The sequence below is a fragment of the Desulfosoma caldarium genome (assembly GCF_003751385.1).
GTDB lineage: Bacteria > Desulfobacterota > Syntrophobacteria > Syntrophobacterales > DSM-9756 > Desulfosoma > Desulfosoma caldarium.
Genome location: NZ_RJVA01000012.1, coordinates 1 through 57671, shown reverse-complemented (window position 1 = coordinate 57671; position 57671 = coordinate 1). Strand labels below are relative to the sequence as shown.

Below are 57671 nucleotides of genomic sequence, written 5' to 3'. Positions count from 1 at the left end.
ACTGAAAATATCCGACGACATGTCGCTCACTAACGGCACGGAACCCGCGTAAGGAAATGATCGATACTGCGTGCCTCGAATGGTGTTGTTGGAGGTGATGTGAAGGTAAGCCGCATCGGTGTTTATGGGAATATTTTCAGGAATATAAGTAAACTCCTTGTCTTCCGACGAAGCGACGACGCGAACGTTCTTGCCCAGAATCCGCGCTTCCTTGATGGCCTTGGTGGACCAGGTGCCCGTGTCCACATAGTCCACCGGCGCGGCATCGGAAGCCAGGTTCATGGGCACGAGCGCAAATTGCAGGCTGGCTCCACCCTGCATGAAAAGCACCACGTATCGGTCATCCAACCCCAGAAGCCTTTTGACTCGGGCGATGGCCGACTGCAGCACCTCTTCAAACAGTGCCGACCGATGACTGATTTCCAGAATGGACATTCCCGACCCCTTGTAGTTGACCAAGGCCTCTCGAGCTTCTTCCAGGGTCGGCAAAGGCAATGTAGCAGGGCCGGGATTAAAATTGTAAATACGATCGGTCATGGCTTTCCCCCTCCGTTAACCGGATCTTCGGCAGCGGGCCGGCACTTTCCTTCTCTTTGCGGCGCCCCACACAGGCTACCGAGACCTTCATAGGCTGCCTAGCCCGCGAAAAACGCGGCCTTTCCTTTAGGTGTTCGAAGCTACCGACCCCCCTTTTTTTTGTCAATGCCGTTTTCCCTCACACTTTACCGAACGTCTTGGATTCCCTTATGGCCTGTGGTAGCTATCCATGGCACGATGTGAAAGTTTTCGCCGCCAGGCGTCTTGGCATGGGCAGGGGGACCTTGAACCAGGAGTTTTTCGGTGACGGCATCGCCTTTTCTGACGACATCGCTGGAATATGGAGGCAAGGAGGTTCGTGTGGTGGAAGACGCGGATCTCTTGGCCTGGGCCGCAGCGGAAGGCCTCGCGCCCTGGGTGGCGCAACGCGAAGCCCTCCTTCGAGGTATTCTTCCCGTTCGGTACCTCAAAAACCTCTGGGCCATCACGCTGGAAGAACAAAAGGTTCTCGCCGAATCCGCCGTCTTCGTTTTGGGCTGCGGCGGGCTGGGCGGGACCGTGGCGCAGCTTCTGGTTCGTGCCGGTGTCGGGCATCTGGTGCTCTGCGACGACGACCTCTTTTGCCCGTCCAACCTGAACCGCCAATGGTTCTCCCATGCCCAAAACATAGGCCGACTTAAGGCATCGGAAGCCGCCGCTCAGTGCCTTCGCCTGAATCCATTGATTCGCGTGACGGTCCATGAGGAACGCTTTCGCGCGGAAAAAGCCGAGGCATGGTTGAGCCCATGCCGCGTGGCCGTGGATGCTCTGGACAACCTCGAAACCCGCTTTGTGCTGGAAAAAGTCTGTCGCTCGCGAAACATTCCCTGGATTCACGGGGCCGTGGCCGGCTGGTTCGGACAGGTCAGCACCTTTCTACCCTCTTCGCCTGTTGGGCTCGAAGCCATCTACGGCGCGCGCCGTGAACGTTCCGAAGTCGAACAAGCCTTGGGGGTGCCGGGGCCGACCCCGGCCGTCATCGGAAGCCTTCAGGCCACGGAAGTGCTGCGCATCCTCACGGGGCGCCCACCGGCTTACGACGGCCGACTCCTTTACTACGACGGCGAAACAGGCACATTTCACATGATTCCATTGGGCCAAACGGATGCTCATGCAAAGGAGTCTTTATGATTATCGGCACTGTGGTCATCGTTGCATTTGTGTTGGTCGGATTGTTTGCCGTCCCGCTCTCCAATTGGCTGGTCCAGCCAGAAACCTTGTGGAAGAGGCCTGGAGCGGCATAGATGTGCAGCTCAAGCGCCGCGCGGACCTGGTCCCCCTATCCTATTGACATGATGAAGGGCTCCATGCAGCACGTATGGGGTGGTCTGGAACGGGTCACACAGCTTCGCACGCGAAGCCTCTCGGCCGGCACCGTGAAAGACCAAGCGTCCGCGGAAGGGGCCATGAGCCGGGCCCTTGGGGCTTTTTTTGCCGCCGCCGAAAACTATCCAGAGCTCAAGGCCAACCAGAATTTTCTGGAACTTCAAAGCGCCCTGGGGAACCTCGAAGAACAGATTCAGTTGGCCCGCGGCTATGATCTTGCCACGGTCCGCGACCTGAACATTTTGGTGCATGTCCTACGCTTTGGCCTGGACGTGGAACAGCAGTGGTATGAACAGTTTGTGGACATCCTGGCGGCCCAAAGCGGCAATGCATGATCTTACCGTCCTCGTTGGTACAAGGGTTCGAATTCCATGGGTTTTAGAAGCGCTGCTCTGGCAGCATGGACGGACAGCGTGGAATCCGGCCTTGCAGGAGCTGTGGCTTCGGCCACGACGCCCTCAGGATCTAGTTACGGACCCGGAGGCGGAGAATCGTCCGGAGGAGAAGGCGGTGGCGGCGGCAGTGGCCGGTGAACCACAACGCAAGTATGCATGGCAGGGGATCGTCGGATCTCTGTGAGGTTTTATGCTCTAGGGTTTGCGTGTGGAATACGTTGATGCGACAAAAGGAGGCAAGAGGATGGAATGGAGGCATATGGAAGGGACTTTTTCCCAGTGGAGAGGGGATATCATCATTTTTTACGCCTGGCAGGACGAAGAAGCCCCTCTTTCCGGATTCGCCCGATGGATGAACTCTCAGGCGCCTTGGCTCAAGGATGGTCGGGCCCTGAAGGACTTTCGCGCCAAAAAGGCCGAGCTGCTTCTGCTTTACGCTCCGGCCGAAGAACCCGTGGCCCGGCTCCTTCTGGTGGGCTTGGGAAAAAGAAAAGACTGGACCCTGGAAAGTTTTCGCCATGCCACGGCCATGGCCGTGCGCCGCTGCAGGGATCTGGCTGTGGAGCGCGTCCTTCTTTCGACGGCGGCCTTGGAAGACCTTCCGGAAAGTGAAGAAACCCTTGTGCGGGAAGCCCTTATGGCCGCCACGTTGGGCCTGTACCGCTATGAGGCTTTGAAAACCCGCGATGTGGAAAAGTCTGACTTTCCCAGGGAACTGGCGGTCTGTTCGGAAGGCCCCCTGCCCTATTGGCCCCGCATCGTGCAGGAGGGCAAGGCTGTGTGCGAAGGCATTGTCTTGGCTCGGGATCTGGCCACTGCTCCCGCCAATGTGGTCACGCCATCGCACATGGCTCAGGCAGCCGCCCGCATCGCTTCCCATCACGGCATGCGCTATGAGGTCGTGGATCTGGACCGGGCCAAGGAACTGGGCATGGGAGGTTTTGTGGCGGTGGCACAAGGCTCTCGAGAGCCGGCTCGGTTCATCATCTTGGAACACTGCCCTCAGGGTCTCGAGAATCAGCCTCCCTTCGTGCTCGTGGGCAAGGGGATCACCTTTGACACGGGAGGTATTTCCATCAAGCCGGCAGCCAAGATGGAAGAGATGAAACACGACATGGCCGGGGCTGCCACCGTTTTGGGAACCATGGACGCCATCGGGCACTTGCACATTCCTCGGCGTGTGCTCGCCCTCATGCCCTGTACCGAAAACATGCCGGACGGCCGAGCGTATAAGCCCGGCGATGTGGTCACAACCCACGCGGGACTCACAGTGGAAGTCATCTCGACGGATGCCGAAGGGCGCATGATTTTGTGCGATGCCTTGAGCTACGCCAAGCAGTTTGAGCCGGTGGCCATGGTGGATTTGGCCACGCTCACGGGCGCCTGCGTCATCGCCCTCGGCGATCGTGTGGCGGGTCTTCTGGGAAACCATGAGGGATTCATGCGGGCCATTCAAGAAATCGGCACGCCTTTAGGGGAGTTGTTTTGGCCTTTGCCGCTTTATGATTTTTATTTCGAGGACATCAAGAGCGATGTGGCGGACATCAAGAACGTAGGGAATCGCAAGGCTGGCACCATTATCGGCGCCATGTTTCTCAAGCAGTTCGTGCCGGACACCGTTCCCTGGGCCCATGTGGACATTGCCGGAACCGTGTGGGCCGACAAAGACTTGGGCTGGATTCCCAAAGGGGCGACCGGGTTCGGGGTGCGCACCTTGGTGTCTTTGGTGCAGACCTGGAAGGCCACAAAGGAGGTAGAACGGTGAAACCGTAACGGACAACGACAAGGGCTGCCCCGATGCAGCGGGGCCAGCCCCCTTGACATCATGGCAATAGGGTCGTTGCGGTGCGCGCTTGGGCGTCCCGGAGGGATTGCGCCCCCACGCTCCGTTTGATCCCCATTGGAGCGTCGCAAGGCGCGAAGCGGACTCGCCGGGGTGCGGCACCCATCCAGGACTTGCATTGGCGGCCGGTACGCTGTGGCGGAAGGCCTGCCGTGATCCACACAAAGGTGAACCCTTAACGGGTCACGTTGGGTTTTCTTTTTTGGCGAAGTACAGGCGGAATGATGGAAAACCACGATGGCCGATCCTGGCCGCCTTTCTATCACGTGAAGGAAAACGCGCGAGCCAAACGTGTCATTTTACGTGTGCGCCCGGAAACCGGCTTGGTGCTGACAGTCCCCAAGGGCTTTAACCCGCGGCACATTCCCCGCATCCTTCACCACCATCGAGATTGGATTGAAAAGGCCCTTGCCGGCATTGAGGATCGATGCCGCACCTTTCGGCGACCGGACATCCTGCCGCAAAGCATTTTTCTTAAAGCCGTAAACACCACCTGGGCCGTGGTTTATGGACCCGGCTCCGTCAAGACTCTGGAACTCACCTGGACCCACCGCCCGCCACGGCTTCAGCTGCAAGGCGATGTTTCCCAGGTACCCGCATGCTGCCGGCTTTTACGCCGATGGCTCAGAGAAGAAGCCAAACGGGTGCTGACACCTTGGGTGCATGTCGTGGCTCGGCGCACCGGTCTTTCATGGGCGCGGGTCAGAATCACCACGCCACAAACGCGCTGGGGCAGCTACTCTTCGCGAGGCACCGTGAGCCTTAATGCAGCGCTTCTTTTCCTACCTCCAGAGTTGGTGGAGATGGTCATCATCCACGAGCTGTGTCACAGCCGGCATTCTCGGCACGACAGCGCCTTTTGGAGACTGTTGGCCCGCCATCAACCCGACTACGCCCAGCTGGACGCCGCCTTGAAACACGCCCAGGACCACCTCCCCTTATGGTACCTGGCCTCCTTCATGTCAAAGCCGTAAAGCTTTGAACCGTGAAGGCGGAATGACTTCAATCATAAAAAACCGTTCGAGCGTCAAGGAATCCCCTCTTCCCTTCCATGGCCAGCTGTGGGAGAGACCGACGAAATAGGAAGAAGCACCGCGCAACCCACGAAACCCTATCGTACGTTGCGGTGCTCCTGCCGCGGCAAAAGGCGGCGCGGTGTTGTGAAGCGACTTTTTTCAAAGCCTCAAGTGCTGCGCACCTGGCTTTCCAGTTCACGAAGGGCTTCCCCTTCCAAGACTTCCTGTTCTAAAAGGGTTTGGGCCATCTGGTCCAGGTAGGCGCGTTTGGACGTGAGGATGCCGCGCACGCGGTTGTAGGCTTCTTCAATGAGGCGCCGAATCTCGGCGTCGATTTCCTGTGCCGTCTTTTCGCTGTACTCACGGCCTCGAGGGGTCATGCCCACATCCAGAAACGCGCTACGGGGTTCCCGCGTAAAGCTCATCAGGCCGAGAATTTCGCTCATGCCGTATTCCATGACCATGCTGCGAGCAATGTCCGTGGCCCGCTGCAGGTCGTTCTGAGCCCCCGTGGAGACGTCACCAAAGACCAGTTCTTCCGCCACGCGCCCCCCCAGAAGCACGCACAGGCGATCCAGGAGTTCTTCTCGAGTCATGAGGTAGCGGTCTTCGGTCGGCATCTGCTGCGTGTAGCCCAGAGCGGCGATACCTCGAGGAATGATGGACACCTTGTTCACCGGGTCCGCATTCGGCACACTCATGGCCACCAGGGCGTGGCCCGCCTCGTGATACGCCACAATTTTCTTTTCCTTGGGGTTCATGGCCCGATTCTTCTTTTCCAGCCCCCCGATGATGCGCTCAATGGCTTCCTGAAATTCCGCCATGCCCACTTCGTCCTTGTTGCGCCGTGCCGCAAGTAAGGCCGCTTCATTGACCAGATTGGCCAGATCCGCCCCCACGAACCCAGGGGTCATGGCGGCAACCTTTTGCAAGTCCACATCGTCGGCCAGTTGTACGTCGCGAGTATGAATCTTGAGGATGGCTTCACGCCCGCGAATATCCGGTTTGTCCACGGCCACATGACGATCAAAGCGGCCAGGGCGGAGCAAGGCCGGGTCCAGGATTTCCGGGCGGTTTGTTGCCGCCATGATGATGACACCCGAATTGGCTTCAAAGCCGTCCATTTCCACCAAAAGCTGGTTCAGGGTCTGTTCCCTTTCGTCATGGCCACCCACGGGATTCAAGCCCCGAGCCTTGCCCAGGGCGTCCAGTTCGTCGATGAAGATGATGCAGGGCGCGTTCTGCTTGGCTTGCGCAAACAGATCCCGCACGCGCGCGGCTCCCACTCCCACAAACATTTCCACAAAATCGGACCCGCTCATGCTGAAAAACGGGACGCCCGCTTCTCCCGCCACGGCCTTGGCCAAGAGAGTCTTGCCCGTACCCGGAGCGCCCACCAGCAAGACGCCTTTGGGAATCTTTCCGCCCAGTCGCTGAAATTTCTCAGGATTTTTTAAGAATTCAACAATCTCCTGTAATTCCACCTTGGCTTCGTCGATGCCTGCCACATCGTCAAAGGTGATGCCCACCTGTTTTTCGGCATAGATTTTCATGCGAGCCTTCCCCACCGACAAAACCCCCTGGGGTCCTCCCCCCATGCGCCGAATAAGAAAACCCCAAAAGAGAATGAAGATCGCCATGGGCAAAAGCCAGGAGAGAATGGCTTCCAGAATACGATTTTCCAGGCGCCCCGTGTAGGCAATGCCGTGCTGGTCTAAAAGCCTAACCAAGTCGGGGTCTTCCACGCGCACGGTCGCAAACCGTCGATTGGCAAGGTCTCCCTGCGTGATTTCTCCCGTGATGCGATTTGCATCAATCACCAGGTTTTTGACGGCTCCTTGGTGCACCAACTCTTTAAACTGCGAATAGGCAATCTGAATGCGCTGTTGCTGGACCATCACATCGTGAATCCAGGAGATGACCAAGAGGGCCAGCAGAAAATACCAGAATGAAAAATGCATCTTGCGTCTCTGGTGGTCGGATCCCCCCCCTCCCATGGATTCCTTGACGCGGTCCATCCATTCCTTCAAGCTTGTGGGGTCCTTTTCTGATTTTTGCGCCACAGCATTTCCTTCCTGCTTCAATTTTCTCCCCATCGATGATTTTGACATTGTACACAAGATCTGCTACCTGTGCACCTGTTTTTCCGGCGTGGGGAAAGCTAGGCGTTCGAACGTCTCTCAGAGGAAAGCCGGAGGCACGGTGAAAAAACCCTGGGACGAAGAGGTGCTTCCACGGCATGAACGCTAAAAACAGCCAAAGGTGATCGTGGTGGAAAGCGGGAGCGCCCTAAAACACAACCCAAAGGAAAGGAGCAATGAGGATGAGGCGGTTGAGCGTATGGGTCGTGGTTCTGGGTATGTTGTGGGCTGTCGGGGCTTCGGCGGCGACGCCCAAAACAGGTGGGACATTGGTATTCGGCCGAGGCGGCGACAGTGTGGGGCTGGATCCTGCCTTTGAAACCGACGGCAATTCTTTCATGATCTGCGACAACGTCTACGACCAATTGGTCCTGTATGCCGATGAATCCACAGACATCGTCCCCGGTTTGGCCACATCCTGGGACGTGTCGCCCGATGGACTGACCTATACCTTTCATCTGCGCAAGGGCGTGAAATTTCACGACGGCACGGATTTCAACGCGGATGCCGTGGTCTTTTCCCTGGGCCGCATGATGAAGGAAAAGAAAGTCAAGTTTTTCAAGACCCAATGGGAATTCCCCAAGGACCAGCCCCCGGCGGAATACTGGCTGTCGATGGAGATGGACAGGATCGTGGAAAGCATCGAAGCGGTGGACGACTACACGGTCGTCTTTAAGCTGCTGAGGCCTGAGGCGCCCTTTATCGCCAACATGGGCATGGATTTCGCCGCCATCGTGAGTCCGACCGCAGTGCTGAAGCTAGGCCCCGATTTTAAAAGCAATCCCGTGGGAACCGGCCCTTTCAAATTCGTCAAATGGATCAAAGACGATCGCATCATTTTAGATGCCAATCCTGACTACTGGAACGGACGGCCCTACCTGGATCGGGTCATCTTCCGCACCATTCCCGACAACTCCGTACGCTTTCTGGAGCTCAAGACAGGTAATATCGATATTTGCCAGTTTCCAAACCCGGAAGATATCGAGCTGGCCTCCAAGGATCCCAACCTGAAGCTGGTGTCTCAGCCGGGCATGAACATCGGCTACGTGAGCTTCAACCACACCAAACCCCTTTGGCAGGACAAGCGGGTGCGCAAAGCCATCGCCCACGCCATCAACAAGAAGGCCATCGTGGACAACATCTATTACGGGCTCGGGCAGGTAGCCAAGAACACCATTCCACCCACCATGTGGGGATACAACGACGACATTCAAGACCATCCCTATGACCCTGAATTGGCTAGAAAACTCCTGGAGGAAGCCAAGTTCTTTGACAAACTCAAAGAAGCCGGCCAGACCAAAATTACCCTCTGGAGCATGCCCGTGCCCAGGCCGTACAATCCCAACGGCATGAAGGTAGGCGAGGCCATTCAAGCGGACCTCAAAAAGGTGGGCATCGATGTGGAACTGGTCACCTTTGAATGGGGCACGTACCTCAAAAAGCAGCGGGAGCAAGATCCATCCATGGACCTGTTTCAGTTGGGCTGGACGGGAGACAATGGGGATCCGGATAATTTTCTGGCCGTGCTGCTGGACGGCTATGCCGATCCCAACGTGCGCACGCAGTGGAAAAACGAAGAGTACCACGAGCTCATCGTGAAGGCCAAACAGGCATCCAGCAAAGAGGAACGCATCAAGCTGTACCGGCGGGCTCAAGAACTTATCCATGAAGAAGTGCCATTGATCAACGTGGCACACTCTTTGGTGGTGTGGCCCATGAAGAAGTCCGTGATGAACTTCAAGCTGCACCCGACGTCCAGCGTCCGTCTGCACAAGGTCTGGATCGATGCCTAGATGGCTATGTGCGAACACCGCAGCCCGTCACTCCCGCGCATGCGGGAGTCCATAGCGGAGCTTCGAAGCCATCTCGGCTGCCCAGTGGTCACCCCCGCGCACGCGGGGGTGCAGAACGTTCTGGACATTGTGGATTCCCGGAACCCCGCTGATTCGAAACAAACCCTTCGGGGACCGATGAGCCGTGAACGGCGCAAAGGAGGCATTGTCGGACACGCTCCAGGCAGCCTGTCCACAAATCTAGGATGTGACCCATGGCATAAGTGAAGATCTGACCATGCCAGTCCGTGGCTAGAGTTTGGCATCAATCAAGATTTGACCCCATAGCCAAGGAAAGGAACTTGTGGTTGCGTTTGTTTTGCGACGTGCGCTGACGTTAATCCCCACCGTGTTTGGCATCTCCGTGTTGGTGTTTATCATGATTCACCTGGTGCCCGGAGATCCCGCCGAAATGATGCTGGGAGAACGGGCGTCCGAAGAGGCCCTTCAGGAACTGCGCCGGGAACTGGGTTTGGACCGGCCGTTGCACGTCCAGTACGCCATGTTCGTCTCAAGGCTCGTGCGCGGCGATTTGGGCCGCGCTCTGCGCACCAATGAAAAAATCACCACCGAAATCGCCGAACGCTTTCCCGCCACCGTGGAACTGTCTTTGGCGGCCATGGTTTTTGCCGTTAGCCTGGGCATGCTGGCCGGAGTCATTTCCGCCACGCGCCAATACTCCGTGTTTGACTATTCCAGCATGCTTTTTTCCCTGGTTGGCGTGTCCATGCCCATCTTTTGGCTGGGCCTAATCCTCATGATCATCTTTTCCCTGCATCTGGGCTGGCTTCCCTTGTCCGGCCGACTCAGCTACGATGTGCACGTGGAACCCATCACCCGTTTGCTCCTTGTGGACAGTGTGCTCACCGGCAACTGGAAAGGCTTTCGAGACGCGCTGTGGCACATCGTGATGCCGGCCTTTACCCTGAGCACCATTCCCATGGCGATCATTGCCCGCATCACGCGCTCCAGCATGCTGGAAGTGTTGCGCCAGGACTACATTCGCACCGCCAGAGCCAAGGGACTGCCGCCACACCTTGTGCACTACAAACACGCCCTCAAGAACGCTCTTATCCCTATCATCACCGTCATCGGCTTGCAGTTCGGTATATTGCTCGGGGGCGCTATTCTCACGGAAACTATCTTTGCCTGGCCGGGTATCGGCCTTTGGCTTCTCAACGCTGTCTACGCGCGGGATTTCAATGCGGTGCAAGGAGGCACCATGCTGATTGCCACCACCTTTGTGACCATCAACATGGTCGTGGACATTCTCTACGCCTGGATCAACCCTCGCATCAAGGTGTCCTAACATGCACGCTGCCCACGTCGCATCCAGTTCAAGCGCCCTTTCTCAAGCCGCCACGCGTGCGGAGCCTTCTTACAGCCCCTTCGCGGAAGCTCTGAGCCGGCTTCGAAAGAATAAGACGGCGGTGGCCGGTTTTTTCATCATCGTGCTTTTTTTGGCCATGGCCATTTTGGCCCCCGTTCTGGCCCCTCATGACCCGCTGAAACAATCTCTGTACGAAAAACTCAAACCGCCCGTTTGGCAACATGGTGGCTCCTGGGCTCATGTGCTGGGCACAGACGATTTCGGGCGTGACCTTCTGAGCCGCCTCATTTACGGGGCCCGCATTTCTATGGTCGTGGGCGTCGTCTCCGTGTCCATCGCCTTTTTTTTCGGCACCCTGGCGGGATCTGTTGCCGGTTTTTACGGAGGCGTTCTAGACAATGGAATCATGCGTTTTATGGACCTTTTGCTGGCCTTTCCGAGCATACTTTTGGCCATTGTCATTGTGGCCTTTTTGGGGCCCAGTTTACAAAACGCCATGATCGCCATCGGCGTGGTGAGTATTCCTCGGTACGCGCGACTGGTCCGTGGTTCCGTTTTGGAAGAATACGCCAAGGACTACGTCCAGGCGGCTCGAGCCTTGGGAGCCGGTGATGGCCGTTTGATTTTTTTGCATATTCTGCCCAATTGCCTGGCCCCTCTTATTGTGCAAACGACATTGGGATTTGCTTCGGCCATTTTGGAAGCCGCCGCGTTGAGCTTTTTGGGGCTGGGCGCTCAGCCGCCCACTCCGGAATGGGGAGCCATGTTGGCCAATGGTCGAGCCTTGATTTTGAGGGCCTGGTGGGCCGTCACCTTTCCCGGCCTCATGATTCTTTTTTCCGTTTTGGGATTTAACCTTTTGGGGGATGGCCTGCGCGATGCGCTGGATCCCCGGCTGCGTGAATAACAAAGGACCGTTTCCCATGCCCCCTCTGCTTCAGGTGGATCATCTGACCACGTACTTCTTTACGGATCGCGGCACGGTCAAGGCTGTGGACGATGTGAGCTTTTCCCTCGAGTCGGGAAAGACCTTGGCTTTGGTCGGCGAATCGGGTTGCGGCAAGTCGGTTACGGCCTTGTCCATCATGCGGCTCATTCCCGAACCTCCCGGAAAAATTGTTTCCGGGCGCATCCTCTTTGACGGCACAGACTTGGTGCAGCTTTCCGAACCTGACATGCGCCATGTTCGCGGCAACAGAATCTCCATGATCTTTCAGGAACCCATGACGTCCTTGAACCCTGTGTTTCGTGTCGGGGACCAAATCGCTGAAGTGCTGGAGCTGCATCAGAAGCTTTCCCGTAAGGAAGCCTTGGATCGCGCCGTGGGGCTGCTGCGCATGGTGGGGATTCCGTCAGCGGAATCCCGCCTTCGCGATTACCCGCATCAGATGAGCGGCGGCATGCGCCAGCGCGTCATGATTGCCATGGCTTTGGCTTGCAACCCGCGGCTTCTCATCGCCGACGAACCAACCACGGCTTTGGATGTAACCATTCAAGCGCAGATCCTGGAACTCATGGACGAGCTCAGGCGCACCACGGGAACGGCCGTCTTGCTCATCACCCATGATTTGGGCGTGGTGGCGGAAACCGCCGAACATGTGGTGGTCATGTACGCCGGGCGCGTCGTCGAAGAGGCTCCGGTGTCTGAGCTTTTTCATCATCCTCTACACCCGTATACTCAGGGACTGCTGCGGTCCATTCCCAGCCTGGTGGAAGACGATAAACGCCGGTTGGAAGCCATTCCAGGTGTGGTTCCCAGCCTTTTGGCCCTGCCTGCGGGATGCCGGTTCAATGATCGCTGTAAGTTCGCTATGGACCGCTGTTATGCAGAAGAACCGCCTCTGATGACGATAGAACTTGGGCACCAGGTGCGATGCTGGCTTTACGTCAAGGAGGATCAGAATAATTCAGGATGAATGAAAGGCTGATAGCACACACGGAATCTTCGAAAGACCTGGTGGTTCTACATCAGGTGAAGAAACACTATCCGGTCACGGGCGGGGTGTTTCGCCGCCAGGTGGGCGTGGTCAAGGCCGTGGACGGTGTAAGCTTGACCATTCGCAAAGGAGAAACCCTCGGGCTGGTGGGGGAAAGCGGCTGCGGGAAGTCCACCTTGGGTCGCGTGATTCTTCTGTTGGAAAGGCCAACGTCAGGTCGCATCATCTTTTCTGGCTTGGACATCGTGGCTTTAAGCCGTGCCCAGTTGCGACCTTTGCGCCGTCGCATGCAGATCATTTTTCAGGACCCTTATTCCAGCTTGAACCCGCGTCAAACCGTGGGGCGCATTATCGGAGAAGGGCTGGTCATTCACAAGGTGGGCACGCCCGCCGAACGACAGCAACGGGTGCGCCACCTCATGGAAGTGGTGGGGCTGCGGCCGGAACACATTCACCGGTACCCCCATGAATTCAGCGGAGGCCAACGCCAGCGCATTGGGATCGCTCGAGCCTTGGCGCTGCAGCCGGAACTCATCATTTGCGATGAACCCGTGTCCGCCTTGGACGTGTCCATTCAGGCTCAGGTGATCAACCTGCTCATGGACCTTCAGGAACAGTTCGGCTTGACCTATCTTTTCGTGTCCCACGACCTTTCGGTGGTCCGCCACATCAGTGATCGTGTGGCCGTCATGTATTTGGGGCGTCTCGTGGAATCCGCCGACAAAAAGACGCTGTACAACGCACCCATGCACCCGTATACGCAGGCGCTGCTGGAAGCAGCGCCTTTTCCCGATCCGAACCAAAAAAAGGAGCGCAAAGGCCTGACGGGAGACCTCCCCAGTCCTCTGCATCCTCCCGAAGGCTGCCATTTCCATCCACGCTGCCCCAAAGCCATGGAAATGTGCCGGCGCCTGGTGCCATCCCTGGAACCCGTCGCCAAAGGTCATATGGTGCGCTGCTTTCTGTATCACCAGGTGGCGGAAAACGGATCATAGGTAAACACGATGCCGAGGCAACGTCCCAATTGGCACGAATACTTCATGCTCATTGCCAAAATCGTGAGCACGCGCTCCACTTGCAATTCCAGACCCACCGGCGCAGTGATCGTCAAGGACAACCATATTCTTTCCACGGGATACAATGGGGCCATGCCCGGAGCGCCCCATTGCATCGATCAACCCGACCTGCCCGATGGCCGCCCCTACTGCTATCGGCGCAGCCTGGGCATTCCCGACGTGGACAAGTACAACTTCTGCAAGGCAAGCCACGCCGAAGCCAACGCCATCGCGCAGGCCGCCCGCTACGGCATTTCTGTCGAAGGGGCCACGCTCTACACCACCTTGGCGCCCTGCTATGTGTGCCTGAAACTCATCGCCACGGCGCGCATACGAGCCGTCTATTACGAACACACCTATGATTCGGCCACTCCGGAACGCGACCTGTTTTGGCAGCGGGCAGTTCGAGAAGCGGGAATCGAAACCTTTGAACGGTTGCTCATTTCACCGGAAACTTACGACTATATTCTGTCCGACATTCGCAACATCACGTCCCGGCGGCGCACGCCCGCCACCGATTTCATTCCGAACTCATGAAACCGGTGTTCATTCCGCTTCACTGTGAGGAACAGATCCTGCGCATTAACCCGACCGGAACCGTGGGCCTTCTGACCCTGTGGTCTCGACCTGATGTGGTGCTCCAACGGCTGCGGCGACGCGGCGCCGACCTTTATCCCGACACCAGCCCCGTGGCCGTTGTCGGCACCCTTTACGGCAACGGGCTTCGTGAACTTTTGAGAAACCTTCTTTACAATCCTCAGATCGACACCCTCGTGGTTTACGGCCGGGATCGATCCGGATCTCTCAAGGAATTGCAGGCTTTTTTTGAGCACGGTCTGGAACCCTACGGAGACGCGACGGTGGCCTATGAACCCACGGCGCACGGAACCCCCATGCCCGTTCGAATTCGAAGCACTCGACGCGTCATCGACGATCTGGTGCGCCCAGAACATTTTAAAAGACCGCCCGCCATCCTCTCCTTCGGATCGCCTCAGGACAATCCCGAAGCCGAAGACCTGATACGGTTCCTTAAAAACTATCAACCCCTTTCCGGCAGTCCGGCACAGCGCCTGCGCATCCCTCTGCCCCAGGTGCGCGTGGCCGTGTATCCAAGCAACCCTCGAGCCCACACCATCGTGGCCGATGACCCTTTGAGCGCCTGGAAGGATCTCATCGCCTTATTGTATCGGTTCGGGGTACCCGTCACGTTGGCTAAGGGAGAACGGCGAGAACTGCAAAACATCAAGGTGGTGGTGGAACATCCCGCCCCGGTGCCTGAAGCTCTGCTGCAGCGCTACGGGTTCGATCCGGAAAAACTGTATCGCTACCAGCAGGACATCCTCAGCGGGTCCATAGAACCGGACGAAACCTACAACTACGGAAACCGTTTGCGCGCCCATTTCGGCGTGGACAGTCTTGAGGCCGTAATCGACCGTCTTCGTAAAGACCCTCAAGATCGTAAGGCCTACGCCGTCCTGTGGGATCCGCGACGGGATCTGGTGGCAGATTCAGGGCATCCCTGCCTGGTGAGTGCTTTCTTTCGTCTTTTTCAGGGGGCTTTGACGCTCACGGCTTCATTTCGCACCCACAACGCTTTGGATGCTTGGCTGGTGAATTTCTACGGCCTCATGGCCGTGCTTCACCACGTGGCGAGAGCTGTTTCTCTGCCCCCCGGACCCATGACGATCTTCAGCCATTCCATTTCCATCGATGCAAGGCAGTCGGATCGAGCGGCCCTGATAGCTTCAGAGAAGTCGTTCACCTACCGAGAAGACCCCATGGGCTATTTTCGCATCTCTTTGGACGGGGACCATATACTGGTGGAACACCGTTACGGCGATGTGACGCTCAAAACCTATCGTCACGCCAAAGCATCCCGCATTCAACATGAACTGGCACGAGACAACGCGCTCTCGGACATCAATCACGCCCTCTACCTGGGCCGGCAATTGGAACGGGCCGAACGCTGCCTTCGGGACGGCCTTCCTTTTCGACAGGAATAAAACCTTTGAGGACGCATCATGCCTCAGGCCGCTTTTTTCTTCGATATCGGACAGACTCTGGTCACCGGTGCCCCCGCATCCCCACGACGCCTGCTCGGCGCAGCGCTTCACCTTAACGAAGATCAAACCAAAGCGGTGGGCAAGCTCATGATGACCTTGAACGCCGAAAACCCCGAAACCATCAGTGAAGCCATGGCACAGCTGCTGCCTTCCATTGAACGGACCACGCTGGCACGGGAAGTTCGCCGCGTGTGGCATGATCAAATTGCCTGCGTGCGGCAAATCCCCGAAGCCACGCCTCTAATTCGCCGCCTCAAGGAGGCGGGACACTGCGTGGGGCTTATTTCCAACATCTGGCATCCGTTCTTTTTAGGATTTCAAAAAGCCTGCGGGGAAATCGACGCTCTCGTGGACTTTCGGTTTCTCAGCTACCGAGCTGGCGTCAAGAAACCCTCGGAATCGCTTTATCAACAGGCCTTGGGCGCCGCGCGCCGCCATGGCCTTGACCGGTGCTGGATGATCGGCGACTCTTATGAACTGGACATCGCTCCGGCACGCCGCGTCGGCATGCACAGCCTGTGGATTCTGTGCCGGCCGGAAAGGGAGCGACCCGTCCTGGCCGAGATCCTCAACGGTAATATACCGGCTCCCGACGGCTGCGTCCCCGAGCTGAAGGATGTTCTCGGTTTTTTGAAGGAAAGAGGTTGGCTGTGACCGGCGTGCTGTGCTTTCTTCTGGCTTGCATCCTTCTCTTTGCCGCTGTGACCTATATTCTTTTCTGGTATGACACGGCCAACGGAATGACTTCGGACAGTCTACGAAACCGGTTCCAAGGCCGTCCAGGGCGCTGGGTGCTTCGAGGATTTCTGTGGGCCATCTTCGCCCAGACCCTGGCCCTGCTCACCTATCCCCTGGGGCTGCTTCCCGAACGCCAAAAGCGCTCGCGGCGCTTCGACAACGCCGATCCCATCGTCATCACCATTCACGGTCTTTACCATAATCGCAGCGCTTTTCTACCCTTGCATCGGGCCTTAAGGCGGGCGGGCTTTCACGATCTGCGCCCATGGTCTTACGAGAGTTGGGCCGCCGATTTTTTTCAGATTAGCGCACGGCTTGCCCACCACCTGAAAACCTTGCGCCGTGCCGAACCCTTGCGGCCCATTCTGCTCGTGGGCCACAGTCTTGGCGGCCTTCTGGCTCGACACGCCGCCGTCTCTGTCGGCCCCAACACCTTGGCCGGCTGCTTGACGTTGGGCACTCCCCACCAAGGAAGCCGCCTGGCCGTGTTGGCATTCGGGGCACTGGGCCGATCCCTCGGGTATCGAAGCCCGCTCATCGAAAAAATCGAACAACACGAGGCCTCCTTTCCGCCCCAGAACCTTTCATGCGTGGCATTGGCGTCTCCCGTGGACAACATGGTGCTTCCCACGGAGGCTCTGGTGCCCACCTGCTGCCATTGGCGGGTGCGCTGGATGCCGCCCATGAGCCACGTGGCCATGCTGTACCATAAGGCAGTCATTGAGGAAGTCATCGCGTGGGTGAGGGAATGTGTCTCGACTCGAAATGAATGCTCCGGTGAACACGGGGAATCACGAAGCAGGAAGGATTTTTATGGCGACCGACAAGGTTCATTCTCCTGAAAACGAGGCCATAGACAGGATGCGGCGAAGGCTGCGTTACTTATGCCGGCGGCGCGCCACTCAGGAACTGGAACTCATTCTTTCGCGCTTTTGGGAGGATCACGCCAACGAACTCAACGAGCAGGATCTTGTGGAACTCGAAGCCCTTTTGTCCCTGGACGACATGGATTTGCTGGCCATGTGCTTGGGACAAAAGCCTTTTCCCAGCTCATTTCGAGCTGAGCTTACGCGGCGCCTTCTTCCCGCCCACCTGATCAAGCCTTAGCCATGGGTTCACGAACTTCATTTGTGGAAACCACGTACGCCCCCCATCGATGAACCATTTCGCGGCCCATGGCATCCCGCGGGGCTTTCAAAATCACCAGCATTCACACCGCCCACCACACCTCAGAACCGAGACGGTGCAGTATCCTCATGGCCATGAACGCGCCCCCTTCATCTGGCAGGCGCCACCTTCCCTTCTTCTATGGGCGGCCCGTGTCGGATGGAAGGACGACCTTTGTGGCTGCCCGATCACACTCACCCCCCCAGGATCCTTACCCTTTTAATGCCAGGCGCCCTTTCTCGTCACCACTGAAACCCTAAATTTTACCTCAGGCGTGCGCCGTCGGCCCGCATCAATAAGGGCAAGACTTTGACACCCTCCGAAAACGGGTTTTCTGGCGTGGGCAACGCGGGTGACACGGCCGCGCTTTCAGGGGAAGAAGATGAGCTGACCTTCATCCCCCGTCAACGCGCCCTACGGCGCGACGTGGATTCACATGACGCCGCAGGAGCTCTCCAGGAAGCGGTTCGGATCCCCTCAACTTTATCGAAGCGCCGCGTGCTGCCATATCGTGCGGGCACTCTTTTCCAAAGGCGTGATTTGTTCGCCCCATGAGCGTCTTGTCGCGGCGTACCCGCCCCACTCCTACATCGGGTGAGCTTCCGCAACTCTGGGCCGACTCAGCCATGCTCTTGCACCGACGACCAAGGCCACCGAGGCGCTCACTGCATTGAACCAAAGGTGAGGATAGAAAAGCAGCAGCCCGCAGATACCGCTAATCCAACGTTCCACCGTCGATAATCGACGAAACAGGTAGCCCACCACGCCCACATTGAGGAAAATGACGGCTCCGAGGGAGGCCAAATAGCGCAGGGCAATCGCCTGAAACGCCGGCCATCCGGACAGGGTTTCCGTGACGGGAGCAATAAGAAGAGCCGTGCCGCTGAAGGATAAAATAAAGGTGAGCCCGATGAAATACTTGGGCAGGGCCACGCGAGCCGAAAAAACGCCCGTTTTGATGGGGTCCGTTCCCATGACCGCTCCCGCCGCATAGGCCGAAAGGGCCACGGGTGGCGTGACTTCCGCCAGCACGGCAAAATAAAATAAAAACATATGCGTCGCCAACAGAGCCGGCCCTTCCGGAATGCCGGTCATGATGGCCAGTTTTTGAATGGCCGGGGCCGTCAGGGCCGAAGTCAAAACGTAGGTGGCGATGGGCGGCACGCCCATGCCCAAAATGAGGCTGAAAACGCCGGTAAACAGTGCGGCCAAAAGCATACTGGAGCCGCTAATCTTCAACATGACGATGGAGAACTTGGAAGCCAGTCCGCTCAACACCATCATGGACATGATCATGTTGGCGGCGATAACCGCACTGGCAATGTGCAAAAGGGACACGGTCCCTTCTTCCAGGGCTTCCCAGATCTTGGTCACCGGGGGCCGCAACGTGTTGTCCGCATAGGCGAAAAGCAAAAAGAGGCCGATGGCCACGGACACCGTAAGGTTGATTGCAAAGCCCCGATAAATCAAGGTAATGATGACCAATATGGGAATAAAAACATAGCTATAACGCCAGAAATAGGCCCAATTTGTCGTTGACGCCACTTTCAGGTGTGGCAATCCTTCACGGCGCACGTACAATTCGTTGTAGAGCAAGATTCCGAGCAGATAGAGCAGCATGGGGCCCGTGGCCATGAGGATGATCGTGGAATACGGAATAGACAGCAGTTCCACCATGATAAACGAAACGGAGCCCATGACGGGAGGCGTGATGTAGGCGATGGATCCTACCGTGGCGATGACGCCTGCCGCCACGAGGCGGTTGTAGCGCACCTGATCGAAGAGAGGCCTGGTGAGTGTTGCCACAAACTGTGTGTCGGCGGCTCCGGACCCGGAAAACATACCCATGAGCACGGCCATGACGGAACTGGCTCGACCGGGCGACGCGGGGCTGCGGCCCACCAAAAGCAGGGCGATATTGGCAATGATCTTGCCGAATCCCATGTGCGTCACCACCGCCCCAAGCGTGGTGAAATAGATCAAGTACTTCAAGGACACCCCGGTAATGGCACCAAAAATCCCGGCTTCCGTTTCGCAGTACATTTTGCCCAAGAGCATATCGATGCTGAAGCCGGGATTGGCAAAGGTGCCCGGAATGTATTCGCCGTAGAGGTTGTAGAGGATAAAAATCATGACCAGGGTAGGCATAATGGGACCGCTTAAACGAAAGATCACCCCCAGAACCAAAAGAACTTCGGAAAAGGCCATGAAAAGATCCCACGGTTCGGGCATAATGGCCCGATAAATGAGCTTTTCGTACGTGGCCACGAGATAGACGAAGGGCAGAATACTCAACAACCCGCAGAGCACGTTGGCGTAGCGACTCACTTGCGCAACGGCCACCGACACCATGGTCAAAGCCCAGACCACACAGCCCGCCACCTTCAGAAACCAGGGAAGATCCAGGCGCACGAATTCATAGGTGAAAAAACCGGTCATGATGAGCAGGGGAAGAGCGCCCCAAAAGCTTCGTGCTTTGAGCCGATAAATGCAGACCCAATAGCCCAAAAGTGCAATGAGAAACACGTGGGTTGCTCGCTGCACCTGGGTCAAGTCAAGTAACGAAACGTGCAAAGACGACAAGGGCGTGTACGGGTGCACGACGAGGTAGAGATGGTATAATGTCGCGACAATCGCCAGCACGTGCACAAGTCTTCGAATCAAAACGTCCATAGCAACGTCACCTCCAAACAGCCGTCTTGAATCTCCCACCTGTCGTCACCAACGGAGAGCTCGATCCCCTGCATACTGCACAGTTTCAGCGAAGAAGTCGTCTGGCGGGAAAGCAGCGCATCCATGTCATAGGTTCCCGATGTGTAATAGTTTTCCGTCTCTTCGTCCGTTTCTATGGAAAACCGGTCAAACCGGGAAAGCACGCGAAAGTGCACGGTCACCGGCTTGTGGGTCACGGAATTGACAAACTGGAAGCTTCCTCTTTGAAATCGGTGGAAGAACACCACGCGGCTCCGGCCATCCGCGGTGACCACCTGAGCCGGTTTGAGGACAAACCCCGCGGCAAACAGCCCCACTAGTAAAACCGTGCAGCCGATCACCGCAGGGCGCCGGATCATGACGTGGGCATCCTTTCTATTTTACGAGGCCTTTCTCTTTAAAATAGCGCACGGCCCCGGGATGGAACGCAATGGCAGTCTTGCCGACAAAACGCGCCGTGTTTTCTGCCGTGGTGTCCTTGGACGGCTTGACCGAAGCATGAAGTGTTTGCAAGTTCTCAAAAACGGTTTTTGTGATGGTGTAGGCCAGATCCTCGGGAAGGCTTTCCGGTGCCATGAACATGTTCCAAAACGCCAAAGTGGGCACATCCTCCTTTAAACCGTAAACGTCCTTAGGAATCACAGTCGGGTCAGCCAGCCCCTTAAACTCTTTCATGAAGGCCGCCACGCCGGGGTCCGTTTCCGCCAAGGGCACCAGCGCCAAATTCATGCCCTTGCGCTTCAAAGTGTTGGCCAATTCCACAATGCTTCCCGTCGGTAGCCCGCCGGACCAGAAATAGGCGTCAATGGTGCCATTGACCAGCGCCTCAGCCGATTCCTTGGCTCCAAGTCTTTCCCATTTCTTGAAGTTTTCCGGTTCAATCCCCGCGGCCTTGAGCAGGTTCAAGGCCGTGAATTCGGTGCCGCTGCCCGGAGCGCCCGGAGAAACACGCTTGTTCTTAAGGTCTGCCAGGCTCTTGATTCCGGACTGGTCTGTGGTGACGATGTGCAGGAAGTTAGGGTACATCATCCACAAAATACTGGCCTTGACCGGCTTTTCGGCAAACTTCTCATGCTTTCCGGTGACGGTGAAATAGGCCGTGTCCGGAAGCACGGTGGCCAGAAAGTAAGTTTTCTTGTCCGGGTTTGTCTTGTCCCGAATGAGAAGCATGTTGTCGACGGAGGCCGCCGTCTGAATGGCCGTGGCCGGGACGGCATTGTTCTTGGTCAGAATTTCGGCAATCTGTGTTCCATAGTAATAGTAGACGCCGCCGATGCCTCCCGTGGCCACAAGAACCTTGGCCGACTCGGCCTGCGCCTGCCCGATAAAAAGTCCCAAGACCAGCATGCCCACCAACGCAAGTTTCCTCATCGTCCTCTCCTTTCTTTTGACCTGCCCTGCTGCTTTGTCCCGAACAGCCCACGCCGTTCGGACCCGCCAACGACTTATAGAAATCCCGTACAATTTTTGCCGACTCAAAACAACCTTCTTTGATCAACAAAAAAGGGGAAAGGCGTCCTTGCGGCGGAACTCTTCCCCTCCATAGGCGTCACACAGGCGTGATCCCGTGCTTGCGATCGGGCCCTTCTTCGTCCTTGTCCAGGGTCATTTCCAACCCCTTGATAAGGCGTCGGCGCAGTTCCGCCGGCATGATAATGTCATCCACGTGCTGCAGCCCGGCCGCATAGGTGGGATTGACGTAGCGCTCCATGAATTCCGCTTCCCGCTCGGCTCGCACCTTTTCGGGATCCTGTGCGGCGGCGATTTCCTTGCGAAACAAAATGTTCACCGCGCCTTGAGGGCCCATAAGGCAGATTTCGGCGGTGGGCAAGGCAAAAACCAGGTCCGCACCCAGATCCTTGCTGCACATGGCCAGGTATCCTCCTGCGTAGGCCTTGCGCACAACGCAGGTGATCTTCGGCACGGTGGCTTCCGCGTAAGCGTACAGCATCTTGGCCCCGTGGCGAATGATCCCGTTGTGTTCGGAGCGAGTGCCGATGAGAAAGCCCGGCACATCCTGCAAACTGATGAGCGGAATATTGAAAGCATCGCAGAACCGAATAAAACGGGATCCCTTGTCGGCGGCATTGTAGTCCAGAGCGCCGTTATATTTCATGGGATTGTTGGCCACCACGCCCACCACGTGGCCGTTGAGGCGGGCAAAACCGATGATGAGGTTTTGGGCAAATTCCTTTTTGAGTTCAAAGAAACTTCCCCGATCAAACACCACTTCGATGACCCGGCGCATGTTGTAGAGCTTTTTCTGGTCCGTGGGAATGATTTGCTCCAGTTCCTCGGTTTCACGATCCGCACGGTCCTCGGGTTCCTCATAGGGCGGCGCCTCCTTGTTGTTCAACGGCAAGTAGGACAGCAAGCGGCGCGTCTGCTCCAAGCATTGGCGATCATCGGCCATGGTGCCGTCCGACACCCCCGTGATCCGCCCATGCACCTTGGGCCCACCCAAGGACTGTTCGTCGGTCTTTTCGTAGACCACCGCTTCCACCAAGGGTGGCCCGGCAATGAACATGGAACTGGTCTTGTCCACCATGAAAATGAAGTCCATAAGCGCCGGCGAGTAGGCCTGGCCGCCGGCCACAGGGCCCATGATAAGGGCAATCTGGGGCACGACTCCCGAAGCGGCCACATGGCGGTAAAACAACTGGCCATACTGGGAAAGCGCCCCCATCTGTTCGGTCACGCGGGCGCCGCCCGAATCGTTGATACCCACCACGGGGTAGCCGTACTTGCGAGCCATGTCAATAATCTTACAGATCTTGCGCCCATGCCGCTCACCAAAGGTTCCGGCCACCACGGTAAAATCCTCGGCGTACACCATGCACCCTCGGCCGTTCACTTCCCCGTAGCCGATGATGACGCCGTCGGCGGGCAGCTCCCTTTTGTCCAGACCGTAATCTCGCCCAATGTGCTTGGCAAAAAGGTCCACTTCTTCAAATGTCCCGGGATCAAACAAGAGATCGATGCGTTCCCGGGCCGTGAGCTTGCCCTTGGCATGCTCCTTGGCCTGAAGTTCCGCCCCCCCGCCGGCTCGCAGCCGTTGCCGCTCGGCCTGAAACTTTTCCGTCAGATCTTTCCACTCCGGTGCCATAACCCCCTCGCTCCTTTTATCGGTTCGGCTGATGGCCGCAGGTAATGCCGGCAATGATCATCTTCTGCACATTGCTCGTCCCTTCCACAACCTGGTAGGATTTGGCATCCCTGTAGTACCGCTCGATGGGGTATTCCGTGGAAAACCCGTAGGAACCGAAGATCTTCATGGCCTCATTGGCCGCGCGCACCGCACACTCTGATGCAAAAAACTTGGCGATGGACGTCTGCAGCTGGTTGGGCTTGCCTTGGTCTTTGAGGTAGGCGGCATGGTAGACAAGCCATTTGGCCGCTTCATGCTCCGCGGCCATTTCGGCGATCTGCGCCTGAATCATTTGGTAGGTGGAAATGGGATTGCCAAACTGAGTCCGCTCATTGGCGTATTTGACGGCCAGTTCCAAGCACGCTCCCGAAACCCCCAAAGCCCCGGCGGCACAGCTGAGGCGCGTGTTATTGAGCATCCACATGCAAATTTTGAACCCTTCGCCCACCTGGCCCAAAACGGCGTCCTTGGGAATCTTGGCCCCGTCAAAGATCAGCTCTCCCGTGGGCGAACAGTGCAGCCCCAGCTTGGATTCGATGGCGCGGCGTTCGATGTTGGGGTTGTTGGCCACATCCACGATGAAACAGGTCATGCCCTTGTACTTCTTGTCCCTGTCCGTGTAGGCGTAGACTAGACCCACATCGGCCACGGGCGCATTGCTGATCCACATCTTTTGGCCGTTCAGCTCCCAATGGTCGCCCATGTCCTTTGCCGTGGTGCGCATGCCCGCCACGTCCGATCCGGCGTTGGGTTCGGTGATGGCAAAAAAGCCGATCTTTTCCCCGGAAACCCATTCAGGAATATATTTTTTCTTCTGCTCTTCCGTTCCGAACTGGTTCACGGTGATGGCCGGACCGATGTTCTGCATATTAAATGGCACGCGCCAGGATGGTGAAACTTTGGCGATCTGTTCAGTCATCAACACCGATTCCATGAAACCCATGCCGTTGCCACCATATTCTTCGGGAATGCAACAGCCAAAGAAGCCCAGTTCCCCCATCTTTTTCAGCCGTTCTCGGTTGAACACATGGTTCCGCTCTTCGTCCTCAACGGTGGGAAGAATATCTTTTTCGGCGAAACGGCGCGCCTGCTCTTGCACCATGCGTTGTTCTTCGGTGAGTTCAAACTGCATGAGCGTCCCCCTTTGCGGATTATTCAATGACGAGCAAAACGTCGTCTTCTTCCACTCGGTCGCCTTCGGAAACCTTGATTTCCTTGACCACACCGCTGCACGGCGCGTGCACGGAGGTTTCCAGCTTCATGGATTCCATCACGAGCACCTCGTCGTCTTCCTGCACCGCGTCGCCGGCCTTGACTTTGATCTTCAAAATCTTGCCCACCATCGGGGCCAAAACGTCTTCTGCCATGGGAATCCTCCTTGTGGTCCGTGAAAGTTACAAAACCTAGGTCTTTGACGGAAGAAATGCTCCTTATATTAAAACCTGCTTGAGAAGCCGATCTGTTGGAGCGGCGCAAGCCGCGACATTCCCTCGCGCTTCTCGGCGCTTCGACTTTTCGCCATCTCCGGCGGTCTTATGGCCGCGCCAACTTACCTCGAATCCAAGGTTCCCGCAGGGTTATCGACTCCCGCCTGCGCGTGAGTGACCGCAAACGCCGAGTTTGACCCCACAGTCCCTATAAAAGCTTCCGCCGTCGGCGGAACGACGACTTTGCCATTTCTCGGTAACTCTTCTTGCCGGCTCATTGAAGCATGGAAAGAAACACGCCCGCTGCCAAAATGGTTCCGATGACACCGGCAATGTTCGGCCCCATGGCAAACATGAGTAGGTAATTCTTCTTGTTGGCCTCACTGCCCACTTGGTGCACCACGCGAGCCGACATGGGCACGGCGGAAACACCCGCCGCGCCGATCAGGGGGTTAATCTTGTCCTTAAGGAACAAGTTCATGAACTTGGCAAAAAGCACTCCACAGGCCGTGCTCACCGCAAAGGCCACTAGGCCGAGGAGAAAGATGTAAACGACCTTCGGTTGCAAGAAAGTGGCGGCGTTCATGGTGGCGCCGACCGATAGGCCCAGGAAGATGGTCACGATGTTCATGAGCTCATTCTGGGCCGCGCCGGCCAAGCGTTCCACAACACCCGATTCACGAAAGAGGTTACCCAGCATAAACATGACCATGAGCGGCGCCGAGGCGGGCACTACCAGGACCGTGACCAAAGTGGCAACGATGGGAAATAGGATCCGTTCCAGCTTGGGCACCTTGCGCGATTTCTTCATGACCATGGCCCGCTCGGCCGGATTCGTCAGCAGTTTCATAACCGGCGGCTGAATGATGGGCACAAGGGCCATGTAGGAGTAGGCGGCCACGGCACAGCTGCCCAACATGTGCGGCGCCAGCCTCGTCGCTAAATAAATGCTGGTGGGACCGTCGGCACCGCCGATGATGCCCGTGGTGGCCGCTTCCGGTAAGGTCATGCCCAGAAGGCGTGCGACGAAAAAGGTGAGGTAAACCCCGACCTGAGCGCCCGCTCCCAAAAAGATTAAGGAAGGCCGTGCCAGCATGGGGCCGAAATCCGTCATGGCGCCCAAGCCTAGAAAGATAACCGGAGGAATAACTTCCCACTGCAGGCCGTAATGGTAAAAGCGCCACAGAAGGCCTTCTCCCGGTTCCATCAGACCGGTCAGGGGAAGATTGGCCACCAAAATGCCGAACCCGATGGGCAACAGCAACAAGGGTTCAAACTGTTTAGCAATGGCCAAGTACACCAACACCGCGGCCACCACCCACATGAAAACCATACCGGGCGTGACCGCGAAAAGGCCCATGTGGGTCAACAAATCCAGAGGTCCTCCGTTCACGACTGTTCCTCCTTGGCCATGCGGGCCACAAGCCACGCTAAAAAATGCATGGCCCCGTAGAGCACACCCATGCCCAGGAAAACCCCCAGCACTCCGTTGGCAAAAATGATCAGCGCCTCACCCATCGTATCTCACACCACCCCCTGTTCCCTCAGCCGACAAATGTCTTCCTGCGAATACCCGAGCACCTGCTGAAGCACTTCTTCCGTGTGCTCGCCCAACAGGGGCGGGTGCCTGTCGATGACACACGGCGTGTCCGAAAACTTCATGGGACTCGCCACCAGCTTCACGGATCCGGCCGTCGGGTGGGGCACTTCGGCCACCATGTTTCGAGCGAGCACCTGAGGGTCGGCAAAAACCCGATCCAACGTGTTGATGGGCCCGCAGGGAATTTTCAGCCGATCCAGAGCCTCCAACCACTCGTCGCCGGTCTTTTGCAACATGGCTTGAGCCACCAGAGGGATGAGCTCCTTGCGGTGAATGACCCGCTGAGGGTTGGTGGCAAAACGAGGATCGTTGGCCAAGGATTCCAGGCCGGCCAAACGGCAAAAATCCTGCCACTGCCGGTCGTTACCCACCGCAAGGGCAATGTAGGTTCCGTCCTTGCACTTAAACGGCTCGTAGGGCACGATATTGGGATGAGCGTTCCCGTAGCGCTTTGGGATTTCTCCGGAAACCAAATAGTTGCTGCCCACGTTGGCCAGCCAGGCCACCACGGCATCCAAAAGGGCCACATCGATATATTGACCTCGGCCTGTTAAGGTTCTGTGGTAAAGGGCCGCGAGAATGGCGCTGCAGGCAAACAGTCCGGCCGTGATGTCTACAATGGCCACACCCACTTTCATAGGAGGACCGTCCGGATCCCCGGTGATGCTCATGATGCCGCCCATGCCCTGAATCATGAAATCATAGCCGGGCTTGTCCTTATAAGGACCATTTTGGCCAAATCCCGTGATGGAACAATAAATCAAACGCGGATTGATCTTTTGAAGGTCCTCGTAGCCGAGGCCCATTTTGGGCAACGTGCCCACCTTGTAGTTTTCAATGAGAATGTCGCTTTGGGAAGCCAAAGAACGAATGATGCGCCGCCCTTCTTCCTTTTTCAAATCCACCGTGATGCTGCGCTTGTTGCGATTGACACACAGGTAATAGGCGGCTTCGCCACCGGCTTCCGGCGGTCCCCACTGGCGGGTGTCGTCGCCCACGCCGGGGCGCTCCACCTTGATCACATCCGCTCCCATGTCCCCCAACATCATAGAACAATACGGCCCGGCCAGAACCCGCGACAAATCCAACACCTTGATTCCACTCAACGCCTTGGCTCGCTGCGTCATGCACCCTCCTTTTTCCTCATCCACCCCTTCCATCACCCCTGACCGCTCTCATGGGCCACGGGATAACTTCCACGCCAGCCCATCCGCTGCGAAAGCTCCTTGCCTGCGCGCAACAGTTGATCAAGGCACCGCTTCTTATGCTCCGAGTCCTTGAAACGCAGTTCGGGCAACGCCATGCTAAGCGCCGCCAGCACATGGCCGTTATGGGAGAAGATGGGAACACTCAGAGATCCCAACCCCAAGGTGCGCTCCGCCAAGCTTTCCGCCCAACCCCGGTCACGGATGGCCGCGATCTCCGCCATGAGCTTTTCCGAGTCCACCAAAGTGTTGGGTGTCAAAGGAATGGGGCGCACCTCGGCCAAATACGCATCCACGAAGGCCTTGGGAGCGAAAGCCAAAAGGCACTTGGAAGACGCTCCGGCATAGAGCGGGGAACGGTTGCCCACGGGCATGCCGGCCTTGAGGGATTGGCTGGATTCCACGCTGTCCACGCAGAGCCTCTCGCGCCCGTCCAGCACATTGAGGTGCACCGTTTCGCCCGTTTCCAAACTCAGCCGGCGCATGACGGGTCCCGCTTCCTGCACAACGCCATGCTGGCTCTGCAAAACCTCCAGGAACCGATAGTAAATGGTTCCCAGCCTGTACTGTTGGGTCCGAGGATCTTGGTCGATGAAGTGGTAGGCCTTTAAGGTCTTCAATAACCTTTGAATCGTCGCGGGACTAAATCCCAAATGGGTCGCCAGTTCACGCACACCCCAGCGCGGCCGGTCCACTTGAAAAGCTAACAGGACCTGAAGCGCTTTTTCTATGGCGTTTGGCTGTCCCGATCGTTTCATTATACACAACACCGTTTTTTTCTATAACAGCTACCAGACCTTTTCTTCACGTGTCAAGCTTTTCTTCGACGTCGACGCCTGGGCTGTGTTGCGCACCGTTGCGGAAATCCCCCAGGCCGACACGGCCTGAACGTCACGGGCCAAAAAACGCTAATGGTGCGTTGACTGAATCTTTGGCTGTTCGAGCACTGTGCCCACAGAGAGAGGCGTGGCGGGCGTCGAAAGCAAAAAGTAAAAGCCCTCTGGACGGTTTGCACTCCATGCGCCGCAGCCGGCCGCCCTGCGAGACTGTTCAAAGGCCAAAGCTTTCTACCCTGTGGGACTCATCAAACTCTGATCCCACGGATTGATGACCCCACACATTGATGTTCTGGCATAAATCAAGGTATGACCCCACAGCAGGCGCTTCCGATCCCTGCGTTGAATTTCCTGACCTTGTGCGTTATAGAACCGGGGCGGCGGCCGCACAGGCCGCCTTGAACTTCACCCAAGGAGAAAACCCACCATGATCGGTGCCCTTTTGAAAAAGGTTTTTGGCACACAAAACGAGCGTAATCTCAAACGCATCGCCCCTCTCGTGGATGCCGTCACCCAGTGGGAGCCGTCCTTGAGAAAGCTCAGCGATCAGGCTCTGCAGGCCAAGACCGTGGAATTCCGAGAACGGGTGGCCCGCGGAGAACCTTCGGATGATCTGTTGCCCGAAGCCTTTGCCGTGGCCCGCGAAGCCGCCACACGCACCTTGGGCATGCGCCCTTTTGATGTGCAGATCATCGGCGGTATCGTCTTGCATCAAGGCAAGATCGCCGAAATGAAAACCGGTGAAGGCAAGACTCTTGTGGCCGTCATGCCGGTCTATCTCAATGCCCTCACCGGGCGCGGCGTCCACGTGGTCACGGTCAACGACTACCTGGCCAAGCGGGACAGTGAGTGGATGGGAACGGTTTACAAGTTCCTGGGCCTTTCGGTGGGCTGCATCGTCCACGGTTTGGACGATCGGGAACGCAAGGCGGCTTACAATTGTGATGTGACCTATGGCACTAACAATGAGTTCGGGTTCGATTATCTCAGGGACAACATGAAATTTCGCCTGGAAGACATGGTGCAGCGGGAGCTCCACTACGCCATCGTGGATGAAGTGGACAGCATTCTCATCGACGAGGCGAGAACCCCTCTCATCATTTCCGGCCCAGCCGAAAAGTCCACCCAGCTTTACGTGCGGGTCAACCGCATCATTCCGCACCTTAAGCCCGAGGTTCACTACACCAAGGATGAGAAAAGCCGTACGGTGACTCTGACTGAAGAAGGTGTTGCCGCCGCCGAATCTCTGCTCGGCGTGGAAAACCTCTACGACCCTAGAAACATGGATCTGCTGCACCATGTGCAGCAAGCCCTACGGGCGCACACCCTCTTTCAAAAGGACGTGGATTATATTGTCAAAGATGGCAAGGTGATCATTGTCGACGAATTTACCGGGCGGCTCATGCCCGGCCGCCGTTACAGCGACGGGCTACATCAGGCTCTGGAAGCCAAGGAAGGCGTGCGGGTGGAAAACGAAAACCAGACCCTGGCTTCCATCACTTTTCAAAATTACTTTCGCATGTACAAGAAGCTGGCGGGCATGACCGGCACTGCGGATACGGAAGCGGAAGAATTCGCCAAAATTTATAACTTGGAAGTGGTCGTTATTCCCACTCACAAGCCCATGATTCGCACGGACCATCCCGACTGTATCTACCGAACCGAACGGGAAAAATTTCAGGCGGTGGTTCAGGAAATCAAGGAACTTCACGCCCAGGGCCGCCCCGTGCTTGTGGGCACGGTGAGTATCGACAAGTCGGAAAGGCTCAGCCGCATGCTCAAGCGTGAGGGCATTCCTCACCAGGTGCTCAACGCCAAGCACCACGAAAAGGAGGCGGAAATCGTGGCCAAGGCGGGCCAAAAGGGCGCCGTGACCATTTCCACCAACATGGCCGGACGCGGTACGGATATCGTTCTGGGACCGGGCGTGGCGGAATTGGGAGGCTTGCACATTTTGGGAACGGAACGCCACGAAGCCCGACGCATCGACAATCAGCTGCGCGGCCGTGCAGGCCGTCAAGGCGACCCCGGTTCCTCCCGGTTTTACCTTAGCCTGGAAGACGACCTCATGCGCATCTTTGCCGCCGACCGCATCTCGGGTCTGATGCATCGCATCGGCATGGAGGAAGGGGAGCCCATTGAGCATCGGTTGGTGACGAGGGCCATTGAAAACGCTCAAAAGCGCGTGGAAGCCCACAATTTCAGTATTCGCAAGCATCTTCTGGAATATGACGATGTCATGAACCAGCAGCGCGAGGTGATCTACCGCCAACGCCGGGAAGCCCTCAAGGGCGGAAACCTCAAGCCCACCATCATGGACATGGCTGAAGACCTCCTGCTGGACATCATCGAATCCACGACGGACGAGAAATCCTACGCCGAAGATTGGAACGTGGAGGGGCTGAGGACGGAAGTGCAGCGTTTGTTCGGGCCGGGGCTGGTGCCATCGGATGCCGAGATGGCCGACATGACCCCACAAGACCTGAAAGAACTCCTCTGGCAGCGGGTCCAAGAAAAGTATGACGCCAGGGAGCGGGAATTCGGCGAAACCCTCATGCGGGATCTGGAAAACTACGTGCTTCTCCAGACCCTCGACAGCCTCTGGAAAGACCATCTGCTCAACATGGACCACCTGAAGGAAGGCATTGGACTTCGAGGTTACGCCCAGCAGGATCCACTGGTGGCCTACAAGCGAGAAGCCCATGCGCTGTTCGATGACATGATTCATCGGCTCAAAGAAGAAACCGTGCGCATCTTGTTCCACGTGCAGATTCGTCAGGAAGAAGAGGTCCAGCAGCTTCGCCAGCAACACGAGAACCAACCCATGTATTATGGCCCGGCCGACGGCCCGCGGGCACCTCAAACCGTCAAGAAGGGCAAAAAGGTGGGCCGCAATGATCCGTGTCCGTGCGGAAGCGGCAAGAAATACAAGAAATGTTGCGGAAAGTGAGGCGAAAGCCCATGAACCAAGAGCCCAGTGCGGAAACGGTGCAGCGGGGGAATTTTCACGTGCCGGGATTTCGCGTGGCCTCGGCCATGAGCGGCATGCGCTACAGGAATCGGCCGGATTGCGCGCTCATAATGAGCGACGTTGCGGCGGCCGCCGCCGGTGTCTTCACGCAGAACCGGTTCTGCGCCGCACCCGTGGTTTTGTGCAAAGAACACTTGGACGCGGCCCACGGGCGTGCTCGAGCGGTCCTCATCAATGCGGGCATTGCCAACGCGTGCACGGGAGAAGAAGGCATTCGGCGGGCCCGCCAGAGCGCTCAGCGGCTGGCGACTCTGCTGGGCATCCCTTACCGGGAAGTCCTCGTCGCTTCCACGGGCGTCATCGGCCCTCAGTTGCACCTTGAGGCTCTGGACCACGTACTTCCCCAGCTCATCGCCACCCTACACCCCGAAGGATGGCTTGATGCCGCGCGGGCCATCATGACCACGGACACGGTGCCCAAAACGGCTTGGGCTCGCACGCAGGTTGCCGGGACCACGATCACGTGCGGCGGCATGGCTAAAGGCTCCGGAATGATCTCGCCCGACATGGCCACCATGCTCGCCTTTGTGGTCACAGACGCGGCCCTTGCGCCAAACGTTCTCAGATACTGGCTCACCGAATCCGTCAACCGGTCCTTCAACCGCATCACTGTGGATGGCGACACCAGCACCAATGACACGGTTCTGGTCCTGGCCAGCGGCGCAGCGGGTCATGCCATCATCACCGACTCCTCATCGCCGGAAGCCGAGAACTTCGGCGCCCTGCTCACTCGAGTCTGCCTGGATCTCGCGCAACAGATCGTTCGAGACGGCGAAGGGGCCACTAAGTTCGTGGCCGTGACGGTGCGCGGCGCCAAAAGTCGACAGCGGGCTCTGGCCGTCGCGCGCACCGTGGCCAATTCCCCACTGGTTAAGACCGCCCTGTTCGGCCAAGACGCCAACTGGGGCCGAGTCGTCGCCGCGGCAGGCCGTTCCGGCGTGGATTTCGACCCCGACCGTGTGAGCCTGTATTTTGATAACGTGTGCATTTTCAAGAACGGTCAGCCCGTGGCGGACGAGACCCTCGAAGCCAAAGCATCGGCCGTGCTTCGACAAAAGGACATTTGTATGACCTTAGAACTGGGAGAAGGGAACGCGTCGGAGACGGTGTACACATGCGATTTTTCCTACGATTACGTGAAGATTAACGCCGATTATCGTTCATAGAAGGAGCCCGCCCATGAGTGCCTCGACCAAACCCACCGCGCTGGCCCTTGAAGAGGCCGTGCCGTCCTTTTCCCTGCTGGATCAAGACGGCAATGTGGTCCGCCCGGAAGACTTTGCCGGTAGCCAACTGTTCATCTTCTTTTATCCTCGAGCGAACACCGGGGGCTGCACCGCCCAGGCCGTCGCCGTACAAGAGGTCTTGCCCCAGCTTAGCGCTCTGGGGGTTAAAGTCCTCGGCATCAGTCCCGATTCCCCGACAGCGCAGAAACGTTTCGCCGAAAAACACGGCCTACGGTATCCCTTGCTTTCCGATGCGGACCACCTGGTCGCCGAAGCTTTTGGCGTCTGGAGAGAAAAGCAGGTTCGAGGCAAGAAGGTTCAAGGCATCGTGCGCTCCGCTTTTCTCTTTGATGAAGCCGGAATTCTGAAAAAGGCTTGGTCCCCCGTCTCGCCCAAGGACACGGTGCCCAAGCTCATGGAAGCCCTGAGGACCACTGCTTAATGCAGAAAAAGCATACCCAAAGGCGCGCCTTTTGGAGAGCTGGGGAGCGAAGACTTTGGGCAGCCTTCGGGCTCCCAGATGCTCAGAAGCGACAGATGGGGGCTACGGATTCCTCGGGCGTGACGGATTGGGGTGGGGGGTTGAGAGGCCCGCTTTCGCGGGAATGACGAGAGGGGACTGCGGGCTCGCGCGTGCCCGCAACTGACACAGCGTTTGCTTTCTTCACCAGCAGATCACATCTCGGCCGACCATCGGCACCTCGCGAGGTGCCGCGGGGACTCGAAACACGCACGCCGCTCTGGTTCGAAGGGACGGCTTTGACTTTCCGAAAACAAGCGGACCACCAGGCCGCGGTCCCTCCGCTGCCGAAGGCTTGGCCGTGCCTTGGGACGATGGCCCGGGATTGCCTGCCAACGAACGGAGAGTCCAGGAGCCGTCCGTCTGAAGGATCGGGCGCCGGCAGCCCTTTAAGTCCACCCACCGACAAATCATCGTGCCTCGGGGCGCTCCGACCCATCACATCTCACGAGGCGCCCTCCCCCATCGTGCCTCGGGGCATTCCGACCAGATGAAGCCGAACATGGCGCCGAAAAGCCATTGTTCAGCAGACCCTAGAGGTAGTACTTGTGCAGGTAGTCCAGCACCATCCGATGGGTGTTGAACACGGGGCAGACGTCGGCCATGGAATTTTTCATGATTTGTACCCAGTGCTTGGGGTTCGCATAGTAGGTGGTCACCATGTCGTCGATATCCCGATACAGATCGGCGGCTGCTTCTTCGTCGCTCTGGTCCTCATCGTCGCCGACGGCCCAGCCGTTCTGGCGATCCCGACAGGCTTCCCGCCACCACCCGTCCAAAACACTCATGTTGACGCCCCCGTTAAAGCACACCTTCATGCCACTGGTGCCGCAGGCTTCTCGAGGGCGGCGCGGTGTGTTGAGCCACACGTCGGTGCCTTGAGTCATGAGCGCGCCGAGCCAGATGTTGTAGTTGGGCACATAGACGATGCGAAGCTTTTCTTCGTATTGCTTGGCAATGTGCACGATTTCCTTGATGAGTTCCTTGCCGGCGCCGTCCTGAGGGTGCGCCTTGCCGGCAAAAATATATTGGACACGGTCGTGGGAAAGGTTCACCAGGTATTCCAGGTCGGTGAGGATCAAGGTGGCCCGCTTATAGGACGCCGCACGGCGCGCAAAACCCACGGTGAGAAGCTCTTCACTGAAGCCTGCGCCGGAGATGGCATTGATGTAACTGATTAGGCGCTTTTTGGCCGCTTTCTTGGCTTCGCGCACCGCATCGTCGGGAATGGTTCGCGCTTTGGCCAAATGCTGCGGCTGTTCGCGCCATCCCGGGCAATACTGGTCGTAGAGTGCCTGAAACTCAGGGCCCGTCCACATCAGATGGTGCACACCGTTGGTGATGTGCCCGATGTCAAAACCCGGAAACATCTCACGAGACACTTCCCCATGCAGTTCGCTGACCCCGTTGCTGGCCCGCGATAGGTTCAGGGCCAACACGGTGGTGTTGAGGGCATCCTGTCCCGCCAGGTCTCGAATGTTGGGCGGCATGTAGTCCTGAAGGACCGCTTCGGCCATGGCGTAATCGAAAGTATCATGGCCTGCGGGCACAGGCGTGTGGGTGGTGAAGACACACTTTTCCCGAACCCGCTCCACGTTGCCACCGGCATCCTTGAGCAGGGCCAGGGTGAGAAAGACAGCGTGGCCTTCGTTCATGTGGTAGGTGGTAATGCCGGGTTCGAGTTTTTTGAGGACCATGTAGCCGCCGATGCCTAGCACCGCTTCCTGACAGATGCGCGTGTGCTTATCGCCGCCGTAGAGATAATGGGTGATCATACGGTCTTCGGGGCGGTTCGTGGGGAGGTCCGTGTCCAAAAAATACACGGGAATTCGGCCCTTTTGGCCTACCTGGTTGTACTTCCACACCCCCACGTGTACATGGCGCCCTTCCATGGGCACCGTCACCTTGAAGGGCAAGGGCTCCATAAAGGCTCGAGGATCGAAGTAGGGGTAAAGCTCTTCCTGTTGGCCCAGGGCATTGATCTGTTGAATGAAATAGCCCCTTTTGTACAAAAGGGTCACGGCCACCAAAGGAATGTTGAGATCCGCCGAGGACTTGATGTGATCCCCAGCCAAAATGCCAAGCCCCCCACTGTAGGTGGGAATGTGTTCGCTGAGCCCTACTTCCATGCTGAAATACGCGATCTTCATGCATGCCTCCATCGTCCGTATTCGCCGCCAAGCTCCCTCAGGTGACCCGTCTTCCTTTATCGAAGAAACGCTCCGGAGGCAAGGCACAACGAGACTTCCAAATGCACACGGACCCTTGAACCGACTTGCACAAGCGCAAGGCAAGTTGTTGACAAAGGCCTTTTCTCCATTTATGGTGAAGGCGTTCTAAATCAGGGGGGCCACGCCGCAAGCAAACGCTTCGTAACCCAATGATATGGATTGTTTTTTTGGCCCATAATGTGATTTTTTTCTCTTGAGGCGCCGAGAGCGGTGAAACACCAGAATCAGGGGTCATGATGAGCGACGTCAACATTTGGATCAACGACCAGCAAGTCAAGGCAAAGGCGGGCCAGACGATTCTTCAGGCCGCGGATGAGGCCGGGATTTATGTTCCTCGGTTGTGCTTTCACCCGGCCTTGGAACCCAGTGGATCGTGCCGTTTGTGCGCTGTGGAAATCGAAGGCCAGAGGGGGTTGCCGGCGGCCTGCACAACGCCGGTCGCCGAGGGGCTTCGTGTGCAGACGCAAACCCCCAAGGTCATGGATTTTCGACGGGAAATGCTGCAGCTGATTCTGCGGGATCATCCGCGCCATTGCCTGGGGTGTCCTCGCAACGGCACCTGCGAACTGCAGCAGTTGGTGGCGGCCGTCGGGATTGATTTCCCTTACCCTGCACCGGACGTGGTTCGGCCGCAGCCGCTTCCCGGAGGTCCATATTTTGAGCGGGACTACAGCCTCTGTGTGCGCTGCGGGCGTTGCGTGCGGGTCTGCCATGAAGTGCGAGGAGCGCGCACCATCGTGTTTCGAGAATCCAAGGATGGCCGCCAGTCTGTGGGCACTCCTTTTGACCGGTCTTTGGAAGAGTCGGGCTGCCAGTTTTGCGGCGCCTGTGTGGATGTGTGTCCCGTCGGAGCGCTTCGCGAAAACCTTACAGATTTTCATCGAGAAACACGGCCGGCCATGGATGCCGTCTGCCAAGCTCTGACGGCCATCATCACAAACCTTTACAATAAGGAACTGGAAACCCGGTGGTCCACGGCCATCTGTCCCGTATGCAGTGCCGGGTGTCGGTTGATGTTGGAAAAAACCGCCGATGAGACGGTCATTCAGGTCAAACCCAGCCCGGACGGTCCCAGCAACAAGGGCCAAGCCTGCGTCCAGGGTCGGTTTCTGCTCAAACGGTACGTGGCGCGTTCGGAGCGGCTTCGACAGCCAGCCGTCAAGGAAGGAGGGTCTTGGAAGAATCTCTCGTGGGATGAAGCGCTGCAGTATGCGGCCGAAAAATTCCGATCCTACGCTCCCAATCAAGTCGCCGTGCTCACGGACGGCCGCTTGACCAACGAGGAGCTTCATGTTCTGAATCGGCTGGCTCGAGAATATTTCAAGACCGAGCATGTGGGCCTTATGGCTCCATCGGGCCTGGTGGCCTTTGAAAAGGCGGCCACGGAACTTCTGGGCACGGCGGGCGCCACCAACAGTTTGCAGGATCTGGCGGAAGCCTCGGCCATTTTTGCCATGGGACTGAACCCGGCGGCGTCCCAGCCCATTGCGGGCACGGCCATTCGCCAGGCGGTCCTTAAGGGCGCCAAGCTGGTCGTAGCCAACCCGTATGATGTGGCCATTGCTCGCTACGCGCATGTGCATTTGCGTTATGTGCCCGGATCCGAAACGGCTCTCGTCTTGGGCCTTGTGCGCATCATTTTGGACGAAAAAGGCGTCGACAAGGCCATGGCACCAGACGTTCTGGCGGCACTCAAAGACCTCACGGCTCCATTTGACGTCGAAACTGTGGCGCGGTGCACCGGGTTGCATCAGGAGCAACTGGTGGAAGCTGGCTGCATGTTGGCGGAGAAGGATACGGTAGCCGTTCTGGCGGGTTTGGGCGTGATTCAATCGCCCCATGTGGCCGATCTAACGCGCGCTCTGATCACTTTGGGTTTTGCCAAGGGCAGCTTCGGAAAGCGTGGTGGCGGCTTTTGGCCCCTTTTTGGTTCCAGCAACATGCAGGGAGCTCGAGACCAAGGGTGGAGCACCACGGTCATGGACGCTTTGGCTTCAGGGAACATTCGAGCCGCCTACGTGGCTGCCGAATCCTACGGGGATTTTTGCTGGCAGCCCCTCATGGCTTGTGCCCAGTCTTTGGACTTTCTGGTGGTCCAGGATGTGGTGGCACCTCCCGAAGCCGTGGGTGCCCACATCGTCCTGCCCCTGACGCCGCTTTTGGAAAAGGATGGTTCCTTGACCAACGGTGAGCGGCGCGTGCAATGGACGGAAAAGGCTCTGACCACGAGCACGGGATCCCGAACGGTCCTTGAAACGGCGGCGGCCTGGTCCCGCTTTTTTGGCAAGGAACCTCTAGAAACGGCGGACCCTGGTGTGGTGATGAAGACCTTGGGGGCCCATGTGCCCGGATACGCGGGGATCGATCGCAGTCGAGCCCGATACGAGGCGGTACAGGTGCCGTGTCCTTCCCCGGACCATGGGGGAACGCCCGTCTTGTTTGCCGAGGCGCCGCCGGTCTACAAACCGTGGAGCCCTTCGCAGGATTTAGGGCTCAAGGCCGCGGCAGAAGCCTCTCCGGAATTCCCCCTACGTCTCACGACCAAGGAAGGCTTGTACCCGTCCTTTTTCGGACCTCTTTTGGCGCCGGAATCCCAGGCGGTCATGGCCTGCGACGGCGAAATTGAAATGCACCCCACGGACGCCTATCGCTTGGAGTGCATGCCCGGAGACACCGTGGCGGTAGTCTTTAACGGCGGGGAAATTTCAGGGCGCCTGGCGTTTAACATTCATCTTCCCCTGAAGCTTGTGGCTGTGCCGGCGGAACGACTGCAAAGCGTCCTCGGCGGGACTCATCTTCCGGGCACAACGATGGCTGCAAAAGTGGAGAAGAGATAGCCATGTATTCCATTGTCGAACATGAAGTTTTGGCTCCCAGAGTGCACCGGCTTCGCGTACAGGCACCGGTGGTGGCGGAAAAGGCCAAGCCGGGCCAGTTCGTCATACTCATCATCGACGAGAAAGGCGAGCGCGTGCCCTTTACCATCAGCGATTGGGATTCCGAGGCTGGCACGGTGGATTTTGTCTTCATTGAGGTGGGAAAGACGACGCAACAGTTGGCCACGATGCAGCCAGGAGACCAGCTCCTGAGTTTCATCGGTCCGTTAGGGCGCCCGGCCGAAGTAGGCCAATTCGGCCATGTGGTCTCGGTGCTCAGCGGCTACGGCATCGCCGCCATGGTTCCCATTCTCAAGGCCTTAAAGGACAACGGCAACACCCTGACCACCATCGTGCAGGCACCGGACCAAGACCGCCTCTTTGGTCAAAAGCCTCTAGAGGAACTGAGCGACACCCTCATTCTGGCCCTCGGCACACAAGGCGACGGCATGATGGAAAGCACCACCGTGGCCATGCGCAAGCTGCTTAACCAGCATCCCAAGCGCCGCATCGACCGCGTCATCGCCATGTGTTCACTGTGCCTCATGCGCGTCCTTTCGGAAATGACGCGCCCCTACGCCATCAAGACCATGGTGCATTTGACTCCGGTGATGGTGGACGGCACGGGCATGTGCGGCGCTTGCCGCCTGAGCGTGGGGCGCACCAACCGGTTCGCCTGTGTGCACGGTCCGGAATTTGACGGCCACGAAGTGGACGGCTGGGAAGTGCTCATGGCCCGCCGCTGTACGTATGCCGATGAGAGCATTTTACAGCAAGGATTTCAGTGTCGCGGATGTTCACAGTGGTAGGCTATAGGAACCCACGGTACGGCTTCGTGCGGCGCCCGCACGGACGGGCAGCGTTTAAGGAGATCAGGCAATGACGGAAGAAAAAGGAACCAAAAGCGCCCCGGCAAAGAAGCAGAAAATCAATCTGAACCGGGTCGAGATGCCGAAGCAGTCGGAACACGAGCGCCGTCACAACTTCGATGAAGTGGCTCTTGGATACACGTGGGAATTGGCCAAAGAAGAGGCATCCCGTTGTATTCAGTGCAAAAAAAGGCCGTGTCAGCAGGGCTGCCCGGTCAATATCGACATTCCAGATTTCATTGCGGCTCTGCAGCGCGAAGACGTGGAAGAGGCGGCGCGCATATTGAAGCGCAAGACATCGCTTCCCGGCGTCTGCGGCCGCGTGTGCCCTCAGGAACTGCAGTGCGAAAACGCCTGCACCCTGAACAAAAAAGGAGCTCCGGTGGCCATCGGGCGACTGGAACGGTTCATCGCCGATTGGGAAAGAACTCAAGGGGCACCCACCATGCCGGAGATGGCACCGTCCACGGGCAAAAAGGTCGCCGTGGTGGGATCCGGCCCTTCGGGCCTCACAGTGGCGTCCGACCTGGCCATTTTGGGGCATCAAGTCGTGTTGTTTGAAGCGCTTCACGTGGCCGGCGGGGTGCTCATGTACGGTATTCCCCAATTTCGCCTTCCCAAAGAAATCGTGCAGCGCGAAGTGCAGTACGTGCAGTCCCTGGGCGTGGACCTCAGGCTCAACACGGTCATCGGTATCAACTACAGCCTCGATGAACTGCTGCGCACCGACTACGATGCCGTCTATCTGGCCCCCGGTGCCGGGCTTCCCAAATTCCTCGGGGTGCCCGGAGAAAATCTGAACATGGTCTATTCGGCCAATGAGTTCCTGACGCGCACCAACCTCATGAAGGCTTACCGATATCCGGAATACGCTACGCCCATCAAAATGGGCAAAAAGGTGGCGGTCATCGGAGGCGGCAACGTGGCCATGGATGCGGCGCGCTGCGCCGTGCGCCTTGGAGCCCAAGAAGTCTATGTCATCTATCGACGCACGCGCGCCGAAATGCCGGCTCGACTGGAAGAAGTCGAAAACGCCGAGGAGGAAGGCATTGAGTTCCATTTTCTGTGCAACCCCACGGCCTTTTTGAGTGACGGGCGCAACAACGTGGCGGCCATGGAACTCATCCGCATGAAACTTACCGAACCCGACGAAAGCGGCCGGCGACGTCCGGTCCCCATTCCCGGAAGCGAATACATTCTGGACGTGGACACCGTTGTGGTTTCTTTGGGAACCTCCCCCAACCCCCTCATCCCTTCCACAACTCCCGACCTCAACGTCACGCGCTGGGGCACTGTGGTCACTGATGAAAGGGGCCGCACCTCCAAGGCCCGAGTGTGGGCCGGAGGCGACATCGTCTCGGGTGGGGCCACCGTCATCAGCGCTATGGGTGAGGGGCGCATTGCGGCGGCGTCCATGCATGAGTTTTTGAGCAACGGGCAGAAAAAGATCATTCCTCCCAGCCCCGCAACGGACGACCCTAAAACGCTATAAGGATTGAACAAGGGAGGCATCAACATGACCAATGCGACGCGACCCACCCCAGCGAACACCATCGGATCCGTCATGGTGGTTGGTGGAGGCATCGCCGGCGTCCAGGCAGCCTTAGATTTGGCCGATTCGGGGTATTTCGTGCACCTGGTCGAGTCCAGTTCGGCCATCGGCGGCGTCATGGCCACGCTTGACAAGACTTTTCCTACCGACGATTGCTCCTTGTGCATTCTGTCACCGAAACTGGTCGAGGTCGGGCGGCATTTGAACATTCAACTGCACACGCTGGCCGAAGTGAAAGGGGTTTCAGGGCAAGCCGGCAATTTCCGCGTCACCGTTTTCCAGCGCGCCCGCTACATCGACATGGAAAAGTGCATCGGATGCGGCACCTGTGCTGAAAAATGCCCTCGCAAGGTGCCCGATGAGTACAACGCGGGGCTCGGCCGACGCAAAGCTGCCTATGTCAAGTTTCCCCAAGCCGTGCCTTTGAAGTATCTCATCGACAAAGATCATTGTATCTATTTCGAAAAAGGCAAATGTCGCGCCTGTGAGAAGTTTTGCCCGACCCAGGCCGTGAATTTCGATGATAAGGATCGTGAGTTCACTCTGGACGTGGGCAGCATCATTTTGGCACCCGGCTTTGAACCCTTTGATCCCAGGGTTTACGACACCTATAACTACGCCAAGCTACCCAATGTCGTCACATCCATGGAGTTTGAGCGGATTTTGTCCGCCTCGGGCCCCTTTGAAGGCCACCTCGTGCGGCCCTCGGATCATCAGGAACCTAAGAAGATCGCGTGGCTGCAGTGCGTGGGATCCCGCGACATCCACCATTGCGACAACGGCTATTGTTCCTCCGTGTGCTGCATGTACGCCATCAAGCAAGCCGGAATCGCCATCGAACATGCCGGCCCCGACCTGGAGACGGCCATTTTCTTTATGGACATGCGCACACCGGGTAAAGACTTCGACAAGTACTATGAGCGTGCTCAAAAAGAAAAGGGCGTGCGCTTCATCCGCTCCCGAGTTCACAGCATTGAAGCCGTCCCAGGAACCGACGATCTGGCTATTCAGTATGTGACCGAAGACGGCCGGGTCGTGGAAGAAATCTTTAACCTCGTGGTGCTGTCTGTGGGTCTCCAGATTTCCCAACAAACTCTGGACTTGGCCGAAAGGCTCGGGGTGGAGATCGGCGACGGCCGCTTCGCCGCCACCTCACCTTTTGAACCCGTTCAGACCTCTCGGGACGGCATTTTTGTGTGCGGCGTTTTTCAAAGCCCAAAAGACATTCCCCTTTCCGTCATGGAAGCCTCGGCCGCTGCGGCCGAATCCGCCGCCCTGCTAGCCCCCGCGCGAAATACCCTGACCCGCAAGCCCCCTGCACTTACGGAAAAAGATGTGGCGACCCAAGAACCTCGCGTGGGCGTGTTTGTCTGCCACTGTGGCGTGAACATCGCCGGCGTGATTGATGTGGCGGCGGTCGCCGATTACGCGGAAACGTTGCCCTCGGTGGTGTATGTGGAGCGCAACCTTTTTACGTGCGCCCAGGACACCCAGGACAAAATGAAAAAGGTCATCGAAGACCATAAGCTCAACCGAATCGTCGTGGCCGCCTGTTCCCCTCGAACCCACGAACCTCTGTTCCAGGAAACCCTTAAACAGGCCGGTCTCAACAAATACCTCTTTGAAATGGCCAACATTCGCAACATGGGCTCCTGGGTCCACATGAACGAGCCCGAAGCCGCCACGGAAAAGGCCAAAGACATGGTGCGCATGGCGGTAGCCAAAGTGGCCTTGCAACAGCCTCTAAGCGAGGTGCAGCTGAACGTGACCAAATCGGGCTTAGTGGTCGGGGGCGGTATCGCGGGCATGACGGCCGCCCTGACCTTGGCCGACCAAGGTTACCCCGTCACGCTCGTGGAACGCAAAGACGTCCTGGGCGGTCACGGCCGCAAGCTCTATTCCACCTGGGACGGCCAGCCCATTGCGCCCTTCTTGGATGAGCTCATCAATCGAGTCATCCAACACCCGAAGATCACCGTGTACACCAACACCCATATCCGGGACGTGCAGGGCTTTGTGGGCAATTTTCACACGGTGCTGGATGTGGGCGGATCCCCCAAGGAAGTCGACCATGGTGTCGCCATTTTGGCCATTGGAGCCCATTCACTGAAACCTACAGAATACGGCTACGGGCAAAGCGATCGCATTTTCCTTAATCTGGATTTGGATCAGGCTATCAGCCAACGAGATTCGCGCATTGTCAATGCCAACTCGGCCGTGTTCATTCAGTGCGTGGGATCCAGAGAACCCCAAAGGCCATACTGCAGCCGAGTCTGCTGCAGCCATTCCATTGAAAACGCCCTACGCCTTAAAAAGCTTAATCCGGATTTGGATGTCTTCATGCTCTACCGGGATATTCGCACCTTTGGCTTGAGAGAAAACCTCTACAAGGAAGCTCGGGCCCGGGGTGTGCTCTTCATTCGCTTTGACCTGGACAACAAACCCCAGGTCCAGGTGGCCTCAGACGGCTCCCTCACCGTCACCGTGCTGGACCACATCCTGCAGCGCCCCATCGTGCTCAAACCGGATATTCTCACCCTGGCCTCCGCCATTGTCATGCGCACGGAAGAAGCCGATGAGCTGGCCAAGATGTTCAAGGTGCCTTTGAATGCCGAAGGCTTCTTCTTGGAGGCTCACGCCAAATTGCGACCCGTGGATTTTGCCACGGACGGCGTTTTCATTGCGGGCTTGGCCCACTACCCCAAACCCACCGAAGAATGCATCGCCCAGGCCAAGGCCGCCGCGGCTCGCGCGGCCACCGTGCTGGCCAAAGATTCCATTCTGGCCGGCGGTGTGGTGGCCGTGGTGAACAAGGACCTGTGCTGCGGCTGTCAGGGCTGTGTGCAGTGTTGTCCCTTCGGGGCCATCTCGTACCTGGAACAGGAAGCCAAGTGCGAAGTCAACCACGCTCTGTGCAAGGGATGCGGCACCTGCGCGGCCACATGCCCATCGGAAGCCATTACGCTGCTGGGGTTTTCCCACCTGCAGCTCTACACCCAAATCGACGAGGCCCTCAGCGCTTAGGCCATCGGCAGGAGATACAATCATGGCGGAACGCTTTGAACCGAGAATTTTGGCCATTTTGTGCAACTGGTGCAGCTACGCCGGAGCCGACTTGGCGGGGGTGAGCCGGTTTCAGTACCCGCCCAATGTGCGTGTCGTGCGCGTCATGTGCTCGGGCACCGTATCGCCCCACCATGTGCTTCACGCCTTTCAACGCGGTGCCGACGGAGTGCTTGTTGCCGGATGTCACATCGGGGATTGTCATTACCTCAAAGGCAACTACATGACCCTAAAGCGTATGAAATTCGTGCAGGAACTGATTCGATTCGCCGGTTACAACCCGGAACGGTTTCGCCTGGAATGGATTTCTTCGGCCGAAGGCATCAAATTCGCCGAAGTGGTGCGGACGTTTACCGAGAAGGTGCGTTCCCTGGGACCCGCTCCGTCCTTTGAAGCGAGCCCGCGGCTGGCCCTGGGACTTTAGAAGAGGCTTCACGTTCATTGTACAGGATGGAATCTCATGAAGAGCAAAGTGCGACAATTGCTGGAAGAAGGCCGCGTGGACGCCTTTGTGGCCTACAAGACGGTTCACGGGCTGCCTTTTCCCGCCGTCTTCACCAAGGCCGACCTGGACGCGTTGGAAACCTGGCAGCCCTTCAAGGCTCGATACCCCGTCACCAAGCTGCTTCTGGCTCAAGCGCGGCAAAACCCAGAAAAGACCTTTGGGGTTTTGGTGCGCGGCTGTGAAGAGCGGTCCCTTTATGAACTGTTCAAATGGAACCAACTAAACCCGTCCAAGGTGGTCATTCTGGGACAGGCTTGCCCTCAAGACCTCGCCTTCTACTGCGAATGCGCCAAACCGTACCCCGATCACCTGGACTATGGCGAGGCGCCCAAAGGCGTGCAGCAGAGCCGTCGGCTTCAGGAACTGGAGGCTATGCCGGAGGCGGACAGGCTGGCCTGGTGGCTCGGTCATTTCAACCGCTGCATTCGATGCTACGGGTGCCGCGACGTGTGTCCTGTGTGCTTCTGCACCGAATGCAGCCTGGAACACAAGGAACTCATCCCCGCAGGAAAACTGCCTCCGGACACTTCCTTTCACCTGGTGCGCGCCGTGCACATGGCCGGCCGATGCATCGACTGCGGGCTCTGCGAGGAAACCTGCCCCGCCAACATTCCCCTGCGGGCCCTCTATAAGCAGGTCAACAATCTGGTGGAAGGCATCTTTGACTACAAAACGGGCGTGCCCGACGGCCGATCGCCCTTCACCATGCTGGGCGACGAAAGCTTTCTGCCCACCGGCACCCGCTAAAAATAGGCCCTAAAACGGGCTTTCAACGCCCTTCTTGACGCGATTCCAAATGAACGTCGTGGCGCGGGCCGATTCCCGGCTCGCGTCCCACTGGGGTCACATGTTGGTTTGTGCCGGTCGCCAGGACTACCCCACAGGGCCAGTGCGATCATAAGGTCCGAATCGACCAAGGTACTGGCGCGAGTTTCTTCGAAACTGTCAATGGTAAGCCTCGCCGCTCCCGGTCGTTCGATGCCGCCTGGGACACCACCGACCCAAGGCCAATAAGCCGATTGTGATCAACACGAGGTCGAGACATCGCCTAGATGATCTCGAAGGCGCTGCGCCCGTTTGCACCGGCAAGGCACAACACGGCTCTCGACCAGCTTTAGGCTTCCTGGTGAAGAGCTTTAGGCTCTTCGGTGGGGGCCGCTTTTTGTGAAGGCCCGGCACGCTTGAGAATAAAACAAGATGTGACCCATGATTCATTTACCGGATGTGCGTTCGATGGCGCCGCCTAGAGAACGAATGTCTTTGCCGATGCCCTTGACGGTGTTGCAGCCTACCGCAGCAGCACAGAAAAGGCTCAAGGCCAACACCCAGTTCCACATCCTGCCAAACCGACGGATTCTGCGCATGGAACGGCTCCTTGAAATGTTGCTTCCTCACACGGTCGCGCTTTCCACCCCGGAAACGCCCACACCCAGGTACTCAGGAATCTACCCATAAAAAAAGCTTCGGCTGCACCGAAGCCAAAGCGTTTCCAAGTGGTGGGCGGGGGGGGATTCGAACCCTCGACTTCCACCGTGTGAGGATGGCACTCTCACCGCTGAGTTACCCGCCCGAAGCACGGCCTTTATACACGAACCGGCTTTTCCGTGCAATAGAAAAAGCCCGTCTTTTTGGGAGCCATCAAAAGGAGCCTCAGGCGCAAATAATCGTCCTTGGCCGCCGCATCGTTGGGATGGATTTCCAAAACGCGCTTGATCTTTTCCAGCGCCTTGCTGTACTGCCCCAGGCTTTCATGAAGCTGAGCTGCCTGTTTAAGGTATTTGACTTTCTTTGGTTCCAGCCGGCACAGTTCTTCCAAGGCCTTCAGGGCCTTTTGTTTTTGACCTTTCTTAAGCGCTCCGTAGAGCAGATACTGGTAAAAGGCCGTCACCTTGGGATGCTTTTGCGCCGCCTCTTCAAACACATTGACAATGGCATCATAGTCTTTTGCCTGGTCGTACAGAACAAAAAGGGCATCGTAGTAAGCCAGGTTATCTTTGTCCACAGCAATGAGTTTCTTCAGGATTTCCACCTGCTTGGGCTGGTTCTTGGCTTTTTGATAAAGATCCAAGAGGTATTTTAAAGGCTGGGGATCGTTCGGCGACAGGCCCGCGCACTTTTCAAAGGCGCTCAGAGCCTTGTCCCACTGTTTGGTGTCGTAGAGAAGCATGGCCAAATTCCATTGCACCACGCGGTCCTGGGGGTCTAGGCGAGCCAGGTTTTCGTAGACTTTGAGCAGTTCGCCTTTATCGCCGGATTTTTCCAAAAGGGCGGCCAAACGCACAAGAACCCTTTTTTCGGAAGGATTTTTGGCCATGAGGTCCCGATAAATTTTCAATGCTTTGGACGCGTCCCCGGCTTTTTCGGCCATGGCCGCAAGCTTTAGCCAGTTGGTCACATCCCCTGGATTGGCCTTGAGGTATTTTTCCAAATCCTGAGCGGCCTGATCCAAGTCACCCGTTTTGCTTCTCACCACCGAAAGGTTGTAGTAAATGGTGGAGTTGCGCACGCCGGCGGCCATGGCGCTTTCGTAGGCCTGGGCGGCCTCCGCCCAGTTTTTCGCCTTGGTGGCCAGATCCGCTCGCACCAGGTGCCATGAGCCGCGATACGCCGCCGGCACCTTGGGACCATGCTGCCTGAAGAGTTTCAAGGCTTCTTCGATGGGCACCTGGCGCTGCATGTAGCTCACCAGGTCCTGAAACACCTGCGTGTCGTTGGAAAGCTGCAATAGGTGCAGCGAAGCTTCCAGCACCTGGGCGTGTTTTTTCTGTTTCTTGTAGACGGCGATGAGCCTATCTAGCACGGGCCGAGACGGCCCGAGTTCCAAGACTTCTTTGTAAAGCTTTTCCGCATCCCCGTATCGATTCGCTTCCCCATACAAGCCGGCCAACTGGGTCTTGACCAGGACGTTGCGCGGGTCGGCTTCCAGAACTCTTTCCAGATACTGGATTTTCTCTTCCAATTCAACCGCTTCCTGGGCCTTGGCCAACCAGTCCTTGGCGTCCAATTGGACGAAAAGTCGAACCCTGCCAAGGGGTTTACCCATCCACGTGGCTTCCAAGTCCACGCGTCTGGGCGTCTCAAAGGTTTCGGCCGGCATAAGGTCCCTGAGGACCTTCGCCTGGCCTGTCACCTCGCGAACATTCAAGTCCGCGGCCCGCACCGTGACACCCCAGGCAATCCATCCATCGGTTTTCACGCCGACCACGCGAAGGGCATCGCGTGGGTTGAAAACTTTTTCGCCGTCCAAAGGAATTTCTTCTGTTTTTCCATTGACCTCCAGAACAACGGCTTCCAGCCGATGCGGCACCGGGAGTCTGGCGAGAACAGCTTCGAGAGGATTCCCGTATAGCTTCACCCCAGCGAAAATCGCCATGGCGGCAGCGGCCAATACACCAACCTTGAGGGCCCTGGACGCTCTGGAGCGTCGGCGTCGAGGTCGAAAAAGCGATACCGTGTCATAAGACCTTTTGGGAGAGCTTCTTTTAAACATTATGCACGCGCCTGTTTTCCAAAGCCCCCATCACGACTTGCCGAAGGCGGCTCACTTCCTGTTGCGAAAGCCGCCTCCATTGTCCCACCGGCAACCGGCCCAAGCGAATGGGTCCGTAAGCGATGCGATGAATGTTGAGGACAGGAAGCTCCAGGGCGTGGCCCATGCGTTTGATCTGCCGATACCACCCCTGATGCAATGTGACAACCAACCAGGTCGATGTGGCAAAGCGCCGCACCACCTCCACCTCCGCCGGAGCCGTCACCCCTTCCTTCAACCGAACACCTCGGCGCCACGCATCCAGTTGATCGCCAGTGGGCACGCCTTGTACTTCCACGCGATAGACCTTCGGCACTCCGTAGCGCGGGTGCATGAGCCGGTTGGCCAGTTCTCCGTCATTGGTGAGAAGGAGCGCACCCGACGCATCCCAATCCAGGCGCCCCACAGGAAAAACGCGCGTGGAAAGCCCTTGCAGATAGTCCATGACGGTCGGCCGTCCCCGTGGATCCCGAACCGTGGTGAGGCACCACCTGGGCTTATGCAAAAGAATGACCTCTTGGGACGAAGGCAGCTCCACGACACGCCCGTCCACACGCACTTCGTCGCGCCTCGGATCCACCGTGGTGCCCAACTTGGTCATGACCACGCCGTTGACCCGCACGCGTCCTGCAGCGATCCATCGCTCTGCCGTGCGCCGAGATGCCAATCCGGCCTGCGCGATGAATTTATGAAGCCGCATGGGCGGCAAAGAAGCCTTCGGCTTTTGATCGTCAGACATTCTTTCCCAATCCCACGGTTTCCAAGACCTGGTCCATGGTCTTTTGAGCTTCCCTGCGGGCTTTTTCAATGCCTTTCTCAATGGAGGCTCTGACAGCGTCCATGTCCTTTTCCAGGGCCTGGCGTTTGTCCCAGATGGGACCTAGGTGCTCCACAACATGGGTCAGAAGGATTTTCTTGCAGTCCACGCACCCAATCCCCGCTGTTCGGCAACCCTGCGTCACTTGAGCGATTTCGTCCGGGGTCGAATACAGTTTGTGGTATTCAAACACGGGACATTTTTCGGGATCCCCGGGATCTGTGCGGCGCGCCCGAGCCGGATCGGTCATCATCTGCAAAATCTTTTGGCGAACGGATGCCTCTGGTTCCGTGATGTAGATGCAATTGCCGTAACTCTTGCTCATCTTTCGCCCGTCGGTACCTGGCAACACAGGGGCTTCCGTGAGTAGCGCGTCTGGAATGGGAAAGACTTCGCGATGGTAGATGAAATTGAAACGCCGGGCGATTTCTCGCGTCAATTCCACGTGGGGCAATTGGTCCTTGCCCACCGGCACACCATGGGCTCGATAGATGATGATGTCCGCCGCCTGCAGCACCGGATACCCCAAGAAGCCGTAGGTGGACAAATCCTTGGTGTTCAGCTGCTGCTGCTGTTCTTTGTACGTGGGGTTACGTTCCAACCAGGCCAGGGGCGTGATCATACCCAGAAGGAGGTACAGTTCTGCATGCTCCTTGACTTGGGACTGGATAAATACCACCGCTTTGTGCGGATCCAATCCGGCCGCTAACCAATCCAAAATCATGTCCCACGTGTTCTGGCGAATGGCCGTGGGATCTGCATAGTCCGTGGTGAGCGCGTGCCAGTCGGCGACGAAGAAGAAGCAATCGTACTGATCTTGAAGCTGAATCCAATTTTTCAAAGCCCCGTGCAGGTTTCCCAAGTGAAGACGCCCCGTGGGACGCATGCCGCTTAAGATCCGCTTGTGCTGACTCATCAAAACCTTCACCTCCTTGGTTCGTTGGCACATCAAGCCCTGCTTCCATCGCAGGCGCGACCCCTCGCTTTCGTGAGGGCAGGTTCTTATGGCCGACCGCGGTTTTCAAACCCCAAAAGCAGGATCCCGCCCCTACGCCAATGCGTTGTTATGGATGCGCACCTCACGGGGCGATTTTTTCATCCGATCATTCATAGCTTCGTCGGGCATTCTCGGTACGGCTTTCGCCGCTTCTTCAATACCTTCATCCTACGGCGAATTGCGCCACTTCTCCAAATTGTCTTCTCGAAAAGCCTTCACAGGAAAATTCTCGCGAACAGATTGACCACGGGCCGCAGCATGTACCCCCACCACCCGGTGATCACGAAGATCAGAACAATAAACATGCCGAATCGTTCCAGGCGAGCCACCTGAAAGGCCAAAGACCGGGGCAGAAGGCCCGTGAGCACGCGCCCGCCGTCCAGGGGCGGCACCGGAAAGAGGTTCACCGCCATGAGCACCAGGTTGAAGACTACTGAAAATCGGGCCATGAGAAACAGAGGAGACAGCACCAGACCCCACACGCCGGACCCCAGTCCCAGGGCAAAAAGAAACACCACGAAGCGATAGACCAGCGCGCTGGCAGCGGCCAACATGAGGTTGGTCAAAGGCCCGGCCAGAGCCACCCACGCCATGGCCCTGCGCCCTCCGTGCAGGCGATGGAACTGGACCGGGACAGGTTTGGCCCAGCCAAAAAGAAAGGGGGCGTTGGTGACCAGCAACATCAACGGGATGAGCACAGTACCCACCACATCGATGTGCACCAAGGGGTTGAGAGAAATGCGACCCAAGAGCCGAGCCGTTGGATCTCCCAGCTTTTCCGCCACCCATCCGTGGGCCACTTCATGAGCCACTACCGCCAGCAGCAACGGCACGGCATAGATGCAGATGTCCCTAAGAATGTCCTGCATGGAGCTCTTCCTTTTTCTGATCCGCCGCGGCGGCCATCAGATTTTGAGCCAACCGCAGTTCGTCTTCCAGGGTCTTGACGTCTCCGTTGAGCTTGGCGTCGCGCACGGCCCTCAGAATGTTTGTGTAGAGAGGTCCCGGAGGAAGGCCCATGGCCTTAAGGTCCCGTCCTCCAATGTCCGGCTTCACATACCGATACCGATGACAATAATAGCTCACCGCACGTTTCACCTCTTCGCGGTTGGTTTTCGCCATCATGAACAGCAGTTCCTCCGGCCGGAACGGCTGAAGCGCCCGATAAATATCACTGGGCCGCAGGCCGGGCAAACGCAAAAACTCGCTGAGCACATCGTTAACTTTCTGTAATGCCCAAACTATTCTTTCCCTGGCGTTGTGAGGCAGATCCAGTCGCGCCAGCACGTTTGAAAGATCGCTCGGTTTGATGCGCGACAGAAAGCCCAAAAAGTACACTCGCCACGCTTCCAGCGGTTCGTCCAGAAAGCTCAGCTTATACCACAGAATGACTTCCTTGATCTTGATGAAGAGCTGTTCCGCCTTGGCATCAAAGCACGCGCTGGGGCACAGGGCTTCCATGACACCGAATTCTCCCAGGCGGCGCAAGGCCGGCAGCGGGTCTTCTTCCATGAAGATGTGCTGCAGTTCATGAAACAGCCGCTGCCCTCCCAACCGGTCGATCAAGCCCATCTTGACGGCGTTGCGCATGAGGCTGGCCGTTTGTTTGCCCACGCGAAAGCCGAAGCGCTGCTCGAATCGAATGGCTCGAAGAATCCGCGTGGGATCTTCCACAAAACTCAGGTTGTGCAGCACGCGAATGGCTTTTTCCTTCAAATCCTTTTGGCCGCCAAAAAAGTCGATGAGAGTTCCGAATTCCTTGGAGTTCAAGGCCACGGCCAGCGTGTTGATGGTGAAGTCGCGGCGGTACAGATCCATTTTAAGGGACCCGAACTGAACGATGGGCAGGGCCGCCGGGTACTGGTAGTATTCCAGGCGCGCTGTGGCCACGTCCACCTTAAGTTGATCGGGGAAGATGAGCACGGCCGTGTTGAACTTCTTGTGGCATCGCGCCCGAATGCCCGCCTTTTCGGCAAAGGTGCGGGCAAAGTGAATGCCGTCCCCTTCCACCACCACGTCGATGTCCAGATTGGGCCGGCGCAGCAACAGGTCCCGAATGAACCCACCAACTGCATACACCTTGTATCCCATGTTCTCGGCATGCTCCCCCAAAGACCGCAGCAGCGTGATAATGTTCTTAGGAAGCTGTTCCGCCATGACTCCGACAATGTTTTTCTGTTTGCCCCATGGGCCCGCGCCCAGATCGTCCTTGAGGGCGGTGGGTTCTCGGGATCGGTCCGTGATCAGGTGATTCAAAAGGTCGCGGCGCGTGATCACTCCAACCAGGGTTTCGCCGTCCATGACTGGAAGAATGCGCTGCTGATGTTCCACGAGATACTTTTGAATGTCCACGAGCCGGCCCTCGACGCCGATGGTGGCAAATTCGGGATTCATGTACTCTCTGACCTTTTCCGCCTGCAGTCCGTGGTAAATGGCCTTTTCCAAAACCTGGCGGTTGATAAGGCCCACGATGCGCCCGTTTTCCAGAACGGGCATGGCATTGATGTTGTAGCGGACCATGAGCTGTTCGGCGTGGGCCAGGTCGGCATGGGCCTCAATGGTGATCACGGGAGAACTCATGAGGGTTCGCGCTGTCACGGCGGGCTTGATGGTGCTTTGCAGGAGATCAAAAAGACGGTCTTCGGCCTGAATGAGGGTCAATTCCCTGATGGTGGCGGACGCCGCCGTGGCATGACCACCGCCGCCGAAATAGGCCGCAATTTCCCCTACGTTCACATCCGGAATGCGGCTTCGAGCCACCAGATAAATGCGATCTTCCATGCGCGCCAAGGCAAAGACGACGTCCAAGTTTTCCATATCTTTGAGTTTATGGACCAGCACGGCGAAATCGCCCACATAGCGATCCACGGACACTGTGGCGATGCATACTTCCACACCCTGTATGTTGTACGTGCGCGCGGAATGCAGCAGTTCGTGCAAGAGGGCCACCTGTTCGGAGGTGAGTTCTCGCGTGACCAGGTCGGCCACCACGTTGAGATCCGCGCCGCATTCCACCAAAAAGGCGGCGGCGCGAAAGTCTTCCGGGGTTGTGGAAGAAAAGGTAAAGGAGCCGGTGTCTTCAAAAATACCGACAATGAGAATGGTGGCCTCTTCGGGCGTGAGCGGCACGCCGCGTTCTCGAAGGATGTGGGTGAGCAGCGTCACCGTGGCCCCCACAGGGCGCACGACTTCCACAGTGCCTTGAATGTCATCGTCCGCCCGAGGATGATGGTCGTAGATGTGCACCTCCACCTCCGGGCGAAGGGCCACCTCCTGAAATTTTCCGATGCGCGACGCCTGGCGCGTGTCCACGAGAATGAGGCGGGAAATGCTGCTGAGGTCCAGCCCTTTGAGTTTGGTAAAATCAAAAAGATAACCCGCCGTATGAACGAAAAAATCGCGCAGGTTCTTTTCCTGGGATCCGGGAAAGACCAAGAGGGCGTCCGGGTAGAGTTTTTTTGCCGCCACCATGGAAGCCATGGCGTCAAAATCCGCATTGAGATGGGTCGTGATCACTTCCATAGAAAAGCTCCCTTGCCGCGTTGCGAGACAACGGCTTTGGCCGACGTCGTTCGTGGATGTTAACGGCGCCGGGGCAAAAGGCCAAGTTGATTCTTGAATCCTTGGGTGAGCTGGGGGTCAGGCTCGAGGGTGGTGCTGTTCATAGATGCGTTTCAAACGCTCTCGAGCGACATGGGTGTAGATCTGTGTGGTGCTGATGTCCGCATGGCCCAGCATCATCTGCAGGGAGCGCAGATCGGCGCCGTTTTGCAGCAGGTGCGTGGCAAAGGAATGCCGCAGCACATGGGGGCTGACCGCGGTGACTATGCCGGCGCGGCGCGCGTAGGATCGAATTATTTTCCAGACCCCTTGCCGAGAAAGGGGCCGGCCTCGATAATTGACAAAGACGCGGCCCGAGTCCCGGCCGGATACCAGCACGGGGCGGCCCCTTTGGAGGTAGGCTTCCAGAGCCTCCACCGCCCACTGGCCCATGGGCACGAGGCGCTCCTTGTCCCCTTTGCCTCGAATGACGAGAAAACCCGCCTTGAGGTTCAGCTGATGAAAGGTGAGGGCCGTCAGTTCGGCGACGCGCATGCCCGTAGCGTAGAGAAGTTCCAATATGGCCTTGTCTCGAAGTCCCAAGGGCGTGCCGTTTGCGGGAGCCTTGAGCAGGGTTTCCACTTGGCTTGCGGAAAGGATCTTGGGCAACTTGTTGGGAAGCTTGGGAGAGACCAAAGACATCGCGGGGTTGGGCACAAGGAGCGATCTTTCTTCCAGGAAGCGAAAAAACGATCGCAGGGACGCCAACCGCCGGGCACGCGTCTTGGGCGCCGTGCCCGTGGCCTTTTCGGCCAGGTAGGCTTCTAGATCCTCGGAGCTCACATCAGCCCAGGACCCTCTGCCCATGCTTTGAAGAGACTCCATGAGTAGACGAAGATCCGTTGCGTACGCCGACACCGTGTGACGACTTAGCCGCCTCTCCGCCACCAGGTACTCAAGAAAAAGATCCACATAGCCTCGCATACCCTCGCCTCATGGGGTCACATCCTGATTTGTGCTAAACCTTGGCCCCTTGGGGTTGGCCCCTTGGGGTCAGATCCTCTTTTGTGCTAATCCAACGGACGGCCCGGAAGCCGTCCCTTCCACCTGAGGGGCCAGCACGCGAATTTGATGGGGCCCATCGTTGCACTTTGATAACCATTCTTTGCTTGTGGCTAGGCACAAAGGGTAGCTCCCCAGGTGGGCTGGCTAGGCCTTATCGACATTGCCCACGGGCACGGCATAGGTCTGAAAATGAAAGTCTACCAGAAGCGAGGTTTCCACCACCCCTTCCTTTTTCATGGTGGACACGATATCGATCTGGTGCGTCTTTCCCTGCTCGTCTGGAATGAGAATTTTCTCGCCGTCTTGAAACCCTCCCCGCCGATACCATACCTGGGGCGGCAAAAGCCACGTCTTGCCGAACGTCTCTTCAAACCGAAAATAATCCAGAGCGTCCTTGGGAAACTGCAGGTACAGGCACAACGCTTCGTCGTCCACCGGCCTTCCCAGCCGTTCCTCCAATTCCCTCCTCTTTTCTTCCACATCCACATCGGGCAGCCTTTGCACGCCGGCCTCATCGGCAAGAATTTGGTACCATTTTTTGCCGTCTCGCCTCTTGTGTTCCAGCACCTTCTCAAAGATCCATTCTTGGGGATCATAAAAGGGAAACGGGCCGTAGCGGCCGAGCAGCAGATTTTTCAAATCGTCACTGGGTTGTTCATACCGGCCATGCAAAACGTTGCTAACCGCCGTAGTCCACAGGATTTGGCTTCCGGGCGTCACCGACCAGAAGTTGCCCAGTTCCTTGTTGACGTCCATCAGTTCGCTGAAGACTTCGTGAATGCGTTCTAAAAGGCCTAGCTTTTCCGCCTGTTCAAAAGCCATTGACGCCGCCCCGCCGGTCAGCCGATGCCTCTTGACCGTGGGATCAAAGCCTCGAAACGGGGTTTCAAAGCGTTCGTAGTACCGGCGTTCACGCCGCAGCAGGTCTGAGGCGTCCACAATGGGCTGAATCTTGAGGCCCGGCGCTTTATAACCGTAATCGTGCAGGGTCTGAATAAGGCTCAGGGCCGGAGCCTGAGAAAACATGCCGCCGAAGCCGTGGTCGGCCACTTCCACGATCTTCACTCCGTTTTCCACCGCCGCCACCATGCGCCCTAGGTCGTTGCCGTCGGTGTTGTGACCGTGATAGGCGAGAACAAGATTGGGGAACCGCGCCCGCAGGGCCTGCACCAGAGAAGCGATGCGCCTCGGAGAACCGAGGGCCGAATGGTTCTTGATACCCAAAATGATGTCGTCGCCAAAGGTATCCAGAATCTCCTGGACCTTGTTCACGTAGAACTCGTCCGTATGCCCGATTCCGGTGCTGAAACAGATGCAGGGCATGAGGAGCTTGCCCGCCTTTTGCACGGCCCGGCCTACCACTTCCAAGTTTGGAACGTAGTTGAGAAAGTCGTAGATGCGCCATACGTCCACGTAGCGCGCAAACAGCGACACCACGATTTCCTGCACGTTGTCAGGATAGGGACGGTATCCGAAGAGGTTTCGGCCTCGGCACACGGTCTGAATGAGCGTGTTGGGCATGCGTTGGCGCACCAGGCGCAGCTTTTCAAAGGGATTGATCTGCTTGGCCAAAAGATCCACATGCACAGACGCGCCACCGGTGATTTCAAAGGCGAAATAGCCCGTGTCATCTCGGTAAGGGGCCACGCGCAGGGTCGTCCACGGCAGAATGCGGCACTTGAAGTCCGACTGGGATACATCCCGCTCGTTGTTGGTGAGAAAATAGCCCGGAGTTTCCCGCAAAAACGCAATGATTTCCGACGGGCTCATGAAAGGCCTGATGCGTTCTCTTTCGGCCATGGAAACACTCCGTCCCTCACGGTTTGTCTTGAGCATAAGGGTTGTAGCCGTAGGCGTTGATTTCGGCAATGAGGCGTGCCAATCGATCGATGGGCGGCGCCTCTTCGCGGTAGGCCAGCAAATGGGGGTGCGTGTCGATGTACGACGTGTCGAAGCGCTGCTCAATGAAATCAGGGTCCTGAACGATCTGTTTGTAAAACGGAATGGTCGTGGGCACGCCCACAATGCTGAATCCATCCAGGGCTCGGCGCAGACGATCCACGGCTTCCCGCCACGTAAAGCCGTAGACCGTCAGTTTGACCAGCATGGAGTCGTAAAACCGAGGAATCTCATAGCCCTGGTAGATGGCACCATCCAGCCGCACGCCGTGTCCTCCAGGAGACTGATACACGCGAATGGCCCCCGGACTGGGCATGAAATTGTTCTTGGGATCTTCCGCATTGATCCGCAGCTCAATGGACCACCCGCGAATCTGAATGTCTTCCTGCCGAAGCGACAGGGGCTCTCCCGCGGCAATGCGCAGCTGTTCCCGCACAATGTCCACCCCCGTGACCATTTCCGTCACGGTATGTTCCACCTGAATGCGCGTGTTCACTTCCAAAAAATAGTACTGGTCCTCCTCGTCGACGAGGAATTCCACTGTGCCCGCATTGACGTAGCGCGCGGCCTTGGCGGCCCGCACCGCATCGGCGCAGATTCTTTCGATCACCAGAGCGGGCAAATTGGCCGGAGCGATTTCCACCAGCTTTTGATGGCGGCGCTGAATGGAACAGTTGCGCGTTCCCAAATGAATGACGGACCCAAAGCGATCGGCAAGAATCTGTACCTCCACGTGTCGAGGATTTTTCAGGCCCTTTTCCAGATAAATGCTCTCATCCCCGAAGGCCATCCGCGCCTCGGATCGGGCCAGCTTCAACCCGGTCACCAGCTCGTCCATGTTCTGCGCCGCTCGAATCCCTCGCCCTCCCCCGCCGGCCACCGCCTTGATCATCACGGGAAATCCATGCTGTTCGGCAAACCGCACCGCCTGCTCTTTCCCCGCTTCCCCTTCCGAAAGCACCGGTGTTCCGGGAATCACAGGAATGCCGGCTTCCGTCATAATGCGTCGAGCCACCACCTTGCTGCCCATGTCGGCGATGACTTCTGGAGGCGGCCCCACAAAGAGCAGCCCGTTGTCCGTGCATCGCCTGGAAAACAGGGGATTTTCCGCCAGAAAACCGTACCCCGGATGGATGGCGTCGGCGCCCGAAGCTTTGGCGGCATGGATAATGCGGTCGATGTCCAGATAGTCCTTTCGCGGCCCCGCCCCAATGCACATCGCTTCGTCGCTCTTCATGATGTGCATGGCGGTCTTGTCCGTTTCCTCATAGATCGCCACCGTGCGAATGCCTAATTCCTGAGCGGATCGCATGATGCGAATGGCAATCTCTCCGCGATTGGCCACAAGCAGCTTTCGGAACATGGGAGTTGATCCCTCCGAAGGTCTTGAGACTTGACACAGGTCATTGGCCGCACCGCTGGCCTCCTTGGCATCGGTGCCGAGCCACATTTGACACACTGCGGCGGCCCTTTGACGCTCTAGGGCCCAAGCCAAGCTTCTTTTGGCTGGGTGTCAGGTCCCGCAAAGTCATGAACCGATTTCACAAAAAGTTGAGGTCTTTTTTGTTGCCAATTTTTGAGTGCCTGAATCGGGGTTATATGGC

At 57.5% G+C, this 57671-nt stretch carries 46 protein-coding genes and 1 tRNA gene (1 of these 47 running past the window's edge); 24 read left to right on the top strand and 23 right to left on the bottom strand.

Annotation, left to right across the window (positions count from 1 at the left end; all coding sequences use genetic code 11):
- On the bottom strand, nucleotides 1-537 hold the 5' end (the start) of the coding sequence (gene serC / locus EDC27_RS08480; protein ID WP_123290202.1) for a 3-phosphoserine/phosphohydroxythreonine transaminase. The gene continues 549 nt to the left of window position 1, outside the view; the window shows 537 of its 1086 coding nt (coding positions 1-537); it begins with the start codon at nucleotides 535-537; its stop codon lies off the left edge, out of view.
- A gap of 303 nt (nucleotides 538-840) precedes the next feature.
- On the opposite strand from serC, the gene EDC27_RS08475 reads away from it, so the two are divergent.
- The 5 genes from EDC27_RS08475 (at nucleotide 841) to EDC27_RS08450 (ending at nucleotide 5114) form a co-directional block, all read left to right on the top strand.
- The gene (locus tag EDC27_RS08475; RefSeq protein ID WP_123290201.1) at nucleotides 841-1707 is read left to right on the top strand and encodes a HesA/MoeB/ThiF family protein; all 867 of its coding nucleotides are present in this window, start codon (nucleotides 841-843) and stop codon (nucleotides 1705-1707) included.
- A gap of 113 nt (nucleotides 1708-1820) precedes the next feature.
- Nucleotides 1821-2237, top strand: a complete 417-nt coding sequence (locus EDC27_RS08465) for a LemA family protein (RefSeq protein ID WP_123290199.1) — start codon at nucleotides 1821-1823, stop codon at nucleotides 2235-2237.
- 36 nt (nucleotides 2238-2273) lie between these two features.
- The gene (locus EDC27_RS15990) at nucleotides 2274-2435 is read left to right on the top strand and encodes a hypothetical protein (RefSeq protein ID WP_170161703.1); all 162 of its coding nucleotides are present in this window, start codon (nucleotides 2274-2276) and stop codon (nucleotides 2433-2435) included.
- 106 nt (nucleotides 2436-2541) lie between these two features.
- Nucleotides 2542-4062 carry a leucyl aminopeptidase gene (locus tag EDC27_RS08455; protein WP_123290197.1) on the top strand — a complete coding sequence of 507 codons (1521 nt, stop codon included), beginning with the start codon at nucleotides 2542-2544 and terminating at the stop codon, nucleotides 4060-4062.
- Nucleotides 4063-4364: 302 nt separating this feature from the next.
- A complete protein-coding gene (locus tag EDC27_RS08450; RefSeq protein WP_170161702.1) occupies nucleotides 4365-5114 on the top strand; it encodes a M48 family metallopeptidase in 750 nt (249 codons plus the stop codon).
- 209 nt (nucleotides 5115-5323) lie between these two features.
- Here EDC27_RS08450 and ftsH read toward each other — a convergent pair whose 3' ends face one another.
- Complete coding sequence (gene ftsH, locus EDC27_RS08445; RefSeq protein WP_123290528.1) at nucleotides 5324-7174, bottom strand: ATP-dependent zinc metalloprotease FtsH; 1851 nt, start codon at nucleotides 7172-7174, stop codon at nucleotides 5324-5326.
- A gap of 305 nt (nucleotides 7175-7479) precedes the next feature.
- On the opposite strand from ftsH, the gene EDC27_RS08435 reads away from it, so the two are divergent.
- The 10 genes from EDC27_RS08435 to EDC27_RS08390 all read left to right on the top strand — a co-directional run bounded on the left by EDC27_RS08435 (nucleotide 7480) and on the right by EDC27_RS08390 (nucleotide 17359).
- Nucleotides 7480-9090, top strand: a complete 1611-nt coding sequence (locus EDC27_RS08435) for an ABC transporter substrate-binding protein (protein WP_123290194.1) — start codon at nucleotides 7480-7482, stop codon at nucleotides 9088-9090.
- A gap of 343 nt (nucleotides 9091-9433) precedes the next feature.
- A complete protein-coding gene (locus tag EDC27_RS08430; protein ID WP_211334833.1) occupies nucleotides 9434-10438 on the top strand; it encodes an ABC transporter permease in 1005 nt (334 codons plus the stop codon).
- Nucleotide 10439: 1 nt separating this feature from the next.
- A complete protein-coding gene (locus EDC27_RS08425; RefSeq protein ID WP_123290193.1) occupies nucleotides 10440-11366 on the top strand; it encodes an ABC transporter permease in 927 nt (308 codons plus the stop codon).
- A 16-nt stretch (nucleotides 11367-11382) separates the two neighbouring features.
- Nucleotides 11383-12375 carry an ABC transporter ATP-binding protein gene (locus tag EDC27_RS08420; RefSeq protein WP_123290192.1) on the top strand — a complete coding sequence of 331 codons (993 nt, stop codon included), beginning with the start codon at nucleotides 11383-11385 and terminating at the stop codon, nucleotides 12373-12375.
- Nucleotides 12372-13391, top strand: a complete 1020-nt coding sequence (locus EDC27_RS08415; protein ID WP_123290191.1) for an ABC transporter ATP-binding protein — start codon at nucleotides 12372-12374, stop codon at nucleotides 13389-13391. The genes EDC27_RS08420 and EDC27_RS08415 overlap by 4 nt, the downstream gene beginning before the upstream one ends.
- A gap of 9 nt (nucleotides 13392-13400) precedes the next feature.
- Complete coding sequence (locus EDC27_RS08410; protein WP_123290190.1) at nucleotides 13401-13988, top strand: deoxycytidylate deaminase; 588 nt, start codon at nucleotides 13401-13403, stop codon at nucleotides 13986-13988.
- Nucleotides 13985-15454: a thymidylate synthase gene (locus EDC27_RS08405; protein ID WP_123290189.1), complete on the top strand. Its 1470-nt coding sequence runs from the start codon at nucleotides 13985-13987 to the stop codon at nucleotides 15452-15454. The genes EDC27_RS08410 and EDC27_RS08405 overlap by 4 nt, the downstream gene beginning before the upstream one ends.
- Nucleotides 15455-15472: 18 nt before the next feature.
- Nucleotides 15473-16168: an HAD family hydrolase gene (locus EDC27_RS08400; protein ID WP_123290188.1), complete on the top strand. Its 696-nt coding sequence runs from the start codon at nucleotides 15473-15475 to the stop codon at nucleotides 16166-16168.
- Complete coding sequence (locus EDC27_RS08395; protein WP_123290187.1) at nucleotides 16165-17094, top strand: esterase/lipase family protein; 930 nt, start codon at nucleotides 16165-16167, stop codon at nucleotides 17092-17094. Before EDC27_RS08400 ends, EDC27_RS08395 begins: the two co-directional genes overlap by 4 nt.
- A gap of 19 nt (nucleotides 17095-17113) precedes the next feature.
- Nucleotides 17114-17359, top strand: a complete 246-nt coding sequence (locus tag EDC27_RS08390) for a succinate dehydrogenase assembly factor 2 (RefSeq protein WP_170161701.1) — start codon at nucleotides 17114-17116, stop codon at nucleotides 17357-17359.
- 645 nt (nucleotides 17360-18004) lie between these two features.
- Here EDC27_RS08390 and EDC27_RS08385 read toward each other — a convergent pair.
- The 10 genes from EDC27_RS08385 to EDC27_RS08345 form a co-directional block, all read right to left on the bottom strand.
- A complete protein-coding gene (locus EDC27_RS08385; protein ID WP_123290185.1) occupies nucleotides 18005-20092 on the bottom strand; it encodes a TRAP transporter permease in 2088 nt (695 codons plus the stop codon).
- On the bottom strand, nucleotides 20080-20490 hold the full coding sequence (locus tag EDC27_RS08380) for a hypothetical protein (protein ID WP_123290184.1): 411 nt from the start codon (nucleotides 20488-20490) through the stop codon (nucleotides 20080-20082). Before EDC27_RS08380 ends, EDC27_RS08385 begins: the two co-directional genes overlap by 13 nt.
- Before the next feature lie 16 nt (nucleotides 20491-20506).
- Nucleotides 20507-21502, bottom strand: coding sequence for a TAXI family TRAP transporter solute-binding subunit (locus EDC27_RS08375; RefSeq protein ID WP_123290183.1), 996 nt, complete (start codon nucleotides 21500-21502; stop codon nucleotides 20507-20509).
- 178 nt (nucleotides 21503-21680) lie between these two features.
- Nucleotides 21681-23237 (bottom strand): acyl-CoA carboxylase subunit beta, encoded by a 1557-nt coding sequence (locus tag EDC27_RS08370; RefSeq protein WP_123290182.1) that lies wholly within the window; start codon nucleotides 23235-23237, stop codon nucleotides 21681-21683.
- Between the two features lie 16 nt (nucleotides 23238-23253).
- Entirely contained in the window at nucleotides 23254-24411 is a 1158-nt protein-coding gene (gene acd / locus EDC27_RS08365) for a glutaryl-CoA dehydrogenase Acd (protein ID WP_123290181.1), read from the bottom strand.
- Between the two features lie 19 nt (nucleotides 24412-24430).
- Complete coding sequence (locus EDC27_RS08360; protein ID WP_123290180.1) at nucleotides 24431-24646, bottom strand: biotin/lipoyl-containing protein; 216 nt, start codon at nucleotides 24644-24646, stop codon at nucleotides 24431-24433.
- Between the two features lie 334 nt (nucleotides 24647-24980).
- Complete coding sequence (locus tag EDC27_RS08355) at nucleotides 24981-26066, bottom strand: sodium ion-translocating decarboxylase subunit beta (protein ID WP_123290526.1); 1086 nt, start codon at nucleotides 26064-26066, stop codon at nucleotides 24981-24983.
- A 29-nt stretch (nucleotides 26067-26095) separates the two neighbouring features.
- Complete coding sequence (locus EDC27_RS16760) at nucleotides 26096-26224, bottom strand: hypothetical protein (protein ID WP_281273135.1); 129 nt, start codon at nucleotides 26222-26224, stop codon at nucleotides 26096-26098.
- Nucleotides 26225-26230: 6 nt separating this feature from the next.
- Nucleotides 26231-27433 carry a CaiB/BaiF CoA transferase family protein gene (locus EDC27_RS08350; RefSeq protein ID WP_123290525.1) on the bottom strand — a complete coding sequence of 401 codons (1203 nt, stop codon included), beginning with the start codon at nucleotides 27431-27433 and terminating at the stop codon, nucleotides 26231-26233.
- Between the two features lie 32 nt (nucleotides 27434-27465).
- Nucleotides 27466-28269, bottom strand: coding sequence for an IclR family transcriptional regulator (locus tag EDC27_RS08345; RefSeq protein ID WP_123290179.1), 804 nt, complete (start codon nucleotides 28267-28269; stop codon nucleotides 27466-27468).
- A 505-nt stretch (nucleotides 28270-28774) separates the two neighbouring features.
- On the opposite strand from EDC27_RS08345, the gene secA reads away from it, so the two are divergent.
- Genes secA through EDC27_RS08330 form a run of 3 tightly spaced genes read left to right on the top strand, consistent with a single transcriptional unit; the run spans nucleotide 28775 to nucleotide 33046 of the window.
- Nucleotides 28775-31297: a preprotein translocase subunit SecA gene (gene secA, locus EDC27_RS08340; protein ID WP_123290178.1), complete on the top strand. Its 2523-nt coding sequence runs from the start codon at nucleotides 28775-28777 to the stop codon at nucleotides 31295-31297.
- Nucleotides 31298-31308: 11 nt separating this feature from the next.
- Nucleotides 31309-32544, top strand: a complete 1236-nt coding sequence (argJ, locus tag EDC27_RS08335; protein WP_123290524.1) for a bifunctional glutamate N-acetyltransferase/amino-acid acetyltransferase ArgJ — start codon at nucleotides 31309-31311, stop codon at nucleotides 32542-32544.
- 13 nt (nucleotides 32545-32557) lie between these two features.
- Nucleotides 32558-33046 carry a peroxiredoxin gene (locus tag EDC27_RS08330; RefSeq protein WP_123290177.1) on the top strand — a complete coding sequence of 163 codons (489 nt, stop codon included), beginning with the start codon at nucleotides 32558-32560 and terminating at the stop codon, nucleotides 33044-33046.
- A gap of 611 nt (nucleotides 33047-33657) precedes the next feature.
- On the opposite strand, the gene glgP is transcribed toward EDC27_RS08330, so the two are convergent.
- On the bottom strand, nucleotides 33658-35274 hold the full coding sequence (gene glgP, locus EDC27_RS08325; RefSeq protein ID WP_211334831.1) for an alpha-glucan family phosphorylase: 1617 nt from the start codon (nucleotides 35272-35274) through the stop codon (nucleotides 33658-33660).
- Between the two features lie 317 nt (nucleotides 35275-35591).
- On the opposite strand from glgP, the gene EDC27_RS08320 reads away from it, so the two are divergent.
- The 6 genes from EDC27_RS08320 (at nucleotide 35592) to EDC27_RS08295 (ending at nucleotide 44967) form a co-directional block, all read left to right on the top strand.
- The gene (locus EDC27_RS08320) at nucleotides 35592-38192 is read left to right on the top strand and encodes a molybdopterin-dependent oxidoreductase (protein ID WP_170161700.1); all 2601 of its coding nucleotides are present in this window, start codon (nucleotides 35592-35594) and stop codon (nucleotides 38190-38192) included.
- Nucleotides 38193-38194: 2 nt separating this feature from the next.
- Nucleotides 38195-39040 (top strand): sulfide/dihydroorotate dehydrogenase-like FAD/NAD-binding protein, encoded by an 846-nt coding sequence (locus tag EDC27_RS08315; RefSeq protein ID WP_123290174.1) that lies wholly within the window; start codon nucleotides 38195-38197, stop codon nucleotides 39038-39040.
- A gap of 70 nt (nucleotides 39041-39110) precedes the next feature.
- Nucleotides 39111-40592 carry an NADPH-dependent glutamate synthase gene (gene gltA, locus EDC27_RS08310; protein WP_123290173.1) on the top strand — a complete coding sequence of 494 codons (1482 nt, stop codon included), beginning with the start codon at nucleotides 39111-39113 and terminating at the stop codon, nucleotides 40590-40592.
- A 24-nt stretch (nucleotides 40593-40616) separates the two neighbouring features.
- Entirely contained in the window at nucleotides 40617-43676 is a 3060-nt protein-coding gene (locus EDC27_RS08305) for an FAD-dependent oxidoreductase (protein WP_123290172.1), read from the top strand.
- Nucleotides 43677-43698: 22 nt separating this feature from the next.
- On the top strand, nucleotides 43699-44139 hold the full coding sequence (locus tag EDC27_RS08300) for a hydrogenase iron-sulfur subunit (RefSeq protein WP_123290171.1): 441 nt from the start codon (nucleotides 43699-43701) through the stop codon (nucleotides 44137-44139).
- A 36-nt stretch (nucleotides 44140-44175) separates the two neighbouring features.
- A complete protein-coding gene (locus EDC27_RS08295; RefSeq protein WP_123290170.1) occupies nucleotides 44176-44967 on the top strand; it encodes a 4Fe-4S dicluster domain-containing protein in 792 nt (263 codons plus the stop codon).
- A gap of 464 nt (nucleotides 44968-45431) precedes the next feature.
- Here EDC27_RS08295 and EDC27_RS08290 read toward each other — a convergent pair whose 3' ends face one another.
- From EDC27_RS08290 to EDC27_RS08245, 10 genes are all read right to left on the bottom strand, one after another.
- A complete protein-coding gene (locus EDC27_RS08290; RefSeq protein ID WP_245994389.1) occupies nucleotides 45432-45584 on the bottom strand; it encodes an entericidin A/B family lipoprotein in 153 nt (50 codons plus the stop codon).
- Between the two features lie 130 nt (nucleotides 45585-45714).
- Nucleotides 45715-45790, bottom strand: a tRNA-Val gene (locus EDC27_RS08285).
- Nucleotides 45791-45802: 12 nt separating this feature from the next.
- The gene (locus tag EDC27_RS08280) at nucleotides 45803-47710 is read right to left on the bottom strand and encodes a tetratricopeptide repeat protein (RefSeq protein WP_123290168.1); all 1908 of its coding nucleotides are present in this window, start codon (nucleotides 47708-47710) and stop codon (nucleotides 45803-45805) included.
- Nucleotides 47703-48449, bottom strand: a complete 747-nt coding sequence (locus EDC27_RS08275; RefSeq protein WP_170161699.1) for a pseudouridine synthase — start codon at nucleotides 48447-48449, stop codon at nucleotides 47703-47705. The genes EDC27_RS08280 and EDC27_RS08275 overlap by 8 nt, the downstream gene beginning before the upstream one ends.
- Nucleotides 48450-48480: 31 nt before the next feature.
- Nucleotides 48481-49482 (bottom strand): tryptophan--tRNA ligase, encoded by a 1002-nt coding sequence (gene trpS / locus EDC27_RS08270; protein ID WP_123290523.1) that lies wholly within the window; start codon nucleotides 49480-49482, stop codon nucleotides 48481-48483.
- Nucleotides 49483-49778: 296 nt separating this feature from the next.
- Nucleotides 49779-50432, bottom strand: coding sequence for a site-2 protease family protein (locus EDC27_RS08265; RefSeq protein WP_123290166.1), 654 nt, complete (start codon nucleotides 50430-50432; stop codon nucleotides 49779-49781).
- Nucleotides 50416-53085 carry a CBS domain-containing protein gene (locus EDC27_RS08260; RefSeq protein WP_123290165.1) on the bottom strand — a complete coding sequence of 890 codons (2670 nt, stop codon included), beginning with the start codon at nucleotides 53083-53085 and terminating at the stop codon, nucleotides 50416-50418. The genes EDC27_RS08265 and EDC27_RS08260 overlap by 17 nt, the downstream gene beginning before the upstream one ends.
- Nucleotides 53086-53202: 117 nt before the next feature.
- Nucleotides 53203-54087 carry a site-specific tyrosine recombinase XerD gene (xerD, locus tag EDC27_RS08255; RefSeq protein ID WP_123290164.1) on the bottom strand — a complete coding sequence of 295 codons (885 nt, stop codon included), beginning with the start codon at nucleotides 54085-54087 and terminating at the stop codon, nucleotides 53203-53205.
- A gap of 225 nt (nucleotides 54088-54312) precedes the next feature.
- Nucleotides 54313-55968: a pyruvate carboxylase gene (locus EDC27_RS08250; protein WP_123290163.1), complete on the bottom strand. Its 1656-nt coding sequence runs from the start codon at nucleotides 55966-55968 to the stop codon at nucleotides 54313-54315.
- 16 nt (nucleotides 55969-55984) lie between these two features.
- The gene (locus EDC27_RS08245; protein ID WP_123290162.1) at nucleotides 55985-57430 is read right to left on the bottom strand and encodes an acetyl-CoA carboxylase biotin carboxylase subunit; all 1446 of its coding nucleotides are present in this window, start codon (nucleotides 57428-57430) and stop codon (nucleotides 55985-55987) included.
- Nucleotides 57431-57671: the final 241 nt, after the last annotated feature.

Excerpts from the sequence above, each read along its gene's own strand:
- EDC27_RS08465 (WP_123290199.1), top strand. The coding sequence starts at position 1,821 with ATGTGCAGCTCAAGCGCCGCGCGGACCTGGTCCCCCTATCCTATTGAC.
- EDC27_RS15990 (WP_170161703.1), top strand. The coding sequence starts at position 2,274 with ATGGGTTTTAGAAGCGCTGCTCTGGCAGCATGGACGGACAGCGTGGAA.
- EDC27_RS08455 (WP_123290197.1), top strand. The coding sequence starts at position 2,542 with ATGGAATGGAGGCATATGGAAGGGACTTTTTCCCAGTGGAGAGGGGAT.
- EDC27_RS08450 (WP_170161702.1), top strand. The coding sequence starts at position 4,365 with ATGGAAAACCACGATGGCCGATCCTGGCCGCCTTTCTATCACGTGAAG.
- ftsH (WP_123290528.1), bottom strand. The coding sequence starts at position 7,174 with ATGGACCGCGTCAAGGAATCCATGGGAGGGGGGGGATCCGACCACCAG.
- EDC27_RS08435 (WP_123290194.1), top strand. The coding sequence starts at position 7,480 with ATGAGGCGGTTGAGCGTATGGGTCGTGGTTCTGGGTATGTTGTGGGCT.
- EDC27_RS08425 (WP_123290193.1), top strand. The coding sequence starts at position 10,440 with ATGCACGCTGCCCACGTCGCATCCAGTTCAAGCGCCCTTTCTCAAGCC.
- EDC27_RS08420 (WP_123290192.1), top strand. The coding sequence starts at position 11,383 with ATGCCCCCTCTGCTTCAGGTGGATCATCTGACCACGTACTTCTTTACG.
- EDC27_RS08415 (WP_123290191.1), top strand. The coding sequence starts at position 12,372 with ATGAATGAAAGGCTGATAGCACACACGGAATCTTCGAAAGACCTGGTG.
- EDC27_RS08410 (WP_123290190.1), top strand. The coding sequence starts at position 13,401 with ATGCCGAGGCAACGTCCCAATTGGCACGAATACTTCATGCTCATTGCC.
- EDC27_RS08405 (WP_123290189.1), top strand. The coding sequence starts at position 13,985 with ATGAAACCGGTGTTCATTCCGCTTCACTGTGAGGAACAGATCCTGCGC.
- EDC27_RS08400 (WP_123290188.1), top strand. The coding sequence starts at position 15,473 with ATGCCTCAGGCCGCTTTTTTCTTCGATATCGGACAGACTCTGGTCACC.
- EDC27_RS08390 (WP_170161701.1), top strand. The coding sequence starts at position 17,114 with ATGCGGCGAAGGCTGCGTTACTTATGCCGGCGGCGCGCCACTCAGGAA.
- EDC27_RS08385 (WP_123290185.1), bottom strand. The coding sequence starts at position 20,092 with ATGGACGTTTTGATTCGAAGACTTGTGCACGTGCTGGCGATTGTCGCG.
- EDC27_RS08380 (WP_123290184.1), bottom strand. The coding sequence starts at position 20,490 with ATGATCCGGCGCCCTGCGGTGATCGGCTGCACGGTTTTACTAGTGGGG.
- EDC27_RS08375 (WP_123290183.1), bottom strand. The coding sequence starts at position 21,502 with ATGAGGAAACTTGCGTTGGTGGGCATGCTGGTCTTGGGACTTTTTATC.
- EDC27_RS08370 (WP_123290182.1), bottom strand. The coding sequence starts at position 23,237 with ATGGCACCGGAGTGGAAAGATCTGACGGAAAAGTTTCAGGCCGAGCGG.
- acd (WP_123290181.1), bottom strand. The coding sequence starts at position 24,411 with ATGCAGTTTGAACTCACCGAAGAACAACGCATGGTGCAAGAGCAGGCG.
- EDC27_RS08360 (WP_123290180.1), bottom strand. The coding sequence starts at position 24,646 with ATGGCAGAAGACGTTTTGGCCCCGATGGTGGGCAAGATTTTGAAGATC.
- EDC27_RS08355 (WP_123290526.1), bottom strand. The coding sequence starts at position 26,066 with ATGGGCCTTTTCGCGGTCACGCCCGGTATGGTTTTCATGTGGGTGGTG.
- EDC27_RS16760 (WP_281273135.1), bottom strand. The coding sequence starts at position 26,224 with ATGGGTGAGGCGCTGATCATTTTTGCCAACGGAGTGCTGGGGGTTTTC.
- EDC27_RS08350 (WP_123290525.1), bottom strand. The coding sequence starts at position 27,433 with ATGACGCAGCGAGCCAAGGCGTTGAGTGGAATCAAGGTGTTGGATTTG.
- EDC27_RS08345 (WP_123290179.1), bottom strand. The coding sequence starts at position 28,269 with ATGAAACGATCGGGACAGCCAAACGCCATAGAAAAAGCGCTTCAGGTC.
- secA (WP_123290178.1), top strand. The coding sequence starts at position 28,775 with ATGATCGGTGCCCTTTTGAAAAAGGTTTTTGGCACACAAAACGAGCGT.
- argJ (WP_123290524.1), top strand. The coding sequence starts at position 31,309 with ATGAACCAAGAGCCCAGTGCGGAAACGGTGCAGCGGGGGAATTTTCAC.
- EDC27_RS08330 (WP_123290177.1), top strand. The coding sequence starts at position 32,558 with ATGAGTGCCTCGACCAAACCCACCGCGCTGGCCCTTGAAGAGGCCGTG.
- glgP (WP_211334831.1), bottom strand. The coding sequence starts at position 35,274 with ATGAAGATCGCGTATTTCAGCATGGAAGTAGGGCTCAGCGAACACATT.
- EDC27_RS08320 (WP_170161700.1), top strand. The coding sequence starts at position 35,592 with ATGAGCGACGTCAACATTTGGATCAACGACCAGCAAGTCAAGGCAAAG.
- EDC27_RS08315 (WP_123290174.1), top strand. The coding sequence starts at position 38,195 with ATGTATTCCATTGTCGAACATGAAGTTTTGGCTCCCAGAGTGCACCGG.
- gltA (WP_123290173.1), top strand. The coding sequence starts at position 39,111 with ATGACGGAAGAAAAAGGAACCAAAAGCGCCCCGGCAAAGAAGCAGAAA.
- EDC27_RS08305 (WP_123290172.1), top strand. The coding sequence starts at position 40,617 with ATGACCAATGCGACGCGACCCACCCCAGCGAACACCATCGGATCCGTC.
- EDC27_RS08300 (WP_123290171.1), top strand. The coding sequence starts at position 43,699 with ATGGCGGAACGCTTTGAACCGAGAATTTTGGCCATTTTGTGCAACTGG.
- EDC27_RS08295 (WP_123290170.1), top strand. The coding sequence starts at position 44,176 with ATGAAGAGCAAAGTGCGACAATTGCTGGAAGAAGGCCGCGTGGACGCC.
- EDC27_RS08290 (WP_245994389.1), bottom strand. The coding sequence starts at position 45,584 with ATGCGCAGAATCCGTCGGTTTGGCAGGATGTGGAACTGGGTGTTGGCC.
- EDC27_RS08280 (WP_123290168.1), bottom strand. The coding sequence starts at position 47,710 with ATGTTTAAAAGAAGCTCTCCCAAAAGGTCTTATGACACGGTATCGCTT.
- EDC27_RS08275 (WP_170161699.1), bottom strand. The coding sequence starts at position 48,449 with ATGCGGCTTCATAAATTCATCGCGCAGGCCGGATTGGCATCTCGGCGC.
- trpS (WP_123290523.1), bottom strand. The coding sequence starts at position 49,482 with ATGAGTCAGCACAAGCGGATCTTAAGCGGCATGCGTCCCACGGGGCGT.
- EDC27_RS08265 (WP_123290166.1), bottom strand. The coding sequence starts at position 50,432 with ATGCAGGACATTCTTAGGGACATCTGCATCTATGCCGTGCCGTTGCTG.
- EDC27_RS08260 (WP_123290165.1), bottom strand. The coding sequence starts at position 53,085 with ATGGAAGTGATCACGACCCATCTCAATGCGGATTTTGACGCCATGGCT.
- xerD (WP_123290164.1), bottom strand. The coding sequence starts at position 54,087 with ATGCGAGGCTATGTGGATCTTTTTCTTGAGTACCTGGTGGCGGAGAGG.
- EDC27_RS08250 (WP_123290163.1), bottom strand. The coding sequence starts at position 55,968 with ATGGCCGAAAGAGAACGCATCAGGCCTTTCATGAGCCCGTCGGAAATC.
- EDC27_RS08245 (WP_123290162.1), bottom strand. The coding sequence starts at position 57,430 with ATGTTCCGAAAGCTGCTTGTGGCCAATCGCGGAGAGATTGCCATTCGC.